The following is a 57671-nucleotide window of genomic DNA, read 5'->3' on the forward strand; positions in this document are numbered from 1 at the left end:
TGATTGCTGGTGACCGGACAACGTGGTTTGTTCACTGGAATCTGCTTATGATTGACCCCAACACGATAACGCTGAGCATCTGCATAGCTAAACAAGCGGGCTTGGAGCATACGATCTGGTGAGGCACTGATACCAGGTACTAGATTGTTCGGCGCAAATGCTGCTTGTTCTACGTCTAAGAAATAATTGTCCGAATTTCTATTGAGTTCGAACTCGCCGACTTCAATCAGTGGATAGTCACCTTTTGGCCAGACTTTGCTCAAATCAAATGGATGGTACGGCACGGTATCGGCTTCTTCTTCTGGCATGATTTGTACGTACATTTTCCATTTCGGGAAATCGCCATTCTCAATAGCTTCAAACAAGTCTTTTTGATGGCTTTCACGATCCATACCGACGAGCGCTTCGGCTTCGGCATCGGTTAGGTTTTTGATACCCTGTTGGGTAACGAAGTGGAATTTGACCCAAAAACGCTCATTGTCGCGATTGATAAAGCTATAGGTATGCGAGCCAAAGCCATGCATGTGTCTATACGATGCTGGCAGACCGCGATCGCTCATGGTAATGGTAACCTGGTGTAGCGATTCTGGCAATAACGTCCAAAAATCCCAGTTGTTGGTCGCTGAACGCATATTGGTACGTGGATCACGCTTAACCGCTTTGTTCAAATCTGGAAACTTACGTGGATCACGGACAAAGAATACTGGCGTGTTGTTACCGACCAAATCCCAAATACCTTCATCGGTATAAAACTTCAAAGCAAAACCACGAATATCACGCTCAGCGTCAGCCGCGCCGCGCTCGCCTGCGACTGTACTAAAACGCGCAAACATCTCGGTCTGCTTGCCCACTTCGCTAAAAATATCAGCGCGAGTATATTTGGTGATATCGTTGGTTACGGTAAATGTACCAAACGCGCCAGAACCCTTAGCATGCATACGACGCTCTGGAATAACTTCACGGTTTAAATCGCCCAGCTTTTCATTCAACCATAAATCTTCTGCCAAAAGCGGCCCGCGTTTGCCAGCGGTTTTACTGTTTTCGTTATCAACAACAGGGGCACCATTGCTCATCGTCAGTGGGGTGGTATCGTAAGGGCATTTCTTATCGCTCATCATCATATTCCTTTTGAGATAAATTGAGTGTGGCGTTTATTATTAAAACTTATCATAGCAACCATGAGCTACTTTGATATCTTGTTGGCTTCCATTACAACCGATTTTTAATTATTTGTATAATAGATTAATTACATAATTTTCATTTATGTTATATAACATAGACTGATTTCTAGCTGTTTAATAAAAGCTGCTTCACAATGTTAGATGTTACTAAAAACTAGGATGCTATTAAAAGCTACAATGGCTCACTTAAGTGCAGCCAGCCAAAGATATCAGGTTAAAATTAGCGCGGCATCGGACGAATGGTCAAGATTTGCTCGCTACGACCAAATGGACCATGTATATCATGCAGTACCGCACTCGTCAGCCCTATGCCATCAGTGCCGTATTGCTGCATGGCTTCGATGCCAAGCCATTTACCTGTTGGGATACGATGCATATGGATTTGCAAATCCGTATTGGGAAACATCCACTCTAACTGCGACAACCCAAGACCGAGGCGTGGCACCACGCCATTGGCGGTATCAACCATGCCTAGTAGATGCACCAAATCATCAGTAGGCAAGCCCTCTACCATCTCGACATCGTTGGTGATCCATACCATGCCACGACCAGGACGACGGTCTGGATCAGCCACTAAGCGCACGCTTTCGATAAAACCGCCCGGCCAGCCTTTCATATCATCCCAAACCGGCAATTCCTCAGGTTGATACCGAGCCTTTTGATCTTCAAGTCCTGCAATCTCACTGGTATCTTGGGTCATAAGACGCCATGCACGCGCAATAATCGCATCCCGGCCACGACTGCTCATGACCGCTTCAATCAACTCAATGGTCTTACCCGGACGGATACAACGGGTGGTAATCGTAAAGTCATCAAGTGGAATCAAGCCTAAAATGTCTAGGCTAATACGGGCAATACGGGTGTTGGCTTGCGGTGCATAGCCTTGGAGCTCCGCTGTCAGCAATCCTGTCGCTGGTGCCATATGCTGCTCATGCTCATTCCAAGCGCCTTGTGCATGCTTGGTTGGCTGATAATGAGCAACGCTGACGCCGCCTTCTTGCTGTTCGCGTTTGATAAAATGATAATAAGCTGACATGAACATCCTTAACCTTTAATCCAATCTTTTTTGTTGACTCAGTACTTTTAATCGCAGTCAGAAGTCAATGTTGTTATAAATATAGTTAAACTTAGCTTACCTGTATAACTAACTTATTTGGTAAGCTCTTGTTTTCTCATCGTTAGCAGTGTGCGACTTTTGGCCATTACGAATAGGAAGAAAGCCATAATGGCAATAAGCGCACCATATAGCAGGCTGTAATCTCTCATAAACTGCGCGATATTCATAAAAAGCACCAATATCAACATGACAATGGTAAACATATTGATTTTCAATTGCTTATTAATCTCATCAAGCGACGCCTCTGCCAAGACAAACTTCTGCTTTTTCATGTTATTTACCTACTTGCGTGACCGGAATACGTAAGGCTTTCGGTAAACTAAAAGTGACATTTTCCTCGATACCTGACAGCTCACTCGGTAAATCACCGCCCCAATCTTGCAGCTGCTGTAATACTTCTTGAATCAATACCTCAGGCGCTGACGCCCCAGCGGTCACACCGACGCTTTGTATACCATCAAACCAACGTCTATCCATCTCGGTGGCGTTATCAATCAGATAAGCACGGCAATCCATACGCTCGGCCAATTCACGCAAACGGTTAGAGTTTGACGAGTTTGGCGAACCAACTACTAAGACCACCTCACAGCGACCGGCTAAATCTTTGACCGCATCTTGGCGGTTTTGGGTGGCATAGCAGATATCGTCTTTACGCGGGCCTTGGATACTCGGGAATTTTTCGCGCAATGCATCGATAACGCGCGCGGTGTCATCCATCGACAAGGTTGTTTGGGTAACAAAAGCTAAGTGCTCAGCATTTTGGACACTCAAAGCTTCGACATCGGTTTCATTTTCGACTAAATGAATCTCACCGCCGTGGCGACGATTAAAGCGCCCCATGGTGCCTTCTACTTCAGGATGTCCTGCATGACCGATCAATACCGCATCCATACCGTCTTGAGCAAATTTTGCCACTTCGATATGTACTTTGGTAACGAGCGGACAAGTCGCATCAAATACCGTTAAGTCACGGCGCTGTGCTTCATCTTCCACCGCTTTTGAGACGCCATGAGCTGAGAAAATAACGATTGAACCATCGGGTACTTCATGCAGCTCTTCAACAAACACCGCACCGCGATTGGCCAAATCAGACACCACAAATTTATTATGGACGACTTCATGACGCACATAAATGGGTGGCTCAAAACGTGTCAATGCTTCGTTCACTATCGCAATCGCGCGATCTACACCAGCACAAAATCCACGTGGATTGGCAAGATAAATTTGCATAAGAAGGCCTATCATTAGATAATTTATAGTTAAAGCTAAATATCAAACAGCTTCACATTAAAAACGGGGATAAAATCAATGCTCTACTTTAGCATAATTTGCTTTTATTGCCTTTGAAAATAGCCATGTTTTAAATTAACAACACATTGGCTAAAGCGCCTTTTCATTTAAAAATCACTTCAGAACAACTGCTAAGTAATGAAAAGCTGGCGCTAAATAAAATAAAAGCCCTAAAAGCAGTTTATAATAAGGCATCGATTACCATTCAATATAAGTTTCTAGCGCCATACCTGATGGCGTTTTTTATTTTTACCAGTTTTTAGCCATTTACTAAGACAGTTTTGGGTCTTTTAGCAGTACAGATTTTTACTAGCCTAGATTTTGCTAAGACATGCTTTATTAGAGCTGACTTTATTAAGAAACAATCCATTAGGAAATACTGTATGACAGGTTCATTATTTATTATTACCGCCGCTTCGGGTACAGGCAAGACTTCACTGGTAAAGCAGTTATTGGCCACCACCAATGATTTGACTGTCAGCGTGTCGCACACCACGCGCGCCCCGCGTCCCGGTGAGATTGATGGTCATCATTATCATTTTACCGATGTTGATAAATTCGTCACCGCCATCGGTGAGGGCAAGTTTTTAGAACATGCCGAAGTGTTTGGCAATTATTATGGTACTTCAGAGCAAAGCGTGCGGGCGCAGTTAGAAGCTGGCGTTGATGTTATCCTAGAGATTGATTGGCAAGGGGCGCTACAAGTGAAAAAAATCTTCACTGACGCGACGATGATTTTCATTTTGCCGCCAAGTATTGCTACCTTACGTCAACGTCTATCGACGCGCGCGCAAGATACGCTAGAAGTGATAGAGCAGCGTTTAGCAGGCGCAGTCACTGAGATGGCACAATACGTACATTTTGATTTTGTGATTATTAATGATAATTTCGAAGTTGCACTAACTGAGCTCAAAGCCGTTATCGTCGCTGATAGACAGACGCTTAAACGCCAACAGCAGCGTTACCATCGCACCATTACCAACTTACTGAGTACTAAAGTAGAAGAGTAGCCAAAAGAAAAGGGAAAGGGAAAGGGAAAGGGGAATGCTAAAGTCGCATTATTCGTTATTCGTCCTCTTATCTGGGCATTGCACGCGGCGGCGTAGATATAAGTAGCAGCCGATATAAAAAGCAACCACGCGCTTAAACAAAAAATGCTATAATGCCTAGCTATCCCCCTTTTGTATTTTTGATATTATTTTTATTGAGTGGCGGACAAGCTCCGTGACTAATAAAAACAACCGAGGTAGCTATTTATGGCACGAGTGACGATTGAAGATTGTTTGGATAATGTTGATAATCGCTTTGAGCTGGTATTGGTCGCAAGCAAGCGCGCCCGTCAGTTGGCCAAAGGTATTGCTGAACCGTTGGTTGACGTTGATAACGACAAGCCTACTGTATTGGCCTTGCGTGAAATTGCTGCGGGAAAAATCACCCGTGACATTTTAAATCAGCCAGATCATAACTTTGCTACAAGCTCATTAGATTTAGCATTATCAGGCGATCATAGCTTCTAATAAGGCTTTATTAGCCAGCTTTCAAAACATGGCTTTTAGTAGTTGTTTTGTACGACCACTTTATTAAGTGATGACATTCCTGATTGATAAGAACCACAGCATAGGCTGTGGTTTTTTGGTTGTAAGACTATCGATAACGTTACTTATAGTGCTAAGTTATTGTAGTCAATTCAAAACGAAATAGTACTCTGCTGGGATAAATTTCCCTCGCTTGCTGTGCGCTTTGCACTCCAGAGGCTTCGAAAAATTTATCCCAGCAGTATGTTGTTATTTTTCAAATTAAATCGACTATATATTAAACAGTTAGCAATTTTAACCACCGTTTATAGCGAAAATCCTACCATTGAGTGGGAATTTCTTAATTTTTGCATAGCCTACTCGCTTAGCAGTTGACATTGAATGCGATTTACGATTAATTAGAGGGTGGTCTGCCCCTTTTTTAGCTCTGCGTCTTTAAGCTTTGATGTCTTTAAGCTTTGATAGCGTAGGTCAGCATTCATTCAGTCACCATTTACCCAAACAGTCGAGAACCAAGAAACCGTCTTGAACTGACAAATAGGTATTGGAAAATAGGATCGCCGCTTTATGAGTCAAACCTTACCCAAACTCAGTCATCCTTTAGTTGATGACGCTCAATATAATCTGCTGCGCTCAGTAGGTTATCTCACTGCGGCTGAACGTAGTGATATTATTGATGCCTGTGAGTTCGGTGATATTGCGCATATCAAAGACAAGCGTAAATCAGGGGAGCCTTATATCACCCATCCGATTGCCGTTGCCGAAATATTGGCAGGCTTTCGCTTGGATCGCGATACGATTATTGCAGCCATCCTCCATGACACGGTCGAAGATACCGAGATCAGTGCTGAGCAGATTCAGCAGCGTTATGGCAAAATAGTGGCAAGACTGGTCGACGGTGTGACCAAATTAAAATCATCGACCCATAATAAACAAGAAAATAAAGCGGCAACCTTTCATAAAATTCTAACTGCCACCCTTGCCGATCCACGGGTATTGATTATCAAACTGGCTGACCGCCTACATAATATGTCGACGCTGGATGCGGTACGCCCAGAAAAACAGCGCACCACTGCGCAAGAAACCCTAGATTTTTATGTGCCCTTTGCACGCTTAATGGGTCTCAATGACATTGCCGATTATATCGAAGTGCTTTGCTATCGTAACCTTGACTCCGATATGTATAACAAGCTGTCTGATAAGCTGCTACAACATGGACTTGGGCGTAATTTTCAAAGAGAGGCCATTCATCGCTATTTAAGTATTGTTCTAAACAATCTTGGTCTGAATGGCATGGTTAAAGTCTTAGACAATCGCGTCGTTATCTTTCGCCAATTTTTCCGTAATCGCGGTGAAATCAATGCGCTGTTGCGCCATTATGCGTTTGAGATTGTCCTTGATAATATCGAAGCCTGCGACAAATTGGCTTATTATCTGATTAAAAAATATCAGATTGATGACAGCCATATCGCTGACAATATTCGCCGCCCGCTACCGGGTGGTAATCAGTCGCTGACCCTTATCTATGAGCGCGACAATGATTTTGTCAAAGTGACGATTTTAACCAAGCAAATGCAGAACGCGGCAAGGCTTGGCGTTATTGGCGCAGAACACGCCTCCGATGTCAGTCAATCGGTCATTCAAGCCTCATTACGCAATATGAAAGACTTGGTCGACGATGAAGACAGCTTGGATGAGGACAGCCCTGACTTTTCAGCGGCGGTCTCCACCATTAATGAGCTGATGGATTATCTGCACTCGAGTAAAATCATCTGCTACAGTCCGCAGGGGCGCGCTTATGAGCTACCGCAGGGTGCAACGGCGTTAGACTTTGCTTATGCCGTTGGACCTATGGTCGGTAATGTTGCCGTCGGTGCCAATGTCGATAACAAACATGCAAAACTTGGCACGGTACTTAAAAACGGTCAGTTGGTCGAGATTGAAGTAAACAGTCACTCTGAGCCAAAAGCGGAATGGCTTGGCTTTGTGGTCACCAATAAAGCCCGGGTAGAGATTTTGCGCTGGTTTAAAGACTTATCTCCTGCAGACAAGCAGCATCACGGTATGCAAGCTTTAGACCGCGCCTTAAAAACGTATCAGAAAAGCCTCGATGATTTAAGCGAAAGTGACTGGAAAAACCTCACCGAATGGCGCGGTTTGACAGAGAAAGATGCGCTATTTGAGCAAATAAGCTCGGGTACGTTACTGCCCCAACTGGTGGTCACCCGTTTGTTTAGCGATGAGGTCAGTGATATTCAATCGCAAGAACATATTGATGATATGACCCAGCCGCAGCAGCTGATTGTCAATGCCTCAGGCGTCGAGCTTGATTTTGCCAATTGCTGTCACCCGATTTATGGCGACCCTATCGTTGGCCATTTATCGCGTCATGGTTTGGTTGTCCATCGACATAAATGCTTTTCATTGGACGATATCCGTAAAGACAATCCTTATCAAGTTATTCAGTTGCGCTGGCGTAATGATAAAGCAATTAAGCAAAGCGACTCAGACGAACACGGTAGCAAAATCCGTTTCCCCGCTTACCTTAAGCTCTCAATCGCTCTCAGTGATGAGCAAATCAGTGAAGTGATTTATCATCTGCGCCAGTTAAATATCGGGGTCGAAAAGGTCGACGTGCGTAGCAGCGATACCATTATTCATATCGTGGTACGTAGTCGCAATCATTTAGCGCAAGGTATTCGCGAATTACGCTCATTACTTGGCTTCCCTAATATTATCCGGCTCTACCAATTATAAAATCAGCTAAAATAAATGTTAAAATCCATACCTTTTACCTATGCCTTTTAAGCGTTAGGCATTAACCTTTATATTTAATTTTAAGCGTTTAACGCAGCCTGACATTTTTGGCTCACTTTTCAACCAAATAAACATCAAAAAATATCATAAGGATATAATATGACTCGTCAAACCATTCAAACCGATAAAGCACCTGCAGCCGTTGGCACTTACTCACAAGCGGTAAAAGTTGGTAATACTGTTTATATTTCAGGTCAGCTAGGTTTTGACCCTATCACCATGGAACTAAAAGAAGGGTTCGATGCACAAGCGAAGCAAGTATTTGAAAACATCAAAGCCATTTGTGAAGCTGCTGGTGGCAGCTTAAATGACGTGGTCAAATTCAATGTCTCTTTAACCGACTTAAATGACTTTGCGGCGTTAAACGAAGTGTTCGTTGCGAATTTAAGCGAGCCATACCCTGCCCGCGCAGCCGTACAAGTCGCAGCCCTACCTAAAGGCGGCGTGGTTGAAATTGAATCTATTATGTATATTGAATAAGACGGTTATTGAGCTTTATTAAGCTCTACGGCTTTATGTTCAATGATAATAAGCTTAGCATCGTGCTAAGCTTATTGGTCTTTATCTATTTATCTCTTAACCTTTCTTCCTAATCCCTATTCACCTGATAAGACTGCGAAGCCCTTTTATGTTGCTACAAGTTGCGCTACCCGTGCCCCTTTATCGGGTGTTTGACTACAGCTTGCCAACAGATAGCAGCGCGTTGCCGCATAGCACTTCAGCTCATATACCGCCTATTGGTAGCCGTGTCGAAGTATCCTTTGGTCGTCAAACCTTAATCGGTATCGTTATTGCTCATATTGCTGCAGCGGATAGCGACGTACCCCTCAATAAGCTCAAACCCATTAATAAATGCTTAGATGCTGAGCCAATTTTAGATACCAGTATGCTAAAGCTGGCGCATTGGCTGGCGCGTTATTATCACTATCCGCTTGGTGATGTCTTGGCGGTGATGTTGCCAACCCTCGTGCGGCAAGGTAAGCCGCTAGACTTGCTGATTACCCATTGGCGCATTTTGCCGCATGTAAGCGACGACGATTTTCGCGCCAATGCAAAAAAGCAAAAGCAACAGTTTGAGATGCTTAAATTACACGGTGAGCACGGCGCTAGCGAGGATATTCTGCTCTTAGAAGGGATGCAGCGCAGTTTCTTAAAAGCGCTAGAAGAAAAAGGCCTTATCGAGCGCTATATTCAGAATAAACAAGCACCTGCTCCTGTTAAATTAGCAACCATGCCGCTTGACCTTAATGAAGAGCAACAGCTTGCCGTTACTGCGATTATTGCTGCTCATGAAGATAAGCAATATACGGGGTTTTTATTAAATGGTATTACCGGTAGTGGCAAGACCGAAGTCTACTTGCAGGCGATGCAAGCAGTCTTAGAAGCCGGCAAGCAAGTTTTGATTTTGGTGCCAGAGATTGGACTCACGCCGCAGACGCGCGCGCGTTTTGCCAGTCGCTTTGCCGCTCATATTGTCTTACTGCATTCGGGTATGAACAATACCCATCGCCTGCAAGGCTGGCAAGATTGCCGTACCGGTCATGCGCAAATTATCATTGGAACGCGCTCAGCGGTGCTCTATCCCTTTGCAGATCTGGGCTTAATTGTCGTTGATGAAGCGCATGATGGCTCTTATAAGCAGCAAGATACGCTGCGCTATCATGCCGCCGACGTCGCGCTTTATCGCGGACTACAAGCCAATATCCCCGTCGTCCTTGGTACGGCGACGCCGTCTCTTGAGCATCTAAAACTGGTCGATGATGGCAAGCTGGTAGAGTGTCAATTGCAAACTCGCCCTGGTAATGCCAAGCTTGCAAGCATGCAGCTGATTGATGCGCGCCTGCAAAGTACGCATCAACAAACGACGGACGAAGGCGCTCGCTATGATACTGGTCTGACCGATGCGCTGATTGGCGCAATACGGCAAACGCTAGAGGTTGGCGATCAAGTTTTAATATTTCTAAATCGTCGCGGCTATGCGCCAGTTTTGCTATGCGAAGCTTGCGGTTGGCAAGCAGATTGTCCACGCTGTGATGCGCATTTAACTGTCCATTATAATAGCCAATCGCCATCTAATTCCTATTCAAGCAGCTCATATTTAAAATGCCACCACTGCGATTGGCAAGCCTATATTCCAACGGTTTGCCCTGATTGTGGCAGTCAAAATTTGGATGCCAAAGGAATGGGCACTACAAGGCTCAGCGAAAACTTGCATGCGATTTTTGCCAATCCGCAAACCAGTAAAGAGCTGTACCCCATTATCCAAATCGATCGCGATACCACCAGACGTAAAGACAGCTGGGAAAATATCTATCAGCGTATCAATGAAGGCAAGCCTGCCATCTTAGTCGGTACGCAAATGGTCGCCAAAGGTCATCATTTTCCTAACGTTACGTTGGTCTGCTTGCCCAATGCTGATCGTGGCTTTTTATCCGCCGATTTTCGCTCGCCGGAACATACTGCACAACTGATGGTTCAGGTCGCAGGGCGTGCCGGTCGCGGTGATAAATCGGGGCGCGTATTGATTCAAACGCTGCAACCCGATAATGAGCTGTTATTAAAATTGGTAAAAGATGGTTATTTATCATTCGCACGTGAGCTACTGCAAGAACGTAAAATGATGGGCTTGCCGCCGCATAGCCACGCTGCCCTAATACGCTGTGAAGGCAAAACCCTTACCGCCACGACGCAAGCGCTTAAAGATGCGATTGCTATTTTGCCAAATGGGCATAATCTTGCTGTCCTCGGTCCTATCGATGCGCCAATGAGTAAAAAGAACAGTCGCTACCACGTGCAGTTACTACTATTAGGCAAAGACAGACAGCAATTACATCGGGTATTACATCACTGGTGGCAGCCTGTACTTACCTTGCCAAGCGCCAAATATCTGAAGCTGACCTTGGATATTGACCCTGTTGGCTGGTAATATCCAATTTCTTAGCGTGGTTCTTTAACTAGAATTATCACGCTATATTCAGTACTAAATAAAATGGATACGTTATCTGACAACGTGAAACTGGTACAAATTTTTCTAGCTTGCTGTGCTTACGCCGACAGAGGCTGCAAAAAATTCATTCCAGTTTCACTGTATCTTCTTTATATGGAGCTGACTATATAGCTTGCAGTCACTAACCAACGCTTTTCAAAATAGGCAATTCATCGTTTACCGCCTAGATACAGCAAGCATTTATTAAATGTGCTAAATTCTTTATATCTGTCTGGTTTGAGCACAGCAAGCCCAGCTTTATAAGCAATCAAAGCTTTATAAGCAATAAAATTTTACCTTCTATCATCCTGAGTGTTGTTATGAATCAAAATCACCCAAAATCTGAAAAAAATGACCATTCTCATGAGAATGCTGCGGCTGATAACCATAAGCACGGCCAAAAGGATGCAGAAGGTCATTATACTAAAGACAGTTATACTGACGATAATCAAGACAATCACGACCACGATGAACACCTAGAACAGACGGTTGCACCACGCGATACCAAAGGCTATCAGCGTACCTTGCTATTTAGTTTTATCATTATTACTGCCTATATGTTTGTCGAAGCCATCGGCGGCTGGCTCACTGGTAGTTTGGCGCTGCTGTCTGATGCTGGTCATATGCTCAGTGACGCGGTGGCCCTTGGCGCGACATTGATGGCATTTAAAATTGGTGAAAAAGCAGCCACCCATCAAAAGACCTTTGGTTATAAACGCTTTGAGATTTTAGTGGCAACGGTCAATGGTGCGACGTTGGTTATTATTGCGATCATGATTTTTTATGAGGCGATTAAACGCTTTAATTCGCCGCCTGAGATTGCGACCCAAGGCATGCTTATCGTTGCTACCATTGGTATGTTGGTCAACATTTTGGTCGCTTGGCTGATGCACCGTGGCAGTCGGGGCACAGATGCGCATGGTCACAGTCATGTAGGCAGTAACGAGGACAGTCAAGGAAAAAATGCGGGTAAAGCACCGGTCAATCTGAATATGCAAAGTGCTTATTTGCATGTGTTAAGTGACTTAATGGGTTCGGTTGCCGCTATTGTTGCCGCGCTTTTGATGATGAGCTTTGGCTGGATTTGGGCGGATGCGGCGGCCTCGGTGATTGTCGCCATATTGATTTTGTTTAGTGGTTACCGCGTCGTCCGTGATTCGGTCCATATCCTGATGGAAGGTACGCCAGAAGGTATATCGCTAGTTGAGGTCGAAGACAAATTACTTGCCCACCCGCAAGTACGACAAGTCCATGACCTGCATGTTTGGAGTATCACCAGCGGTCTCAACGCCCTATCGTGTCACGTGGTCGTCGATGGCGAAATGAGTATTTATGAGTCCAGTATCCTGATTACCAGTTTAGAGCAAAGCCTCCTTGAGCTTGATATTCACCATGCGACCATTCAGGTTGAAAGCTTAGCGCATCCGCAAACCAAGACGCATAGCGATGCTTTAGTTTGCGATATCTCACAGCAGGCGACTGATACCAATAATCATATTGGTCACAACCATTAAGCATAAGACATTAAATATTAAATCATATAATTATTAATTAAGACGTCGCCTATCTGGTTGTTAGTTATGAGCGACGTTTTAATTGATATTTTTTTATAAAGTGCTGGCAATAACGCAGCATCAGCCAAATTATCCACAGCGCTGTTATTAGCCAAATACTTAGCCCCAACCCTAACAATATCATGCGAATCCAAAAATCTAGCGCACCGTTCATGAGGTGGGGCAGATAAGCCGGTCCCATATTGGATGCCATTATTAACCAAAACCCAAATAGCAGCGCCAGTCCTGCACCGATAATCCTTAAAATTATTTTACCAAAGGTTATTAACAAGCCACGCCAGTTATCATATATGGACGAAAGAGGTGAATGATGATTCATAAAAAAGCGCCTAAAAAGTGGCTTAAAAAAGATAAATAAAAGACCTTTATTGCAAATCAGCTTATATCACGCAGATTTTTATCATTGTAAGAGCATGTTAAAAATAATGGAAAATTTGGCCGCGCCGCCATATTTTTCATATAAATTCTGTATACTTAAGGCTTAAAACCCTTATTCATAACCAATTGATGACCTTTTGCCATGTCGAGACGCTCAGCTCCTTTCGTTGCTCCTATCTACATTGATGACCCTATCTCAAGCGAGGGTAAAAAGCATGCCAAAGCATTGCTATCAACGCTGCAAGAAGATATTGCCAGCTTTCGAGATGAGCAGTTTCCGCCTGACATTTTGCGTCAAATTCGTGATATGCCGATTTATGAAGGCAATTTAGCCGAAGTCCAAGCCTATCAGCAGCGTTGGCATAATCTGCTTGAGCGTGCGATGGCGTTTTATCCGGCGGCCAACCTACCGCCTGATTATCTGCCGCTACCAGCCAGCCTTGAGATACCGCAATTTATCTATCACGTGCAAAGACTACATCTGACCAAGACCCGTGCCAAAGAATCCAAAAGCTTTGGGTCGGTCGGTGCGCTTACTGATAAATGTGGCAATTACAGCGCTGATGAAATTGCGCGTATGAGCGCCGTATTTGATAATGATAATGAGGCGCGTTTGGTGGCGCATCGTGAATTTATCGATTTGCGCGCGTATGTATTTTGCCGTGATAACAAAGGCGAGATGCTAGAGCCTGAGCGCGTACGCTTTTATCGCACTGGGCTTATCGTTCATGCCCTACCCGATTTTAAAATTGTCGACAGTCGGCAGACACCGCGTAAGCGCCGTAACGATGCTTATAGTAATCCGCTGGCAGATAATGGCGTATGGAAGATTTATCGTAAGAAATAAACAATGTTTAAAATTTTTGATTATTGATTTACCCTGTTGTACTGCTTATTTTATCGTTACTGCTAAGGATTCCAGATGCTCGCTGCCGCCGCCGGCTCACCAAATTTAATGTTACAAGCTACTATTTTCTTGGGAGCAGCCCTGCTCTTTGTACCCCTTGGTAAACGTTTTGGCATCGCGACGGTTCTAGGTTATCTCATCACAGGATTGATATTAGGCCCCAGTGGTTTAGATGTTGCAGGCGATGCGGAAAGCTTATTACACTTTTCTGAGTTTGGCGTGGTCATGCTGCTGTTTATCATCGGCCTTGAGCTGCAGCCTTCACGATTATGGGCGCTACGGCGTTCGATTTTTGTCCTTGGTGGCTTACAAGTCGGTTTGACTGGCACGCTATTAATGTGGCTGTTACATCAGTTTTTTGCCTTGCCGCTTGATACCGCTTTTATTGTCGGATTTGGTCTCGCCCTATCATCGACCGCCTTTGTCCTACAAATCCTGACAGAAAAACAGCAACTTTCAAGTACCCATGGCCGTGAAGCCTTTACCATTTTATTATTCCAAGATATTGCCGTTATCCCTTTATTAGCCGTTATTCCATTTTTGTCAGGGGTACGCGAACAAAGCTACGATTTGATTTATTTTGGTAAAGTTTTTGCCGTCTTTGCCGGACTTATCTTTGCCAGCCGTTATATCATTCGACCTTTCTTTAAATTTGTGGCGTCTAGTGGCGCATCAGAACTCTTAACCGCGGTCGCCTTATTTATCGTCATGGGCGTGTCTATTTTGATGGGGCAAATCGGTCTATCGATGGCATTGGGCGCTTTTTTAACCGGCGTATTATTAGCAGATTCTGAATATCGTCATGAGTTAGAAGCCAGTATCGAGCCTTTTAAAGGGCTGCTGCTAGGGCTGTTTTTTATGTCGGTCGGTATGCTAACCGATGTCAAACTCATCTTAGCAAAGCCTGTCTTTATCATCGGCTGTGCCATGGCATTGATGGTGATTAAATTCGGTGTTATTACTGCCATTGCCAAAATATCGGGCAATCGCTGGCCGACCAGCATCCGATTGGGCGTGACCCTTGCTCAAGGTGGTGAATTTGCCTTTGTCTTATTTAGTGTCGCAACGGCGCAAAATGTGTTGCGTCCTGAGCTTGCCAATACTTTAAATCTTATCGTCACCATTTCTATGGCGCTGACGCCACTGGCGTTTTTACTCTTAGAAAAAATCGGTGAGCCAATATTTGCTAAAAGTAAACCAAGCCGCGAGTACGATGCCATTCCTGATCATGAGCATCAGGTGATTATTGCTGGTTTTGGGCGCGTTGGTCAGATTATTGGTCGTGTGCTGCGTATGCATAATATCGAATTTACCGCCATTGAACGCTCGGCAAATCGCGTCGATTTCGTGCGTAAGTTTGGTAACCAAGTCTATTATGGCGATCCAAAAAACCCCGAGATACTACGTGCTGCCGGCATTAAAAAAGCGCGCGTCTTTATTCTTGCCATCGATGATTTAGAGCGTTCTATCACTACCGCCCAATATTTGCGTAAAAACTATCCTGATATGATTGTCTTAGCACGCGCCCGTGACCGCCAGCACTATTATCGCCTGCGTGAAGTCGGTGTGCGTCATATTTGGCGGGAGACCTATTTATCGTCTTTAGATATGTCGCGTGAATCATTACAGCTGCTCGGTATCTCACCAGAAAAGGCGCGCGAAACCGTACAAACCTTCCGTGATTATGATGATGATTTGATTGAACGTCAGCAAGCAATTTATGGCGATGAAGCCAGCTTAATTGAATCGGCACAGTCGGCGATGGCCGAGCTTGAAAGTCTATTTGATGAGGATATCGATAAAGCCCGTAAAATGGATTTGACCGATTTTTATGACGCCCTAAAGAGCCAAGCGATACCAGTCGATGAGAAAGACGATCTGGCCACTGACTCTAAACCCTAAGTGTCAAAAATCTTAAGTGTCAAAAATCTTTAATTCTCATTACAACCTTTAGGCGCTTGCCTTTTATTGAGTGAGGTCATACAGTTCCAATTATCGCTATCGGGCACATGATAAAAGACCAGCGTTTGATTATTTAGGTAGCGAATCGGAAACTTAACGTTCTGGATGGTAGCTATGACCGCGCAATCCGTTGCTGGCACGCCAGCAGCTTTGCTGTCGATAGCGATATATACCTGCTCTGTACCCATGTCTAAAGGAAGATTGCTAGGACACTGCCCTGTTTGCCGATACGTCAGCGCCACACGATTTTGTGCTGTTTTAGCGGTATCGTAAGCATCAAACAATACTTCGTTTTCTTTGGGCTTGGCAACAATGGGTAAAAACTGCACCTTTATTACCATTAAAGCAAAGGCAAAAAACCCAAAGCCCAAGCCCAAGCCAAATAAGCTGACCCCACCTTCTTTTTGCAAGTGCGCTTTTTGCGCCGCCTCATCACGTGGATAATCATTGATAGCATCAGCAATCTCGCGCCTTGCCATACGGTAATAATAAGCGTCCGTCCAGCGTGCAACCATAACCGACCAAAACAGCCATATCAGCGCCGCAATAGCGATACGTATGGCCATCTGATAAGCATCGGCAATATAAGGCATCGCGACAAATTCAAACGCCACCAATACCAGTGCCACATTAAGCTGAATAAACGACCAACCGGCAACGCTATAAACAATCGCATCCATATAACGCTTACGATACAGCAGCCAAGGAAAAGTGACAAAAAACGCCGCCCAATGCCATTTCGGCGACAGATATCCTTGCTTATCAAATTCCTCAAAGCGCTTAAGATAATATGACTGGCTACGCTGACTGATAAACCATTTATCCAGCTGCTGACGCTTTTCAGGCGTTAGCTGTTCTTGATAAAACGGTGGCGGCGAATCCGTCTCGATAAATAACATGGCAGTCTGCTCTATAAATTCTCAAAAATAGGGTATCAAGGATTGTTATATGATAACGCCAAAAGCCAGTGATAGAAAACCCATATATATGCAATCTGTATCGAGAAAATCCGTCTATGGCCTTGTATAATTTAGAGAAACTGTAGTGACACATAGAATATATGGCAAACTTACTAAAATTGGATTGTCCGTTCACAGTGGTCACGATTTCACTTATAATGAAGCAACTTTACCCACCTAATTAAGCCTTGTTAATCCTATGAGTCAACATCCTGATATCAATGACAACATCAATGGTGCTAATACTACTGATGAGCAAAACCCTAATAGCACTAACCCTATGAACCCTGAAGCTCAGGCTGCCACCGATACTGCCATTAGTATTGATGCCAATGCTAGCAGCCAGAATGAGCCTACAGAGGGTAAACATATTCGTATCGTTAATACCTTTATGAAACGCCGTACGCATATGAATAAAAATGCCGAGCTGGCACTGACTGCGCCAGAGTTTGCGCATTACTTAGTCAATAACAGTTTCGGTGATGGCAATCTTGATGGCATTAACGATTTACGAGTGCTATTTGCAGATAGCCCTAACGGCAGTGACGCGCCGCTTACGGTAGAGATTGGTTTTGGCTTGGGTGATTCATTTATCGAGATGGCCGCTGCTGAGCCGACGCGCAATTTCGTTGGTGTCGAAGTTCATGAGCCAGGTATCGGTAAATGCGCTTATATGGCAGGCACGCAAGGTTTAACCAACGTTAAAATCATTAACGGTGATGCTATTCAATTGCTGAAACAGCTACCAGAAAACCATATTGATCGTATCCAGCTCTACTTCCCTGACCCTTGGCAAAAAAAGCGCCATTATAAACGCCGCTTTGTGAGCCCTGAGCGCATGGCGATTGTCACGCGCAGCTTAAAGCAAGGCGGCTGGTTCCATACGGCGACTGACTGGGAGCATTATGCCTTTTGGATGGTTGAAGTGTTGGATGGTTTTGCAGGGCTGACCAATCAAGCAGGCGCAGGTAATTTCACCGACCGTCCTGACTTTCGTCCAATGACCAAGTTTGAGCGCCGCGGTTTAGAGCGCGGACATGGTGTTTGGGATTTAATCTATATTAAAGACTAATCTCGATGGCACTACCCTAGCGATATTGCCCTATAGCGGCTAAGATACTGATAAAGTACTTAGCCGCTTTTTTGTGGCTGAATATCTCTCCTGCCCTACTTTATCTGTTGATATATAAGGCTTCGCGCGTTGTGCGAGCTACTTTTAAACTGCTAGAGCCTCTAAGTGCTTGCTCTATATCCACTAGATACCCGCAAGCCATATGTGAAACATAGGCATTAGACAGTAATTTTATGACTAAATTTAAAGTTGCAAAAACGGAAATAGCCTATATTTGGCTTGCATGCAATATTTCATATCTGCGCAAACATTGATAGGATAAGGGTTTCGTGAGTTCTCCCCATAAGCTGTGGATAACCCTGTGTATAAGTCGCCACTTGACAAGTATTTCCCTAGGTAGCTTAAAGGGTTAGGTAAAATCGTTCATTTTTTGTACAATTTTAAAAACTTTTAAAATCAATTACTTATATGATATTTGAAAGCAAAGTAATATATTTTTAATATTTTTTAAATTAATTTAACCGTTATGGATGTTTCACAAGCGCTCAATAAAAATACCTTTTTTATTGTGGACAACTCATAAATCTATTGACAAATGACCCTGTCATCAAGTTCAAAACTGAAAGTTAAAACAAGCCTGTTTTAGGAATATTTTAATAGAACATCATACGACACTCACTGTCGTTTAACCTCTCAGCACCCTCAATATTGGCCTTGGATTTTGTTATAATTGCCTTATCTAATCAACAGTGATATAAAACAGGGTGGCTTAAAAATTACGTGAAAAGCACGTGCTAAATAAGCTTACTGACATTATTACGCTTATTTACTAGCAAAAATTATGAACTTTTTTTTGCTTTTCTCATTATTGAATTTTACTGTATAGTAGGGTGATATATTCGATATCACCGTCTGAAACCTAATATTTCCAGCCACTTCAACTTTGCTTGAAAACCTCCCTTACTGACGACTGAGCCTGTAAGCTATTCCATTGAGCAAGTGGTTGGTGACGAGTAGTTCTAAATAATCAAAATACTCATTATTTACACTTATTATTAATAACAAGGAGTCCTATATGGACGAAAATAAAGCCAAAGCCCTCAAAGCAGCCCTTGGTCAAATCGAAAAGCAGTTTGGTAAAAACACCATCATGCATTTAGGTGATGATTCTGCCATTCTTGATGTGGATGTGGTATCAACAGGCTCGTTGGGGCTGGATATTGCGCTTGGTATTGGCGGCCTACCAAAAGGTCGTATCGTTGAGATTTACGGCCCAGAAAGCTCGGGTAAAACAACCATGACGCTGCAAGCAATTGCAGAATGCCAAAAGCAAGGCGGTGTCTGCGCCTTTATCGATGCTGAGCATGCACTAGATCCAGTTTATGCGCGCAAGCTTGGCGTGAACACTGATGACCTACTGCTTTCTCAGCCTGACAATGGTGAGCAAGCGCTTGAAATCACCGACATGCTAGTGCGTTCTGGGGCGGTTGATATGATTGTCATTGACTCGGTCGCTGCGTTGACGCCGCGTGCGGAGATTGAAGGCGAGATGGGCGATTCACACATGGGTCTGCAAGCACGTCTAATGAGCCAAGCACTACGTAAAATCACTGGTAATGCCAAACGCTCAAATTGTATGGTGGTGTTTATTAACCAAATCCGTATGAAAATTGGTGTGATGTTTGGTAGCCCTGAGACCACGACTGGTGGTAATGCGCTTAAGTTCTACGCCTCGGTACGTATGGATATCCGCCGTATCGGTGCGGTTAAAAACGGTGATGAAATCATCGGTAACCAAACCCGTGTTAAAGTCATCAAAAATAAAATGGCACCGCCTTTCCGCCAAGCAGAATTTGAGATTACTTATGGTGAAGGTACTAACCATTTAGCCGAAGTGATTGACTTGGGTGTTGAGATTGGCGCAGTTGGCAAAGCTGGCTCTTGGTATAGCTATGGCGATGAAAAAATCGGTCAAGGTAAAGCCAATTCTGTGTTGTTCTTAAAAGAAAATCCCGCGATTGCACAAGAAATCGAAGCCAAAATTCGTGATGAAAAGCTTGGGACAAAAAAACAAGCTAAAGCCACAGATACTGACGAAGCCAATGAAGAACTGGCTTCTGAACCTGTACAATAGCGGCTTCATTATTCACCGTTATCAATGATCATGACTTGTTATGAAAACTAAATTGTTATGAAAATTAAAACCTTAGCTGAAATACTTGCTGAATCGGACGCCGATTCAGCGAGTAGTCCTACTATCAAAGCAAAAAAAACTGTCAAATCTTCTGAATCTGTCAAGCATTCTCAGCACTCCTATCAAGACAAGCCAAAAAAAACGGCTAAGACGCGCAAGCACTCAACCTACTCTCGTGAAGATTATTCGTTATCTGACGACTCTGGCCTCGAGGTAGAATCAGCTGACGCTCACTTTTCTACTAGCAAAAACCCTACTAGATCCAAGAAACGTAAAAAGCGTTTTCACCCAGCGGCTAACTTTAGCCCTGAGCCTAGTGATGTGCCTGCTTATCAGCCACCCGAAGCGCAAAGTATCAAAGAGATGCTGGCTGAGGTTAAGAGTAACGTTCATGATACTGGTATAAATAGTGATGAGCATCAAAAAGAGTTTGCTGAAAGCCATCAAGCAGACCTCGATAACCTACCCTCTGCGCTTAAAGCGTATTTACGCACCCCTGAACAACGTCAAGCGGATATTGATGCCATTAAAGCCGAAAGCCGCTTACGTTGGTTGGCGTTTTATTATTTATCGCGCCGAGAATACGGCAAGGCTGAGCTCAAGCAAAAACTGCTTGATAAAGAGCAAGACCCAGACAAAATCGATGCCCTGCTCGATGAGTTTGAAGAAAAAGGCTATCAAAGTGATTATCGTACTACCCTGATGCTTATTCGGGAAAATATCCGCAAAGGGCGCGGACGCGGGCGTATTAAGCAGGAGTTTTATCGTAAAAAAATTGCCATGCCCGGTAATATCGACGAGCTTATCGATATGGCGAATGCCGAATCGGAAGAATTTAGCGAGTTTATAGACGACAGCGCCGATAATTTAGTTGAAGGCATTGACTGGCTAAAACTGGCAGTCAGCGCACGTACCAAAAAATACGGCGATGACATACCCATTGAACAAAAAGACAAAGCCCGTCAGCTACGGTTTTTACAATATCGCGGCTTTAATACCGATATCTGCTTTGAGGCGCTCAACTATACCTTGGAGACATTAGATGAGCGTTTTTAGCTCGTTTAAGCGCACATTATTAACCTTTAACCTTTAATAATAACCAAGCAGCTTCCACCAAATCAAACCAGCGCCGATCCATACGACCAGATTTACCACACTCATAATGGCGCCAATACTCCACCATTCTCCTAATGTCACATAGCCTGAGTTAAAAATAACGGGCGCAGTACCGGTTGCATAATGGGTAAGCGTCATCATGATATTACCGGCGGCTGCTAAAATGAGTGCATATAGCATCGGCGGTGCGCCTAAGCTTAACCCGACAGCATAAAAAGCGGCAAACAGCGCGGTAATATGCGCGGTGGTACTAGCAAAGAAATAGTGAATATAGAGATAGACCAAAGTCAAAATAACCACAGCGCCGACCCAACCGACTCCTATCATGCCAATCATTGATTCGATATTATCAGAGAACCAGCTGATAAGGCCGAGTTTGTTAAGGTATGATGCCATCATGATCAGAGCACCAAACCAGATAATCGTATCCCATGCCGATTTTTCTTTCAGTACATCATCCCAAGTTAAGACGCCCGTCAATATCAAGGTCGTCAAACCAATAAACGCGGTGGTGGTGGCGTCAACGCTTAATTGTTCACCAAAAATTAGCGCTGGGATATTCGCCCACAATATCAACATCAGCGCAAAGACGCCCAGCATGATTTTTTCTTGCAAGCTTACCTGACCCATCTCGGTCAGATTGTCTTTGGCAAATTTCTTCGCATCAGGCGTTACTTTGACATCGGGCGGATAAATCAGATAAATCACCAGTGGCATTAATAATAAACATAGCATCCCTGGTATAAACATCGCCACCGCCCACGTCGTCCATGACAGCTGAATCTCACTACCCGTTGCCTTATTGACCAAATCTACCACCAATGGATTTGGCGCAGTGGCGGTAATAAACATACCAGACGTAATCGGATTTGCATGGTAATTGACCATCGCTAAGTAGCGGCCAATTTTATTTTGGGTGCCCTCTTCTGGCGTAGAATGAAAGCTTTGCGCAATGGATCTCATAATTGGGTGAATAATACCGCCGCCTCGAGCGGTATTAGATGGCGTGATAGGCGCTATCATCAGCTCTGCGGCAGTTAAAGAATACGCAACCCCGATCGTCTTTTTGCCAAAAATAGAAATAAAATAATACGCGATACGCCGACCTAAACCCGTTTTTATCAAGCCACGCGATATCATCACGGCAATACCAATCAGCCAAATCAGAGGACTTGAGTAGCTTGATAAAGCATCAGCGATGGCTTCTTTTGGACTCTCATTGGTCACCCCAGTAAGCGCCACCAAGGTAACGGCAATAATGGCAATCGCGCCGATGGGTAACACCTTACCAATGATGGCGACAATAGTAGCAATAAATAAAGCCAGCATATGCCACGCTTCGGGTGTGACTCCATTTGGTACCGGAATAACAAACCAAATGATTAAACCAACTACAATGGCAATCGCTGCTTGGATAGGTTTAAATGGCATGAGAAATATATCCTTATCAATGCTTATAAAATCACACAGTCATGTCATATGAGATGCTATCGCAATAGTAACTGCGATAGGAAAAATACATGGGTCATATGAACATCTTATAAGATTTATATCAGCATTTTTCTATTGTTGACCATTTTTAACATATTTATTTAGCATACAGCATAAATATACAGAGATAAGTTATTAATCACAGCGTTAAATCGTTGGTCATAAAAAAGGAGCACTTTATTAAAAGCGCTCCTTTTTTATGATATTTTGGCTAAATTTGACGTTTAATCATATTGAATTTCAAAGTGCTCAATTATTTTAACGTCCCTAAGCGGCTCGATAATTGATTCATAATTTGATCAATCTCTTCGTTGGCTTCAGGTTCATTATCCAAATTGCCATTGGGCGTTAATTGATTCATCACTTCAGGCAACAGCTCAGCGAGACCTTGACGTACTTCCATCTCATTTGCGCCAGTATGCGCGGCTACCTGCTGGATTTCGCTTTCATCAAATAAACGGGTAATTTCATTAGGGTCCAGATTATCATTGGCTTCTTGATTACTCATCCAAGAACGCGCTTGATTGTCATACCCCATACCAGTGATTTTTGATAAAGCGCCACTTAAACCACCATTACGTTTGATCCAGCTGAGCACCATAGGCATAAGCGCAGCAATCAGCATGCCTTTACCGCCAAAGCCACTTCTAGAGGTTCGACCGCCAGTCGCCTGACCACCCAATACGCTACCTAAAATATCGCCAAGTCCGCCAGCACCTGAGCTCATACCACCGCGTTGGTTGGCGCCTGTGAGCCCACCAATGATATCGTCTAGACCAAAGCCATTATCAGCGCGGCGTTCATACTGCTGCGGATTGTAGCCACTTGGCTGATTACCACCGCCCAATACGCCGCCCAAAATATCCCCTAATCCGCCGGTACGGCGTGGATTGATACGTTGATTGACCGGATTGCGCTGGGCGTCTTCTGGATCCATGGCACTGCGGGCAACTTGGCTCACTAAATTCCCTAATAAACTCATAATCGCTTCCTTTTTATTATAAAACATTCATTATCAAAAGCTTTGCATTCAGTTAACTCATGCAAATAGCCATTTACCAGAAATATGGCAAGTGGTTATAAACAGGTCGGTTTAAACAAACACTTAAATAAGTTAGCTATTGACGCTTAATTGCAATATAGCAAATCTCTTTCGCTATCTAGATAGGCGTTTTGTTATGAGATGTAGTAGATCGTTAGCGATTAAAAAGAGAGATAGATAAAAGGAATGCCAGTCATATGCATAAGACTGGCTTTATTTAGGCAGTTTAATGAGAAATGGTATTTGCCAAAATCGTTAATTCGCGCCAGTGTTCTGCGCTGACTTGATCGCGAAATACCGTTACTGATAAATGACGCTGATAAGGTTCTATGACAATAAAGCTTAAGCATATAACCCATGGATAGCTACTGACCGCAGTAAGCTCTGCCTGCCATAGGGCATCACCGCGACTGCTACGCATGAGTAGTTGCCAATGCTGATAAACGCTTTTATTCAATGGCGGCTGGCTTAGATGCATTAATATCGGGCGCGATAACGCTAAGTAGCTGACGACGGCGGCGCTAACCACAAATATCAGTACATATTGCCACAACGCCATGGACGCAAGTCCTGTCAATATCACCATCACACTTGCTAAGAGCATATAAAATAACAGGCGCAAACAGCTTGCAGGCTGAATAGGTGCATCGATACGTAGCGAAGTTGGCGATATCATAATTGAATACCCAAGCAGGCTTAAAATAAATATTAAATAATTACGTCAAGTCTTTACTATGGCGCCATGTTTTGATTTTATTGACCAAATCCCATATGGCTTCATTTTCTGGACGGCTTTGATTGGTAAAATAATCCAATAAATCAGGGTCTTCATGGGTCAGCATTTCTGCAAAAGTTGCCTGTTCGCTGGGATCAGCGGTTAAATACAACTCTTTAATATAAGGGTCGATATAAAAGTCTAATTCTTTTAATCCGCGGCGGGCTTGATAAATAATGCGGCGTTGCTCGAGGGTGGGTTCTGGTTGATTGTTTGGCTCTGGTTGATTGCTAGTCGTCATAAAAGTGTTCCCGTAGGTTTAAATGGTATTTAACTGAATAGACATTTAGATAAATAATAAGGTTAATAAATAATAGGATTAAGCTGTATTTATAAAGATACCGTTTATAAAAAGGTAGTAGCCTATTAGCCTTGATGATAACTTGATAATTGCTGCCATAATGCCACGGCTTGCTGCATCATAGCGACATTGTGGGTACGGATAATACTAGCGCCCTGCTGCAGCGCAAAGAGTCCAGCCGCCGTTCCTACCGCATCACGCTCTAGCGCTTGGGTAGTAGCAACGGCTTCGACTCCACTTTTAGTCAGTACTTCTGCTAAAAAGCGCTTTCGTGAAATACCAAACATCATTGGTAACTCAAGCGTTTGCAGGCTATCAAGCTGACTTAATAGGGCGCGATGATGCTCATAGTCTTTTGCAAAGCCAAAACCTGGATCGATAATGATTTTCTCACGCTTAACGCCGACATTCGTTACCTCATCAATACGCGCTGCTAGCTCGGCACTGACGTCTTTAATCACATCATCATACTGGGCAAGGTTATTCATCGTCGTCGGCTCACCGCGCATATGCATCAGCATGACAGGAATATCCAGCTTGGCTGCCATTGCCGCCGCACCATCACGCTTAAGCGCTCGTACATCATTCCAAATATCTGCGCCGGCATCAAAAGCTGCCTGCATAACCGCCGGGTTACTGGTATCAATAGAGAGCCAAATATCTTTACCTATGCTTCCTAGCTGCTGACGAATCGCTTTGACCACTGGAACAACGCGCTGTATCTCATCGCTAGTCGCTACAGCTTGCGCATTTGGACGGGTAGATTCACCGCCAATATCGATAATGCTTGCACCCGCGGCAATCATCTCTTTAGCATGGGCAAGGGCGCTATCGATGGCATTAAACTGTCCACCGTCAGAAAAAGAATCTGGGGTGACATTTAAAATACCCATGATATGCGGCTGCGATAAATCTAATACTTTATCGCGACTTATCACCGTATAATTAGATAAAGGTTGGAATAATGACATAAGGTATCCATTATAAATTCAGTTCGTAAAATCGCTTTAGCTGTCGTGATAATTTACCAAGCTATAATGCCTATGATAGCAGCAAATCTGATGCTGTCCTAAAGCCTTGATACAATTGTAGCAACAAAAAAGCCCTTTATTAAAAAGGGCTTTTTCTATCAAAAATAGATGCAATCTTAAAAAACTAGATTAATAAACCAGAAACTACATCGCTGGTAATGGCGGCGGTGTTGAAGTCGTAGTTTTAACATCGTTTTTTGATAAGTTTACTTCATTATGCTGATAGACTCTTGGCGGACGAGGTTCTTCGCCAGCTAGAATATCCTGCAATTGATCGCGGTCAATGGTTTCCCATTTCATCAAAGCATCTACCATCGCATGAATTTTTTCTTGATTGCCTTCAATCAATTCGCGCGCGATGTCATACTGCTCTTCAAGCATACGGCGTACTTCTTCATCGACCTTTTGTTGCGTCGCTTCTGAAATCGTCCGGCCACCGCCACCGAAGTAACCTTGTGAGTTATCATCATCTTCATAGACCATGATACCTAGCGCATCTGACATACCGTATTTGGTAACCATCGCTCGTGCCATCTTGGTTGCACGTTCGAAGTCGTTTGAAGCACCCGTCGACATCTGATTGATAAACACTTCTTCTGCGATACGACCACCAAATAAAATCGCAATATCACTGAGCATTTTTGATTTATACATACTGGTTTGGTCGTGCTCAGGCAGCTGCCACGTAACGCCAAGGGCAAAACCACGCGGCATAATCGTTACTTTATGCACAGGGTCGGTACCCGGTAGCAACTCAGCAACTAAGGCATGACCCGCCTCATGATAAGCAGTCGCACGGCGCTCTTCTTCACGGATGACCATTGATTTACGCTCAGGACCCATATATAGCTTGTCTTTTGCATCTTCAAAGTCATTCATATCGACGCTGCGCTTGTTACGACGCGCGGCAAATAAGGCCGCTTCGTTCACAAGGTTGGCTAACTGCGCACCACTAAATCCAGGAGTACCACGCGCCAATGCATGCGCATCGACACCGATGGTATTTGGCAATTTACGTAAATGCACTTTCAGGATTTGTTCGCGACCTTTGATATCTGGCAGACCTACTTGCACCTGACGGTCAAAACGACCCGGACGCAATAATGCTTTATCTAGTACGTCTGCACGGTTGGTCGCCGCAATGACGATAACGCCTTCATTGCCTTCAAAACCATCCATCTCAACCAATAATTGGTTCAATGTCTGCTCGCGCTCATCGTTACCGCCGCCCATACCTGAGCCACGATGACGACCGACCGCATCAATCTCATCAATAAAGATGATACAAGGCGCACTTTTCTTCGCTTGTTCGAACATATCACGCACACGCGATGCACCAACACCGACGAACATCTCAACAAAGTCAGAACCTGAAATTGAGAAGAACGGTACTTTGGCTTCACCAGCGATGGCTCGTGCTAGTAGCGTCTTACCCGTACCCGGAGGACCTACCATCAAGATACCGCGTGGAATTGTCGCACCCAATTTGGTGAATTTATCAGGGTCACGCAGAAACTCAACGACTTCAACGACTTCTTCTTTGGCTTCTTCACAGCCAGCAACGTCATCAAAGTTAACCTTGATTTGGTCTTCGGTCAGCATTTTGGCTTTTGATTTACCAAAGCTCATCGGACCACCGCCTTTACCGCCAGCGCCGCCCTGCATATTACGCATAAAGAATAGGAACAGACCAATAATTAATAAAATTGGGAAACTGGCTATCAATAGTTGCATCAAGACACTTTGACGTTTAGGCGCGGTACCTTGCACCTCAACTTGGTTTTCACGCAATAGCGGCATTAGCTGTTCATCAGCCACGGCTGGTCGAATGGTCTCAAATGATGAGCCATTTTTCTTTTCGCCGGTGATTTGCTCGCCATCGATTTCAACACTGGCTACTTGGTTTTCTGACACAGCGGTCACAAACTCAGAGTAGTTAAGGCTATCCGGCTCAGAAGATTGATCAAAGCCGCTAAACACCAGCACTAAAACGCCGATTACCACCAGCCACAATAAGGTATTTTTTACCATGTCGCTCACTAGTTATTCCCATCCCTTACTTATTGGTGTGTTTGTTAAACACGTGACGTCTATATGCAAACGTATGCCTCATTATTCAATACCCATTTGTAAATTATCGTTCAAGCTTGGATTTAAGTAACTTAAAACCCCAAACAAAATAAATAGACAAACGGACATAAATAACTGAGCCAATAAAGCGCTTACTATTAAACGACTTTGCTTAAAACAACTCTGTTTAAAACACAGCCTTAATATATAGGTATATATTTAAAACGATATAGATTCAAAACAAAGTTAATATACCATGATATGTGGTGCTAACCTGAATAATTCAAGCAGCATTCCTATTTATTCAGTTAACGATTGTAGCGGTTTTATGTTAATCAGCAATACTCTTGATGATGAAATCCCATCATCTGGGAAATTTGCGCAACTGATTGACCTTAAAACCATTTTATAGAAAGGTTTGCATACCTGTTACTTGATGGCAATCCAAAACATCTCTTTTGAGCGTGGTCGTGAAGCACCCGGTTTGATACTACGAATTTTACTAAAATCCGCCTGCATCTGCTTGCGTAATTCCTGTGTACCCTCGCCTTGAAACACTTTCATAATAAGCGCGCCACCTTCTGGTAAGGTTGCGAGGGCGAAATCGACTGCCAGCTCACATAAATACATCATGCGCGGCTGGTCGATGGCGCTATTGCCAGCGGTATTGGGTGCCATATCGGACAACACCACATCAACCTGTTTATCGCCCACTTCTGCCATGATACGGTCAAACACCTCTGCCTCGCGAAAGTCGCCCTGAATAAAGGTAACATCAGGCAAGGTATCCATGGGCAAAATATCAGAGGCAATTAAGACGCCTTTTTCACCGACCAACTTGCCAGCGACTTGCGACCAACTACCCGGTGCACTGCCTAAGTCGACGACGGTCATGCCTTTTTTGATCAGATTGGTCTTCTCATTAATCTCAAGCAACTTATACGCAGCACGGGCACGGTAGCCATCTATTTGGGCTTTTTTCACATAAGGATCGTCAATGTGCTCCTGCATCCAAGCACTGCTGCTTTTTGACAACTTTTTATTTTCAATACGCGTGACCAAAATGACTGCTCCTATTACTTTGCAAAACACGGCTAGCGGCTTATAACGTGGTTATCTATGGCGATTCAATATCTGTCTATTGATAAAACAATTATCTATAACATGGCTATTGCTAGGCGCTTAAGTTACCTAGCTAAATTAGCTATTGAACCTCTTATGCACCTTGTAACCTTTTACGGTTAAATTCTCTTGGTGAAAACACTGCTTTATAAGACCGTAGCGTTTATAATGTACTCATACTTTCAGTTTAACATTTTCATCACGTAAAATCGTGCAAAATCCTGCTGATCTCATGCAAGATGACCCCAGATTATCTATAATGGTCATTATCTGCTCTTAATAGCACCATCTTTTATTTTTACCAACATCTAGGAATTATATGCAACTCGATAACGCTACCATCAAACGCCTAAAAGGCATTGGTCATGACCTAAAACCTATCGTTATGATTGGCAACAAAGGTATTACCCCAAGCATCACTGAAGAGATTGATCGCGCTTTAACGGATCATGAACTTATCAAAGTAAAACTGCCAGCTGGCACCAAAGAAGAACGCGATGTCATCGGCGCTCAGCTTGCAGCGGCAGCTAATGCCTCTTTGGTTCATTCAATTGGTCGTATGGCGCTGTTATTACGTAAAAACCCACATGCCAATCCTAAGCTATCAAACCTTGCTCGTCACGCGCAGTAAGTTGTTATTTTCAGCTTAGTTTATGTTCTATCCTATCTAATAAAAGCCGCGCAGCATTTTGCTCGCGGCTTTTATGCTATTTATAAGCTATTTCCTGTTTTCTATTTATAGTCAGTCCTACATAAAATCAGTACAAGTATGATAACGCGCTACTGGTATTCATTTTTCTTGCTTGCTGTGCCTACGCAGACAGAGGCTGCACAAAATTAATACCAGTAGCTCTGTGTTCATTTTATAGCGAACCGCCTATAAGATATCTTTAATACTATTAAACTGCGGATATTATTAACTTATGAGCCAAACTTTTCATCTATGCCTCGCAACCGACACCCTCGCCGCTGATGCCCAGACTCTTGGCGTGACGATAGAAGACTTACAAAGCATTCAGGTAGAAGTCATCGTAACCTTAGCTCAAACAAATCAGATAGCCCAAACCGCACAGATAACCCGAAGCACTCAGCAGTCAGAGTGGTATTTACAGCTTGATTATCGAATAACGCTGCCACTTAAATCGTTAGCGGCGCAATTAGACTGGCCAACATGGCAACCGACGCAGGTAGGATTTGCAGATTATTTATGGGAGCAAACTTGCCTTGAGTGCTTTTTAGCAGGTGGCTTAATAACAGACAGGTTAATAAATAATAGCGTTTCGATAAATGATGTTAATGAGATTGGTATTGATGGAGCGGATGCTAATAAAACTAGCGCTTATATTGAAGTTAATGCCAGCCCTGACGGTCGTTATGCGCTTTACGAGTTTACAAGCTATCGTAATCCTGCGACACTGCCGCCAACGCCGCTTTTACAACCTGATGGGCAAACACGGGCGTTTATTAACTGGACAGCCAATCATTGCCCTCTGAGTAATAGCGCTGGGAGTAATGACACTGCGAATAATGGCATTGCGAATAATGGTACTGCCAACGCAGAGAAAAACTCCTTATCAGCGCAAATCGAACCTGCTATCGATTCATTAACACCTAATACCAGCACAGCTAACTCTTATCTTTATCAACGCAGCTTTGCTGTGCCCTTAAGCCAACTATCCAACGAAAAGGCTTTTATCGACGATACTGCCATTGAATACATTCATCCCTGTGTAATTTTAAGCTTTGCTACGACGTTTGGTACAAGGTTTGGTACAACGGCGTTATATTTTGCGCCCACACACGCCTCCCCGCCCGATTTTCACAATCTGCAATATTGGTCAATATTTGATAAGCAGGCAGCACTGGCTAGATAGCTGCTTAAATTAAGCACCTTCTCCAACTACATAGCTTCTTTAATCAAATAACCTCTTTATGCCAAGCAAAAAAAACCAGTAATGTCATAAAGAGCATTACTGGGTTCGGAGAAAACTTTTGAATTACGTTACATCTAGCTGCTGCTTATTTGTCAGCCATTGCAAGGTAGATACCGCGATCTGATGCGTCATCGACGTATTTTGAATCGCGCCATGTCGTGTAGTTATGATGACCGCTGTATGGGCTAATGCTGTTTTGACGGAAGTCAGAAACCCAATCATTACCATCAAATATTTGAATATGACCATGTGGGCGTCTTGAGGTGCGATCATAGACCACGACGTCGCCTACTTGTGGCTGCGTATTGTTACTGATTTTGGTAAAGCCTGCTTGGGCCAATGTGCCACGAGAGGCATACTGATACGCTGAAGGGTTAGGCGTAAATTCATAACCCGCTGATTGTAGGGCTTTACGCACATAACGAGCACAGTAACCACTACTGCTAGATAGCGCCACACGTGAAGCATTGGCGGCGGCAATCGCAGGTGCAGAATAACGATCTGGCACTGAGCTTGCTTGCTGCTGACGCTGCTCATAAGACAAGCGGCTGGTTAGCGAGGCAAGCTGATATTCTTTTTGCTTAGCATGGGCACTAAGATTGTCAATTGCTTGACTGATTTCATCATTGCTTGAGACATAAGCACCACTTTTAGTGCTATAGATATTGCGACTTGAACCGTAGTTCGCAGAAGTAGAGATATTGGTGATGGTATGACTCAAGGTATTATTTGGTTGAAAGGTTGTTTCGACAGCACCACTCGTCTGTGCTATACCCATTCCCAATACTGACAAAATTAATAAAGCTTGTTTCATAAATTTACTACCTATTGTGAATACAGGATTGCTCGTCATCCGTGACAAAGCATGAATTAATTTAGGGAAGATGACCATGAAATAAACATGATAAAATCCTTAGTACAAAAGCTCGCTGTTTATGATGAATATCGATTTTGTCACCTATTAGATGAGTGTTCACGATGTCAAAAAAACAACCTAACCGACTTGCTAAACTTATCGATCATCAAGCCTTTGCTGGTAGTGCGCTACCTCAAACATTGGCTGATAATATGCGTTTATATCTGCAAGCTACGACCGAAGTAAAAGAGCTTTTGGTAGATTGTCTACCTGAGGAAATCCTCGATAACTGCTGGGTCGTGGGCTTAACCTCTGAGCAACTTATACTCAGTGTGGGTTCGATGACTGCCGCCAATCATATTCGCTATTTACAGAGCGCTTATTTGCAGGTGTTAACAGAGCAGTCAATTACATTTAAACAACTCAAGCAAATCCGCGTCGTAGTAGCCAAAAACTCTACTCATAACGATTATCCTAAATCATCACAAGCCTTGTCGGCACCCTTATCAAAGCCTCGTAAAGCCCATGAAAATCAGGCTCTTAGCCAAAACACAAAGCGGACTATATCACAGGCTGCAGAGCATGTCACCACTGATGAAAATCTCAAAAAGGCACTTTTGCGCCTGATTAATCCGTAAAAATCCCCGCTTTACTTTGTAAACTTATGTAAATTAAACCCGTAATTGACGCTGATAAAGCTGCGTTTTTGTAATTCCGTCAACAAAAAAAATCATCTGTCAGTGCCATTCACAATGTGAACCTCACTGACAGATGATTTTATTATTTCTCACATCTTTTATTTTACCTACTCTGAAGCAGGTTATTGGTAAAATGAGAAAGAAAATATCTATTTAAACGAATATTATTTAGCGCTACTTATAACCATCTTATGTAATATTGCGTAAATGTTTCGATACTTCGTGTATATTCCTGTATTCATCCTTCAACTGTTAAACCATTTAATGGTAAATATTCGATAGGACAGGTTACATTGTCATCAAAAGTTACAATTTCAAAGTTATCAGGATCTGATAATATCTCACGTACCAACATATTATTTAGTGCATGGCCAGACTTATACGCATTAAAACGACCTAAAATCGGATAACCAATCAGATATAAATCGCCTAGCGCATCTAAAATTTTATGACGTACAAATTCATCATTAAAGCGTAAGCCTTCTTCGTTAAGGATACTGGCATCATCAATGACAATGGCATTGTCCATACTGCCGCCTAATGCCAAGTTATTCTGACGCAAGGTTTCGATATCACGTAAGAAACCAAAAGTACGCGCTGAGCTCAACTGCTCAATGAAGTTTTGCGTTGAAAACTGCAATTGTGCATGCTGAAAATCTTTATCAATGGCCGGATGATCAAAATCAATCTCAAAATTGAGCTCAAAGCCTTCATAAGGACGTAACTCTGCCCATTTATCGTCAACTTTAACGCGTACTGGGCGCACAATCTTAATAAAGCGCTTTGCCGCCTCTTGTTCACAAAATCCTGCTTGTAGCAGCAGTCCCACAAATGGGGCAGCACTACCATCCATAATCGGTATCTCTGACGCCGACACGCGGATTAACAGGTTGTCAACGCCAAGTCCTGCGACCGCACTGAGCAAATGCTCAACGGTGCCCACACGGGTGCCACCAAATACGAGATTCGATGACATCATGGTATCTTGTACCAAAAAGGCACTGGCAGGAATAGGATTGCTACCGACAATATCAGAACGTTCAAATACGATGCCGGTATTGATCGGCTGTGGATGAAACTCTAAGTCAACAGGTTGACCACTATGAAGACCAGTACCTGTAACGGCTATCGCTGTTTTTATGGTTCGTTGGTTCATGGCTGTCTTCTCACATATTTTGTTACAATTGACATAGTGTAGCATTACCCGACCCTATTTCGCTAGCTCTAAAAAGCGTTAATTTGCTTATGTCTTTGATTGATAACACTTATCGTCATTAATTTAACGATGACTTTTAGCAGACAATAAACTGTCAATCAGCGATAAATAACGGTTTATAGCTATTTATAAGCAGCAATTGGATAGAGCGTCATTTTATTTATAAAGGTTGTATAAATAGCTCATCTATAAATAAACAAAGCTTAAAAACAGACAGGCACAAAAAAGCCAGTATCGAAATACTGGCTTCTTTTATTCATACTATCTACAACAAGCATTCATTTTAATGACTACTTATTCTAAGCACTATTTGTTCTGTTGGCGCTTAAGATAATCTTGAATACTGTTGGTTTTAGTTTTAGGCTGCTCTTGAGTCACATTTGCGCGTATCGGGCTTTCTTGATACTGAGCTTGCGACTGTTTTTGACTGTTGAGCGCGCTGGTATGCAAGTTTGGATCAACAGGCTGGGTGCTGTTTACCGATGGCACAGGCTGCTCTACCACTTCAGGCTCTTGACCAGCATTTTCATCTAAAGTCAGACCGGTTGCGATGACTGTTACATGTAAATCATCACCCATTTTTTCATCAATCACTGAACCATAGAAAATATGCGCATCATCTATATCAGTAATTTCTTCAACGATGACACTGATTTTGCTCATCTCATCCAATGATAAAGATTCAGAAGAGATAACGTTAACAAGCAAGCCTTTGGCATTCTCTAAACGCAAATCATCAAGCAATGGCGATCTGATGGCTTTCTCGGTCGCTTGACGCGCACGATCATCGCCGCTGGCGCGACCGATACCCATCATCGCATGACCTTTAGCTGTCATCGCGGTGCGGATATCGTTAAAGTCAATATTAATCATACCTTCGCTGGCGATGGTTTCTGCAATACCCTGTACCGCATGCAAGAGGACGTCATCGGCTTTTTTGAAGGCATCTTGCATAGAGATGTTGCCATAGACACTCATAAGTTTGTCGTTTGGAATGGTAATGATAGAGTCAACGAAATTGGTCAACTGCTCGATACCAGCCTTAGCAGCCTTGATACGTTTGCCACCTTCAAACTTAAATGGTGTGGTCACAACTGCGACCGTCAACACTTCCATCTCTTTAGCAATACGCGCAACCACTGGAGCGGCGCCCGTACCTGTACCACCACCCATACCCGCGGTAATAAAGACCATGTCTGAGTGTTCAAGTAAAGCACGGATGGCTTCTTCTTCGCTTTCTGCGGCTTCACGGCCCACTTCTGGGTTTGCCCCTGCGCCAAGACCACGGTTGGTCTTAGCGCCAAGCTGCAATTTATGCGGCGCTGTCAGACGATCGAGCGCTTGTTTATCCGTATTGGCACAGACAAACGTTACACCTCTAATCCCTTGTTGTACCATATGCTCAACCGCATTACCGCCGCCGCCGCCCACACCGAATACAGTGAAGCTTGCCTGGCCGTTGTTTTGAAGCTGATTATCATCTGGCATGGTGTATTTTGACATAAAAAGGTTTCTCCAGTTGCAGATAGCGTGATGGTCGATACGTGGTAACACACTCATATGGCGCGCTATCGACTTACTATATATAAATGTATTTAAATAAAACAGGGCAAAGGCTTAAATAGTTGTGCTTAGCCAATATATGCCATTATTGTACAGGGTGTTGCTTTAAATATGCTTACCTATAATACTGCGGCAGGCTCTTAACTGCTTCATCTGAGTAAGTTTACAGTAGATTATAATATCTTTTTGAGTACACTGGCAAAACGTTGCCCTGCACTTTGAAAAACACCCGTGACACGATTCTTTTGAATCGCTTCCGGCTCACTTTTTTCACTACGGCGAAACTGCTCGCTTTGACTATATAGTAATGTACCAAACGCGGTTTGATAAGCGCGATCATTGACCTGCATATTCAGCTGCTTAAACGATTCATCATTATCAAAATGATTATAAGCACTAATAGCAGGATGGGTATTGGTCAATACCACCGGCATTTTCAGCAGCTTTTTGGCAAAAGGTATCATGCCTTTAATAGCGCTGCCACCGCCTGTGAGTACAATGCCTTTATCAATATAGCCTAGCAAATCCGCATCATGTAATTGGCGAACCACTTCAGTAAAAATCTGCACATATCGCGCTTCAATAATACGCGCTAAATTATACGTACCAATATTAATTTCATCGCCCGACCCTTGCGGCTTAAAGAGAAAGAATGAGCTAGGATCAACGCTATTGATATCAACGGTACCATACGTTTTTTTAAGCCTTTCCGCCTCTATCATCGAGATACCAACATCGGCTGAAATATCCATCGTTACTTCATGGCTGCCGGTAGCGATACAGTGGGTGAAAATCAGCTTATTCTCTTTATAGACGCAAATACTGGTGGTACTCGCACCGATATCGACCAAGCAAACCCCTTGCTGACGCTCATCACTCATCAAACTGTATTCGGCACTGGTAACCGCATCAAAAACGATATGGTCAATACCGACGTCACAGCTTTGTAATAATTTTTGGATATTCTGACGGCTAGACACTGGCATCATCATCATGTGATACATCACAGTGATATTATGCGCGACCATATCAATAGCATCATCAACCATAAACTCTTGGTTGTCGATATAGATACCTTGCTGGCAGCAATGCATCAAATAATAATCAGGCGACAAGTCTTGCGATTTGGCATTTGACAGCGCTTGCACCATATCTTTGGCACGGACGACTTCGTCTTCGACTCTGACATCGCCTGCACTATTCTTACTTAATAGCTCAGGCGTCGCCATGGTCAACCAGACACTATGTACACGGCAATTGGCGGTATCTTCTGCTTCTTGAATGGCTTGTTTGATAGCGCCCTGCAAACGTTCACGATGCTTTATCTGACCTTGATAAAAGTCACTATTCTTAACTTGCCCCACACCCATAATACGAATGTCTTTTGCAGAGACAACACTGCCAATGACGACATATACTGCCGTGGCACTTAGATGGACAACAACCAGATTTTCAGTATTTTTCATGGTACCAGACAAATTATCGCTAAACAGGAGACCAGATGACGTCTCCATTAAATCATTAAAAAGCGCTAGCAGCACGCGGTGATATTGTATGTTAACTCTTTATATTAAGAAAGCAGACAAATATAAGGTTTTGACTGCTTTGTTAATATTTTATTCATTTACGGTGGTGTTTCAGTAGTTTTTGGCGGCGCCAGATTCCATGCGATAGTAAATCCATTTTTGTAACGAAGATCGACTGACTGTATTTCATCGCGGCGATTGCTTAACTGATTGCCGAGCAGCTGACTTAAATTCAACAGTTTTTGCGCGGTATTTTCATTATCAACGATGACACGTTGACCATTATCAAAGCGAATCAGCCACGTCATTCTTGGTGACAAAATGATATCTTCAACTTGCATACCAAGCGGCGCATACCAATCATTGACTTGCTGCATTTGTTGCATAATAACGGGCGCTTGCGCCATATCACCTTGCAACGTCGCAAAACGCTCTTGCGTTAAATCTCGACTGTCAGCAGGAACAAAAACCGCCCCTTTTGCATCAACCAAACGCTCAGTACCGAAATTTGCCACCGGCTGTTTTGGTAAGGCTTTAACGACTATACCACGCTGCCAATCACGGCTCACACTCACTTGGTCAACCCAAGCCAAACTGGTGGTAATATCTCGTAGCGCTTGCAAGTCCGAGGTGAAAAAACTGCTCACACTCTGTTGGCTCATGACATGCTGTAACGCTTGATATTGCGCAAATGTCAAATCTCGATTATCGACATGAATAGCAGCAGGCGGTGCGTCGCGTAATGCCTTACCACCCATGATTAATATCAGCACAAGCAAGCCCAACACCAGTACCGTAAAGAAATATCTGACCGAAGTCGGTACTTGAAAACTAGATGTCGGGCGACGGGTCTTATCACTCATCAAGTCAGCGACATCATTGACAGTTTGAGTCATAATAAACTTCGTCCCTATTTTTGCTTAAAGCTATTTGCATAACGCCAATAGTGCTTCTATTAAAAGTAAATCTGCTAAACATTCGCAGGAATCTATAAAACTAACATATTATCAATTTATTTGTCTAAAACGGTTTATAACGTGCGCTTATTGTCATTAAAACGTAACATTTTTCTCATTTAATGAATGACTTAAGAGATAGCGGCGCAAATAACCATAAATATCACGAATATAGACCAATATTTACAATATTAACGTATTTTACGTTTAAACAATAGCCTAACCCCTACTACTAACAACGAATTTACACAAGTTTACATGAAGCTGTGCTATAGCAGCTCTAGCGATACATTTGACGATATTTAAACAGGCTAATTACCATCATTAAGTAGTTTGTAAAGCTGGTTGTAGCCGAGACATAATTGGCAGCTTTATGCTAAATATTTGCATACCTATATATAAGACGTCCAATCAGTTATTTAATAGCCAATTGAACGTTTATTAAGCAAACCTCTTCTATTTATCAGTCGTGCATTTATCAGTCGTACAGCTATTAGCGGCAAAATCGTTAATCGATACTTATACGGTTTGCGCCAAAATATGCCAACACAAGCTCTCAAAATCCATGCCGCGAGCTTTGGCCGCCATTGGCACCAAACTATGACTGGTCATGCCCGGTACGGTATTAATCTCAAGCAGCCAAAAGTTGCCCGCTTCGTCTTGCATCGCATCGATACGTCCCCAACCTTTCGCATCAACCGCACGGAATGCCGCTAAGCTCAAATCTTGCAAATGCTTTTCATCCGCAGCGCTTAGACCGCAGGGAATGTAGTAGCTGGTATCGTTACGATTGTATTTGGCTTCAAAATCATAGAAGTTGGTAATATCGGCAGGCTCAAGGCGAATAACCGGATAGGCCTCATCATCGATAATAACAATGGTAAATTCGCGACCGGTAATCCAACGCTCAGCCATCACTGCATCACCGCACTGTACGGCGGTTGCATACGCAGCAGGAAGCTCATCAAGATTATTAACCTTGGTCATACCAATGCTTGAGCCTTCATGGACTGGCTTGATAATCAGCGGCAGTCCTAGCATATTAACCACTTGCTGCCAGTCGGTATCAGCAGTTAGCAATGAAAACGGTGCGGTCGATAAACCACAACCTTGCCACAGCTGCTTGGTACGTACTTTGTCCATACCCAGTGCTGATGCCAAAATACCAGAACCGGTCTGCGGAATATTAAACCATTGCAGCACGCCTTGTAGCAGACCGTCTTCGCCGCCGCGACCATGCAAAACGTTAAACACGCGGTCATATTGACGAAGCTCAGTAATATCTTGGTGTTTAGGGTCAAAATGCGTGGCATCAACGCCTTGGTTTTGCAGCGCTTGTAAAACGGCCGCGCCACTATCTAAAGAGACACTGCGCTCATTGCTACTGCCGCCATATACCACAGCCACTTTCCCAAATTCACTCGCATCTTTTACTTTACTAGGAGCGACATTTAATGAAGTGTTTTGGCTTGATTGGTTATTTTCCACACCGTTACTCTCAGCTTTTGCAGCAGCTGCTAGGGCTGCCTCTGGATTGGTAATAGCGGTGTTCGCCCCAACATTGATATTAGTATCGATATTTTTATTATCGCTACTTTTATCCATGTTGTTTTCATTTTCTTGGTTATTGTTTTCTTGGTTATGAGTAGTCATGAGTCTCGTTCCTAAAATTCGTTTGCGGCTTATTTGATATATAAATTATTGGCGGCCAATTCGATCGCTATTTGTCCAACATTACCTGCACCTTGGGTAATCAACATGTCATGCGCTTGAAGCAAACGCTGCATGACTGGTGCCAAATTATCCTTATCGATAATCGTCGGTTCAACGGCACCGCGCAAACGGATACTACGTGCCAAGGCTTTGGTATCGGCACCAGCAATCGGGCTTTCACCAGCAGGATAAACGTCCAATAACAATAACTCATCGACGCTCGAAAGCACTTCGACAAAATCATCAAAACAATCACGGGTGCGGCTATAACGATGTGGCTGGAACATCATCACTAAACGGCGCTCAGGGAAGCTTTGACGGGCCGCTTTAATGGTCGCGTCGACTTCTCTTGGGTGATGACCATAATCGTCAATAAGCAATACATTGCCATCATCGATATCTACGGAGGCATGCTGCTCAAAGCGGCGACCAACGCCTTCGAATTTCTGCAGGGCGCGCTTAATCGCTTCGTCATCTACGCCTTCGTCGGTTGCCATGGTAATAGCAGCCAGCGCATTATAAACATTGTGTACACCCGGGATATTCAAGGTTAGACGCAATGGCTCATGGTCGCGGCGCAAGACGGTAAAGTGGGTTTTTGTGCCTTCGCTGACTAAGTCAACGGCTTGTACATCGTTAAAGGGTTCAAGACCAAAGGTTAATACTGGACGACCAATATCATCAATCATGGAGTACAATTCAGGGTCGTCACCGCAGACCACCGCCAAGCCATAAAACGGCATATTTTGTAAAAACTGGATATAAGCGGCTTTTAAGTTGTCAAAACTATTGCCATAGGTTTCCATATGGTCTTGATCGATATTGGTAACAATCGCCGCCATCGGATGTAAAGATAAGAATGACGCATCAGATTCATCGGCTTCGGCAACCAAATAACGGCTGCTACCGAGCGCGGCATTTTTACCTGAAGCATTGAGTTTACCGCCAATCACATAGGTGGGATCAAGCTGCCCTTCTGCCATCATGGTTGTCAGCAAACTGGTGGTGGTGGTTTTACCATGTGCGCCAGCAACGGCGATACCATGGCGATAGCGCATCAATTCGCCGAGCATATCAGCACGGCGTACTACTGGCAGACGCGCTTCAAGCGCCGCTTTGACTTCAGGATTACTACGGTCGATAGCAGACGATACGACGATAACATCGGCATTGGCGATGTTTTTGGAATCATGACCAATCGCAATAGTAATACCAATCTGCTCTAAGCGCTTAGTCACCAAGCTCTCAGCGATATCAGAACCACTGACTTCATAGCCTTGATTGTTCATAACCTCAGCGATACCGCACATCCCCGAGCCACCAATACCGACAAAATGCAAATGCTGAATACGGCGCATTTCTGGTATTTCAATCAAACGCTTAGTTAAGGCTTTAGCAGAGGTTGGCATAGGGTTTTCTCTTTATTGTAGACAAACAAATTTGGTTAATAATAAGTAATAAAAATAATAGGTAATAAAATAATGATCAAGACAATCAGCTTTTATAAGGCCTGCCAGATAATATCGGCTACCTGTTGACAGGCATGGCGGTTGGCAAGCGCATGACCTTTTTCTGCCATCTCTAAACAAGCACGCCTATCTAGCATCGCAAGCTCACTACTCAAGCTTTTGGGCGTCAGCTCACTTTGTGGCAGCAAAATCCCCGCTTTGTGTGAGGTCAAGGTGCGCGCATTTGCCGTCTGATGGTCATCAACCGCGCTTGGTAGCGGCACAAATATCGCCGCTATACCGACGTTTTGAATTTCAGTTACCGTCAAAGCACCCGCCCGACAAACCACAATATCCGCCCAATTATACGCGGCTGCCATATCATCAATAAATGGCTGTACCGTAAACTGATGGGCGCTTAACGCTTCACTGTCGTACGCCGCTTGCGTGGCGGCCTCATTATTGCGTCCACATTGATGACGCACCTCAAACGGACGGTCAATCAACGCCAGTGCTTTTGGCAGCGTCTCATTTAACACTTGCGCACCGAGCGAACCACCAACCACCAATAATTTAAGCGGCGAGCTGTCATTGACATCGTAACGAATACTGGGTTCGGCAACACCGCTAATAGCATTGCGCACGGGATTACCCACCGTTTCAATCTTGCTATCATGCTGGCTATTGGCAAAGGTATTTTCAAACGCTTGCAATACCTTGGTTGCCATCTTGGCCAAATAACGATTGCTCATGCCTGCAATCGCATTTTGTTCATGGATAATAAGCGGCGTCTTAGTCAAACGCGCCGCAATACCGCCGGGCGCAGTGACATAACCGCCAAAACCAACGACCACATCGATTTGATTGCCACGAATGACCTTAATCGCCGCCATCGTCGCTGACAATAACGTCACGGGTAGCTTAAGCAAGCGCCCCAATCCTTTGCCGCGCAATCCTTGCATATCAATCGCATGAAAAGGATAGCCAGTGGGTGCAACCAAGCCATTTTCCATGCCATTTGGCGTACCGAGCCAGTGAATAACAGCACCGCGCTTGGTCAATTCTTCGCTAACCGCAAGTGCTGGAAATACATGCCCGCCTGTACCAGCAGCCATCATTAATATATGCGGTGTTTTCATGAACGCCTGCCTATCTTTTCTTTATTTATATGAAAGACTTATTATCTTTTGACTGTATTATCTATCGAACCAAAATGAGCCTATAAAAGCCCGCATAGTATAGTGTAAATCGTTGTCTGATAGACAGCACTTTATGCAGCGCAAATAATAAAAATCCAAGCCATGAGTAATCGCGGCTTGGCTTTTATAAATACGCTTAAAAAATCATAAAAACAGCGCTTTTAATGACGTTTTATCGCTGTTTAAAGGCGCTATTAAGCAATACGGTTTATCAATATATCTTAGCACACCGTTTTTTAAGTATTGTGCACATAGCTTAGTAATAAATTACTGTATCCTTACCGCTTTGCATACATTGTTTTATTTAAGAGATATTATTTAAACATCGTATTTAGACGTCATTATTTAAATGGCGTTATTTAAATGGCAGCACTTAAACTGCCAACTTCTTCTCAATAGCGATAATAAAGTCAGTCGCAATATCGGTTCCACATTGATCATCAATCTCACGTACACAGGTTGGACTGGTGACATTAATCTCAGTGATACGGCCACCGATTAAGTCTAAACCGACGAACATCAGACCTTTTTCTTTGACAATCGGTGCGACGACTTGGGCCACTTGGCGTTCGATATCGGTGAGCGGCATCGCAACACCGCTACCACCTGCCGCAAGATTACCGCGCGTCTCGCCTTTCACCGGAATACGCGCCAAGCTATAATCGACCACTTCGCCATCGACGATTAACACACGCTTATCGCCCTGTTTAATCTCTGGCAAATAACGCTGCGCCATAATCGGTAGCGTCTCAAGCTCGGTTAAAATCTCAAGCGTCACGCCGATATTTGGACTGTCAGCGGTCAAACGGAAAATACCCGTACCGCCCATACCATCTAATGGCTTGACGATAACGTCTTGCTGCTCAGTAATAAACTTGCGAATATGCGCCTGTTTACTGGTCACAATCGTCGGGCTCATATAATCGCTAAACCAAGTAGCAAACAGCTTTTCATTACAATCACGTATCGCTTGTGGGTCGTTGACCACCAGCACGCCTGCGGCTTTAGCATGGTCAAGCATGTAAGTGGCATAAATAAAACGCATATCAAACGGCGGATCTTTACGCATCAAAATCACATCATAATCACTGACCGGCGCTGTCGCTTTATCCCCCAAGGTATAAAAATCATTCGGGTCACGCTTGACTGTCACCGGCTGGGTATCAACCATCAATTGCCCACGATCCAACCATAAATCATGAATCTGACAGTAACCAAGGCTGTGCCCACGGTCTTGCGCCGACCACATCATCGCAAGGCTGGTATCTTTTTTATAATTGACCTGCTCGATTGGGTCCATGATGACGAGTATGTTTAATGATTTCTTCTGTTTTTCTTGGCTCATGATAAGGCTCACTTACGTTATAGTATTAATCATTTAAAATAGTATTAATCGTTCGAACAGACATCAATAACATGACTAAAATTTCACCCAATATGGCTGAAACATAGCAATAACTGCGGTAAATTATACGCCGTACTGGGCGCGGTAATGCTGCATTTTTGCAAGTTGAGTCGCATCTTTATTTGGGCTACTCTCTGCTAGATAACTGATTAAATCATCGATATCAACCAAGGCGCGCACTGGTACTTCTAAGGTTGCAGCCAACTCTTGAATGGCAGAGCGCTCCGCCAAACCCTTTTCTTTACGGTCGAGGGCGACGATAATACCGGCAACGCTTGCGCCCGCTTGTTCTAAAATCTCAACCACTTCACGCATCGCCGTGCCAGCGGTAATGACATCATCAAGCACCCAAACCGCCTTGCCTTTGACATCAGCACCGACTAAATTACCACCTTCGCCGTGGGTTTTGGCTTCTTTACGGTTATAGCCCCATTTAGCATTGATACCATGATGCAGCCATAACGCTTGCGCTGTTGCCGCCACAAATGGGATACCTTTATAAGCAGCACCAAAAATAACCAGCTCTTGCTCATTTGTACCATTATCACTAGCTGCCATTTGCTCAGCAATTTGTTCTGCCACTTTTTCAGCTAGGGCATCGGCATAACCACGCGCTAATAACGATAACATCTCACCCGACGCCAGCAAACCTGCGTTAAAAAAGTATGGACTAATACGTCCAGACTTTAAGACAAACTCGCCAAATTTTAAGACCTGATTGTCTAAAGCTAATTGGATAAATTGATGCGATGAAAATGAAACGTCTTTAGCATGTTGGTTATGAGGCGTTGCGGCATTAAGCATAGGGTATTCCTATCGGCAAAAAGAAAATGAAAAGTTAGATAATGAAAAGTTGTGAGGCGCATTATAGTCGTCGTGGTTTAACTTGACCAACCATTGACATCATAATCTTGCATATTTGCGTAACGCGTCAATAACCCACAACGTGATGAGATATTAAAGTAGCACTGACCATCGCTACTGACTTGTATATCCCAGCCCAAATGATAGGCGGCAACGATAATATGCCCCGTAAATAAGCGCACTTGGCGATAGGCATGGCGCTGTGCTGGCTCAAAAATAATCTGACTGAGCAAGTAGCTGCGCAGATGCTGACAAATTTGCGCCGCGCTGTAGCTATGATTGATGGTTTTGCGCGTACTGCATTGCTTTAAAGCATGGACGGCGACGCTACAGGCCATAAGATCAGTCGCCAAACTGCCCTCGCCGCTGTCAAATTGTTGTGGCTGCAATATTACTTGCCAGTCATCAGCATAAACACTATTGAGTAGCTCATCAGGATTATAACGTTTGGTCAACGCACGCAGAGATTCTGATGCTAAAGCTTTCTTAACATGATTATTATCAGTAGTCTGGTTATTAGCCTGCCCGCTATCAGTATTAATATTGTCTTCATTTATAATATCAGCAGCTAAAAACCCATAACGCGTCAGTTTTGGGTACGTTTGCAGCGCGCGCTGGATATCTGCCATATCGAGCAAAGTCATGTCAGTTAATGAAGCTAATAACGGCTGCTCGCTATGATTGTGATAAAAACTCTCGGGCAGCTCAACCAGTTTTGCGGCACTGAGCAGTGATAAATGCTCAGCAAAGGCTTCTGAAGCCACTAGCGCCCATTTCGATAAGCTGTCTCTATTGGGCTGATAAAAACGCGTAGAGCTGCCATATAAGCGGCGCAGCTGACTATTTAAACGCCGTGCCGGCTCTGGAATATCAGTCAATGGCCGAGCAGGGTCCAATGGCAAACGCTTTGGGTCAAAATTAGGATGTACAATCGCTGGCTGCTGACTATTTGCTAACCCAGCGGACTGCTCAGCATGACCTTCTGCAAGCTGATCCTCTGCTGCTATAAAGCTAGCATTGGATAAACGGTCATCAGAAGTAGAATGCTGGGTCATGAATTTTCCCTAAGCTTGCAAATTTAAAAGATATAAAAATAAAAGATGTAAAAATAAAAGCAATCAAACGGTCATTTTGCTCTTGATGTTATTGGCGTTGCTCTTCTTGATTATGTTGATGTTGCTCTTGATATTGCAAAATATCTCGGTAGCCTACTTGCCAATCAGGGTAATTCAACCAAGCTAACGGAATATTACTATGTAAGCGTTTTCCCGTTACCGCCGTTTTACTATCATCAATAGCAGGCGGCACTTCATCTATTTGCTCACTTAACCAAGTGCCGAGCTCAAAAGTGGTGACTGGCGCATAATCAGTAGCAATATAAAGTGGTTTTGGCATACTTATAGTCATGACATTTGCGATAATGGTGACCAAATCGCGATCCATAATGCGATTGCTCCAGTGCGCTGCTGCCACTGGCTCTTTTTGTGGCTCGCGGGCTTTACGCAGACGCATGAGGCGCTTACGTCCGTAAATACCGCTTGGGCGAATGATAATAGCCTTAGCACCAAAACCTTTTTGCAATGCTTGTTCCGCTTGCAATATCACTTGCGAGGCTTCACGCTCTGGCGTCACAGGCGTGGTATCTTCATCAATCCATGCGCCATTATCTTGCCCATAAACACCCGTTGATGAGATAAAAATAATGCGCGCAAGATTGGGTAGTTTATCCGCTAATGTTGCCAAATGCTGGCTGATTGCTAAATAACTATCATGATAACCGCTGGTCGAATACTCATCAGGAGTAACAATAATTGCCAGCGCCGTAAAGTCTTGCAGCTGCTCAGCGCTTAAAGTTAACGCATCGGCTTGCAAAAACTTAGCTTTAGGATGTAGGTCATAATGATGACGCTCACGACGTGCCAGCCCCGTGACGTTGAGACCGTCTTGAGCGAGCTTATTGGTGACGGGTAAACCGATATCACCTTGACCAATAATCAGTAAATTTTGCGTACTCATCATATACCCTTTATTTAAAAACTACTTTTAATGACTATTTATTCTAATAACTGCCTAAAAGAACTTTTAATTATAAAAGGGCTTTTCATAAAAGATGCTAAAAATAGCGTCTATACGACAGCTGTATGTCTTCCTTGGCATCGATACGATCTTGCCATTCGTAGTTGGCATTGATACGTAACGCTTGTTTTTTATCGATATCATATTGTAGCCCTAATGTCGATATCGGCTGCCAGTAATGACCACGGGCATTAGACTCGTCGCTGCTGCCATGATACCAATATGGCAGTTGTAATTCAGCCTGCGCACGTAACTGATTGTTAATCTGATAACGGCAACCGGCATTGACGCCTGCGCCGACACGATAGCCTTTATTGATACCGCGTCCTGCTTGCGCCGTACCTGCCAAAAGCGTATAGCATAGCTGTGGCGGCATCTCGCCTGTGCCCGCGCTAGGTGTGCCAAACGCCCACGACCAACCGGTCTCATAGCCCAAACTACCAACTAGATGATCGCTGCCCTCTTGCTGCGAGCCGTCATTTACACGTGTCGCTTCAATACTGGCGCCCCAAGTTTTTCCTTTTTTGGCAGAATTAACCGGATTAAACGAGCGCCCTCGCACCAAAGTCACATTTTGCAAGACCACACTACTTGGCTGATTCGCTTTGTCATTATCGGTGTCATATAGACGTAAGGTTGCCGCCGCGCCTTCTAAATCAAAGAACTGCGGAAATCCTGAAGGACGATCGAGGGTATCGTGATAACCTGCCCGTAGACCTAAATCGATATAGTTATTATCACCGCGCTGCCCTAGCCCGATAAACCTAAGTTGCAACGGATGCCTGTCTATCGGATTGTTATCCGCTACTGCAATACGCCGTGGCAATAGCGTTTTTCCGTCGGCGGCTATGCTTGAGGTTGGATTCAACTGGGCAGACTTAATCTCATTTAACGTCTGCTTGGCGCTATTATGATAGCCCAATTGCTCACGCTGCTCTTTAACCTTATTTAACTGTGCTTGGCGTAAGGTGCTATCAGCAGGCGTATAGTTGGTGCTGGCAAGTAAGCCTTCGCTATTGAGTAATTGCACGACATCCGAAGGAATCACGGCATAAGGCAAGCGACTTAATAAATGCTGCTGCGGGCGTACCACGTCAATTAAGCGTAAAATCTCAGACGCACAGTTATCGGTGGTGAAGTAATACGGCAACTTCAAATCTTTGGTTTCCCAAACATGTAGCATAATCTGCTGCACTTCTGCTGGGGTCAAAGCCAATTGATAGGTCCACGCATCACGCTCATCTTCTTGCAGATACTTCGCCAGCTTCTCTGGATAAGGGTCAATTTCAATTAGATTGTCATAACCGCCGCTCATCGATTTGATGGCATATACCAAAAAACTATCGGTTGCATCGCCGCCTACCGTATAATTTAGCGCAACTGCATGATGAATTTGGCTTGGATCGGCCACGCTGGCTTTAGAATCAATACGTAATAACGTATGAGCAAAGGCTGAAATAGGATTGTCTAAGTACTCTTGCGCAAACATAATAGACAGCTGCTCAGGTGCCAGCTTTTGCATCCAGTCATTCAGCTCCGGACAGTCAACTTGTAAACCGCTCTTGTCGATATTGAGTGTATCGGTCAGCCATTGTACGCGCGCTGGGAAACGGCATAGTACTGAGTTTTGTCCCGAGTTTTTAGTCGCACGATTGGATGCACTATTACTAGCAGTGCTGTTATCTGGAGTCGTAGCCATTTCGTCAGCAAGGGCAACCAGCAAGGCATCAAGCTCGGCCGCTGAATCATGCTGTCCATTTTTACTTAAGAAAAATGCTGCATCATCAACGATACTGCTGTCTTTTTTCTTGCCGATTAAATTCTTTTGATCATCAAAGAAATATAATAAGCGTCGCCATGTTATATGTTGGGCAAGGTTTTTTGTTTTTGCTTGCGCACGCCATGATGCTAATAGCTGCTGAGCGTTCGTCTCATTATCACTATTATTAGCATTTTGATGGTTAGATGTCCGAGAAGTGACTGCGGTATTTGAGACACTATCTGGCTTGATGGTATTATTTGGCTCAGTATAAGCCATCAATGTTGGCTCGGCGTTTCGTGATTTAGCAGTCAATGTATTTATTGGCTTAGCACCAGTAGTTTCATTGGCATCCAGCGCCAACTCCCCTGTTGTCACAAGCGATGCTGGCGTTGGCAAAAACGCCTGTGCTTGCGCGGTCAGCAGCAGTCCAGCTATGGTGAGCGGCAAACGTGCTCGCCTGCCAATGCTTGTTGGCGTACAATCTATCGCCAAAAGGTTTGAATATATAGACATAAGTAATATCTCGCACTGTAGGAGTCATACGCTTATCGCGTTATTAGGTCTATCGAATCATCAGAGTTATATTATAAATTACTGTTTTGAACGACTATTTTTTTAGTTAAATGCGCCGCTTATTCATAAAAAACTTATAATCATCAGCATTTACCGCGCACTTATTATCACATTATAAAAGAGAGTATTATGTCCACAGCATCGTCAATGACTATTCATACCGGTCGATTATCAGCGGCGACTTGGCTTGCGTCACCCAATTATAATAAACGACCGGAAAATATCGCGATTGATGCCATTGTTATTCACAATATTAGCTTGCCGCCCAATGAGTTTGGAGCTTGCGATACTGACGGCTTACATTACGTCAAGGCCTTATTTACCAATCAATTAGACTGGGAGGCGCATCCTTATTTTCAAAGCATTAAAGGTGCAGAAGTTTCAGCGCATTTATTTATAGAGCGTAATGGCGCGATTACCCAGTTTGTCAATTTTAACGAACGCGCGTGGCATGCCGGACGCTCTAGCTACTTGGGTCGCCCTGAATGTAATGATTATAGCATTGGCATTGAGCTTGAAGGTTCAGATTTTGTGTCATTCAGCGATGCCCAATATGAAGCGCTTGCCAAAGTTATCGTCGCTATCTATGACGCTTATCCAAAAACTCGCAGGCATCTCACCGGTCATAGTGATATCGCGCCCGGTCGCAAAACCGACCCCGGTGATTATTTTGAATGGAAAAAGTTGCGTGAGATGGTTGCAGCTCTATTAAAATAAAAAGCTTACTCAACTTTAATAATAATTAATCATCGATTGGAAACATTATGATTTGGATTGAAGTGGTCGATTCAGCAGTGAAGATAGGTTTGGGTGCATTGATAGCAGGCGTTATTACGTTTCTATTATCTTCAACACAACATCGTAACGAGCTTAAAAAAGCTAAAGTAGAACGCGAGTTTGAGATGTTAAAGGAAGTCGCAGAAAAAGTTGAAATCTTTAATAGTATTACTTTGAATTACTGGGCATTCGCCACCGACTGGCGGCGCAGGTTAATTTCAGACTCTTCACTTCCTAAATCTAATGGATTCTTGGATGCTCAAAATAAATTATTCGACAGCTTTAGTGAGCTAACGAAAGCGGAATCTTTATTACTGCTATTTGGCTATAGCAGCGCTCAAATTAAGCTTAGAGATTATGGCGAAACAGTTATCTCTTTTAAAAAAAGAATAGACTCCATAGATATACCTTTTGATCCAAGTGATACAACCAACTATAGAAAGTCTATGATTGATAAACGCTCCGAGCTATTTAGTCTCTTGAATGAAATCTATAAAACTATTTAATTTTTAATTTATTTGTCGCAATTAAAAAAATTATCGCCACTTATCAACGATTTTTTATCATTCTATATTCCCCATTCAATCCATTTATCAGGACAATGAAAGTGCTATAATCCGTCAGTTTTTTGACAACACTACATCAGCAAACAACCATCACTACACAACCTTCATTAAACAAATTAGCAGAATAGGTTCTCATGGCAAAAAGTCGGTTATTTCGTTCAACCATGGTGGTCAGTAGTATGACCATGCTGTCGCGTATTTTAGGTTTGGTACGCGATATTGTGTTATTAGGCGTGTTTGGCGCAGGTGGTCTGATGGACGCCTTTTTGGTCGCCTTTAAGATACCCAACTTTTTGCGCCGTCTATTTGCAGAAGGGGCTTTTAGCCAAGCGTTTGTCCCTGTGCTGTCAGAATATAAAGAAAAATACAGTCTACAGCAGGTTCAGATTTTAGTCAGTCGCACTTCAGGAGCGCTGCTGCTGGTGTTATCGATGCTGACGGTCGTGGTGATTTTAATCGCCCCTTGGGTGGTGACGCTATTTGCCCCAGGCTTTGCTAATCAGCCAGATAAATTTGCCATCACCGCTGAGCTATTACGCCTGACCTTTCCTTATTTATTATTTATTTCTATGACCGCTTTTGCCAGCGGTATTTTACAAAGCTACGGCCGTTTTGCCGCGCCAGCCTTTGCGCCAGTGCTACTCAACCTATCTATGATTGGCGGTGCGCTAGTATTTGCGCCTATGTTTGATGTCCCTATTATGGCGCTTGGTTATTCTGTCGCTATCGCAGGTTTGCTCCAGCTATTGATACAACTGCCACAACTCTCGCAGCAAAAACTGCTGGTCGCACCAAAAATAGACTTTCAACACGAAGGCGTTCGCCGTATTTTAAAGCTGATGCTGCCGGCTATTTTTGGCGTCTCTGTCACGCAGATTAATCTACTGCTTAATACTATTTTTGCATCATTAATGATTGGCGGTTCGGTTTCTTGGCTTTATGCTGCTGAGCGTATGAGCGAGTTACCACTAGGCTTAATTGGCGTGGCTATCGGTACAGTTATTTTGCCAAGTCTATCGAAAAGTGAAGCGCGAAAAGATGACGTTAGCTTTAAAAAGACCATCGATTGGGCAGCGCGCTTAATTATTTTGGTCGGTGTTCCAGCATCGGCAGCACTATTTATACTCTCTGACGTACTTATGCAGGCGCTATTTTTACGTGGCGAATTTACCTTACGCGATGCACAAATGAGCTCCTTGGCGTTAAAAAGCATGGCGGGCGGCATATTAGGTTTTATGTTAATTAAAATCTTTGCGCCCGCCTTTTTCGCCCGTCAAGACACTAGAACGCCGGTCAGAATTGGTATTGTTTCTGTTTTTGCCAATATGGTATTTAGTGTCATTTTTATCGGTATATTTTACTTCTTCGATATGCCGTTGCATGGTGGCTTGGCATTGGCAACCACGGGCGCGGCATTTGTGAACGCGGGCTTGTTATATTACTTCTTGCATAAGCGTGATATTTTCCGCTTTGGTAGCCATTGGAAAAAATTGTTTGGCCAGTTTGGGATTTCTACCGCCTCTATGATTGCTGTGCTTTATGTCATGCTGCCCTATTTCCCAACCAATGATTTTCAATGGAAACGTATTGTCGCGCTACTGATTATGTGCGTCGTCGGTGCGGTGGTTTATGGCGTTGTGCTATTGGCAACAGGCTTCCGTCCGCGCCAGCTAAAACATGGTTAAGGATTAATTATTAAGCACTAGGCAAGGCTTTAACTTACCAAACCAAAACAAGCTTAGTATGAGAATTGACAGTGAACGCTGCTGATAGTTGCCATAATTACTGTTTAATGAATAAATGAATATTGGGGACTAATATGACGACTAAATCATCAGCTTCACAAACAGCGTTATCAGCAACCTTGTTACGCTTACCAAGTATACTGACTGTTGGCATTTTGAGTACCGGACTGCTTTTAAGTGGTTGTAGCAATAATGATAAGGGTGAAACTGAGACTGCTGCCAGTAATAATGAAGATGCTACAGCGGTCGCGCAAACATCTGAGAACGACGCGAGCCAAGTAGAAGTAACAGGCACTACTACTGATAGTAAACAGGCAGCAGATAGCACAAAAGATGAAACCACGATTGCTAGTAATAATCTCAATCCAGTTACCGCTGCCGCTAAGCAAAAAAGCTTGGTAACCAATCCGACCCAAGACGGTACGCCGGAAGATACCGTTAAACAAGCTCTAGACAGCTTGTATTATGGCGATGCGAAAAAATCCGCCTCTTATTATGAAGTAGATATGGCGAACTTCGAGGAAGAGCTAGCCAAGACCCAATCGGCTTTTCAGCAAACGGTTGATGGCGTTACTTTCACTGATACTACATACAACGATGATAAAACCCGTGCCACCATCACTGGCGAGTTGATGCTAAGGGGACAAAGCGAGCCTGCACCCTTGACTTATGAGCTACAAAAGATTGGTGGAAAATGGAAGATTTTAGGATAGAACACCTATCTGCTATTCTCTAAATTTTCTTCATTTGGCATTATTATCTGTATTATCTGTATTATTTGTCATTATTAGCTGTCATCACCGCTTTACCAAGCATCACCACATCGGCGATAAACCCCTGCATATCGCAAACCTTTGGCATATAGCCCCATTGCTCGAAGCCAAGCTTACGGAACAATCCTAAGCTTGGTTGATTATGTGCAAAGATAAGCGCCACCACGTTATGAATACCTAATCTCGGCGCTTGCGTCAGCATCCAACGTGTCAATAAGCTACCCAAGCCTTGACCATGATAATCCTGATGCAAGTAAATACTAATCTCAGTGCTGATATGATAAGCCGGCCGTGCATACAAATCACTAAAGCTACCCCAAGCGACGATTGGCGATACTGTTTGCCCTTTACCTCCACCGCCTACAATTTCTGCTTCTTCAACAGCGCGAACAATATAAATAGGTCGCGTGGCACTATTTACATGCTCCTCAAACCAATCCCGACGCTCTTCACAACTGACGGGCGTAAGATTGGCAGTTGCTTGCTTACCGGCGATACTTTGGTTATAAATGGCTAAAATTGCGGGTAAATCTTCTTTTTTGGCACGCTGTACCGTAAAGCCCTCATTGAGCTTATTAATTGCCAAGACAGGTGCCATCGAATGAGAGGCATCATGACAAGCAGCGACAGAGGTAGCATCAGGCATAGCGTTTCCATGATTATTAATAGTAAAAATAAATGATAAATAACGGCTAATTAGTCATTAATGTCTAATACTTAAGGCTTAACACTTAATTGTTGCATCTCTCATCTAATCTAGCTGTACGTAGCGGAAGTCAGATAAAAATGCTACCTTTTCAGCTGTTAGCGTGGTTGTTTGATTATCAGCAGACTATAGGATGTTAGTATGGCTATTTTACTTTATAATGACTGATTTTAGACACATCAATCTTTGGTAGAGGTGTGTTTTTTCTTTTTTATCCGGTCTTATCTATCATAGCTGAAAATTTATGAACACCTATTTTCTTGAGCAACTGATGGCATCGCCAAGCGCTTTGTCTGCCAATACTAGCCCAGTAGATTTGGCGCCCTGCGTGCTGACTATCGGTAATTTTGATGGCGTGCATTTGGGTCATCAAGCGATGCTTGCGCACGTGCGTGATATTGCCAAGGCGCAAAATATTGGCGCGGCAGTCATGATATTTGAACCGCAGCCGCGTGAGTTTTTTGCGCCAGCTACCGCGCCTGCCCGCCTCACCAATCTTGCCGAAAAGCAGGCTTTGCTGGCAGAGTATGGCATTGAGACTTTAATTGTCGCAAGCTTTGATGCGGAATTTCGCTCGCTATCAGCAAATGCATTTGCCGATATCTTAGCCCAGCGTTTGAATGTACAAGCATTGGTATTGGGTGATGATTTTAAATTTGGTCATGATCGTACCGGTGACAGTCAGTTTTTGCGTAATTACGGCTTAGATGTGACCAATCTGCATACCGTGATCGACGATAAAGGCAAAGGCGCGCGCATTAGCTCTACGCGTATACGTAACCTATTATTGGCCGGTGACATTGATGCGGCTAATGCCTTATTGGGTCGCGATTATGCGATGACAGGTGTCGTCGTTGGTGGTGATAAAATCGGTCGTACCATGGACTTTCCCACTGCCAATGTCGACTTAAAACGCATAAAACCTGCTCTACATGGCATCTTTGCTGTCGATGTCGTCAGCCTTGATGATAATGGTAATGTCATAGCAAACGGCTTAACCGCACTGACAGATAGCGAAAACCCAGGGGTTGCAGGTTTACGCCCGCATAGTTTATTTGGTACTGCCAATATTGGTATTAGGCCGTCAGTAGATAAAGAGCATGATTGGCGCTTAGAGGTACATTTCCCTAGGCTACAAGCAGATTTATACGGTTTAACCTTACAAGTACGCTTCTTGCACTATTTACATGGCGAGCGCCATTACGAGAGTTTAGAAGCCTTAAAAGCAGGTATTCATAATGATGTTATCGATTTACTCGAATGGCGCGCTAAGCAGTCGAATTAAAATGGTAGTTATAAGCCTATAAAAGACTAATGTATAAAAAAAACCCACAGCGTGAATAACGTTTGTGGGTTTTTATCTAGTCTAATATTCTATTATCTTTTAAGCATCAGGATGCATACGCACGTTTAAATCATCGATAACTTCTACCCATGCGGCATCTTTATTCCACTCTTCTTGCAAAAAGGCACGCTGATTGTCATTCCATACCGCCGCTTCGATTAACTTCTCTTCTTTTGCCAGTTTATTATTTTCGACAAAACTGTCAATCGCTTCATCCGAGCTATCAAGCCCTAACTGCGCAAATAATTCATTCATATTGTATTCAGGTTCACCCAACATAGTCTTTTCCTTAATGACAAAAATTTAATAATGATTTGATTGTACTTATTATTTAAATTAACCACTTTATTGTAGCAAGCTTGCTGCTAATAGCTGTTAATCAACGTTTAGCTAACGTTAGCAATTGTATTGATGGTTACGCAAGGCACAAAAAAGCCCTCTATCGTAGAGGGCTTTTCAGATTAAATTCTATATAACAGCTTGAGTAGATTGCCTACTTATGGAAGCAAGTGTGCTACTGCATCACGCTCTTCGCTAAGCTCTTGCTCAGTTGCGGCCATTTTCTCTTTTGAGAAATCTGATGACACATCAACGCCTTCTACGATAGACCAGTCGCCGTTAGCGCAGGTTACTGGGAATGAGTAGATTAAGCCTTCAGCAATACCGTATTCGCCGTTTGAGTAAACGCCCATAGATACCCAATCATTCTCATCAGTACCTAGTGCCCATGTACGTACGTGTGCAATGGCAGCGTTGGCAGCAGAAGCGGCAGATGATGCACCGCGAGCTTTAATAATCGCTGCGCCGCGTTGTTGTACTTCTGGGATATAAGTAGCTTCGTACCATTCGCGATCGACTAAATCTAGTGCTGGCTTACCGTTTACAGTTGCAGACGTTAGATCTGGATACTGAGTAGATGAGTGGTTGCCCCAGATAGTCATGTTTTTGATGTCGTTAACAGTGCTGTCTGTTTTCTCAGCCAACTGTGCCATGGCACGGTTATGATCTAGGCGAGTCATAGCAGTAAAGTTACGTGGATCTAAATCTGGTGCATTACGCTGAGCGATAAGTGCGTTAGTGTTGGCAGGGTTACCGACGACCAATACTTTTACATCACGGCTTGCAACGTCGTTCAATGCTTTACCTTGGGCTGAGAAAATCGCAGCGTTGGCTTCTAGCAAATCTTTACGTTCCATACCTGGGCCACGAGGACGTGAACCGACTAGCAAAGCATAGTCTACATCTTTGAATGCAACGGTCGCATCATCAGTTTGAACGATACCGGCCAATAATGGGAATGCACAGTCTTCTAACTCCATGACCACACCCTTTAGGGCGTCAAGTGCTGGGGCGATTTCAAGCAATTGCAGAATAACTGGCTGATCTTTACCTAGCATCTCACCAGATGCAATACGAAATAACATAGCATAGCTGATATTACCAGCGGCACCAGTGACGGCAACACGTAAAGGCTGTTTCATTGACATTGAATACTCCCTAATTATAGATTAGATAATTCATGATTCTGATTGATGGTTCTGATTGAGGATGATCGTTTTAGATAGCGATTTACTCGCTGAATATAGCATTCATAAACCGAGAGCTAGTGTAGCACCTCAGCCTATTAACCGTCTAGAGAAAGCGCGAACGTGATGGATAACTATGCTGGTTATATTGTTACATTTTATACGAACAGATGTTTTATCTTGCGATAAAAAGCTATAAAAATAAAGTCTTAGAGAGATATAGGAGCTGAAAAAAGAAAAGAATTAATAGGAACTTTGGCAGCGTTATTTAAGAGAATTTAATACGATTACATAAGTTGTATTACCGTTAAATACATAACACTGCCGTTTTTGCTTATGGTCATTTTTGCTTATGGATAATCGCGCCCTAATTAATAGTCACGCACTGAAAAGCTAAAAGGATATACTTTGTGGTTCATTACTGATTATGACTAATGCCTACTTGCTGCTTACTTGCCGCCTGAGATAATAAATTTACTGCCACAGTTATCGACGACATTGCTACAAGTGCCAAAGGCACTGCCTTCATAACAAACATGGACGTCAGTCAATACCATTTGACGACGCGCACCTGCCTGACAAATCAAATCAACGCTATCCGCTGACATACCACTATTTAAGCGGGTCATTTGTCCCACAAAACGCGATTTTAATACCGTATAACTGTTGCCCGTATTCAATTCACTCGGCAGTTTTAAGTCGCCGGCATAGTTAGTGATTTGACGAAAATAATTACTGGCACTAAGCGGACTACAGACGCCATAGCGCTGCCATGCTTGGGTACGCACCGTGGTATCAGGCATGATACGATTGACGACTTTTAATTGTAGTGGCGTCAAACGTGGCTCACTACCACGCCCGCAGCGCTCGCCATAGCCCATATCTAAACCCGAAACGGTTAGCGAATAGCCTTCTAAACACTGGCGCATACGCGCGCGCGTCGGTTGTAAGCTGCACAGCGCTGGCGTCATCTCAATCATCAGCACACGCTGTCCCGTTTTGGCAGCACTTGCCGCTTGCGCTGGCAATACCATAACACCCTGCAACAAAAGTAAAGCCGTAATAGCTATCGTAGCATTAGCAGCATTGCCTTTACTTTCATAATTTTTGCTGATCAAGCATTGATTAAAATGCTCCGATAGCCTTGTCTTTGACATCGAGCCCACCTTTGTCTGAACACATAACTGACGCCTAGCTTGCGACAATATAGGCAGATTGAAATATTTTTTAATCATAAGAGGTTAAAGCATTTAGCAATGAAGAAGATAGCTTCTAGAATTGGTTATATTCGGCATTAAGCCAGTTTGCTTTTGAAATATCAGCAGCCTAAGAATCAACCAACGAAAAACGCAGACGGTAATTAGAGTCATGGTAGCAAATTGCCTTTTTTAATCTATAGCAAAAACGTAAACAGTGCCTAGAAAGCGAATAACTGACTTTAAAAGGGCGATTTAAAACCGTCATATATCAGCGCTATAAAAGCATTTTATATGAAAGCAATGTATATAAGAAAAGTGCATATAA

At 43.6% G+C, this 57671-nt stretch carries 49 protein-coding genes (1 of these 49 running past the window's edge); 19 read left to right on the forward strand and 30 right to left on the reverse strand.

All coding sequences use genetic code 11. From position 1 onward, the window contains the following. The 4 genes from JMX50_RS01845 to ispH all read right to left on the reverse strand — a co-directional run. Nucleotides 1-1115 carry the 5' portion of a catalase gene (locus tag JMX50_RS01845; RefSeq protein ID WP_201619139.1) on the reverse strand. Its footprint begins 406 nt before the window's first position, so only the first 1115 of its 1521 coding nucleotides appear in the window; its start codon is at nucleotides 1113-1115; its stop codon lies off the left edge, out of view. A gap of 286 nt (nucleotides 1116-1401) precedes the next feature. Then, on the reverse strand, nucleotides 1402-2217 hold the full coding sequence (locus tag JMX50_RS01850; protein WP_201628213.1) for a thioesterase family protein: 816 nt from the start codon (nucleotides 2215-2217) through the stop codon (nucleotides 1402-1404). Between the two features lie 113 nt (nucleotides 2218-2330). After that, entirely contained in the window at nucleotides 2331-2570 is a 240-nt protein-coding gene (locus JMX50_RS01855) for a hypothetical protein (protein WP_201619141.1), read from the reverse strand. Between the two features lies 1 nt (nucleotide 2571). After that, nucleotides 2572-3528 (reverse strand): 4-hydroxy-3-methylbut-2-enyl diphosphate reductase, encoded by a 957-nt coding sequence (gene ispH / locus JMX50_RS01860; protein WP_201628214.1) that lies wholly within the window; start codon nucleotides 3526-3528, stop codon nucleotides 2572-2574. Between the two features lie 443 nt (nucleotides 3529-3971). On the opposite strand from ispH, the gene gmk reads away from it, so the two are divergent. The 6 genes from gmk (at nucleotide 3972) to JMX50_RS01890 (ending at nucleotide 12440) form a co-directional block, all read left to right on the forward strand. After that, nucleotides 3972-4598, forward strand: coding sequence for a guanylate kinase (gmk, locus tag JMX50_RS01865; protein ID WP_201628215.1), 627 nt, complete (start codon nucleotides 3972-3974; stop codon nucleotides 4596-4598). Nucleotides 4599-4844: 246 nt separating this feature from the next. After that, nucleotides 4845-5105 (forward strand): DNA-directed RNA polymerase subunit omega, encoded by a 261-nt coding sequence (gene rpoZ / locus JMX50_RS01870; RefSeq protein ID WP_201563299.1) that lies wholly within the window; start codon nucleotides 4845-4847, stop codon nucleotides 5103-5105. Nucleotides 5106-5690: 585 nt separating this feature from the next. Continuing rightward, a complete protein-coding gene (locus JMX50_RS01875) occupies nucleotides 5691-7880 on the forward strand; it encodes a RelA/SpoT family protein (RefSeq protein WP_201563301.1) in 2190 nt (729 codons plus the stop codon). 159 nt (nucleotides 7881-8039) lie between these two features. After that, on the forward strand, nucleotides 8040-8420 hold the full coding sequence (locus JMX50_RS01880; RefSeq protein ID WP_201628216.1) for a RidA family protein: 381 nt from the start codon (nucleotides 8040-8042) through the stop codon (nucleotides 8418-8420). Nucleotides 8421-8568: 148 nt separating this feature from the next. Then, nucleotides 8569-10866 (forward strand): primosomal protein N', encoded by a 2298-nt coding sequence (locus JMX50_RS01885; protein ID WP_201628217.1) that lies wholly within the window; start codon nucleotides 8569-8571, stop codon nucleotides 10864-10866. Between the two features lie 380 nt (nucleotides 10867-11246). Next, nucleotides 11247-12440 carry a cation diffusion facilitator family transporter gene (locus JMX50_RS01890; protein WP_201628218.1) on the forward strand — a complete coding sequence of 398 codons (1194 nt, stop codon included), beginning with the start codon at nucleotides 11247-11249 and terminating at the stop codon, nucleotides 12438-12440. Nucleotides 12441-12504: 64 nt separating this feature from the next. Here JMX50_RS01890 and JMX50_RS01895 read toward each other — a convergent pair whose 3' ends face one another. Further along, a complete protein-coding gene (locus JMX50_RS01895; RefSeq protein ID WP_201628219.1) occupies nucleotides 12505-12819 on the reverse strand; it encodes a hypothetical protein in 315 nt (104 codons plus the stop codon). A 201-nt stretch (nucleotides 12820-13020) separates the two neighbouring features. Between JMX50_RS01895 and JMX50_RS01900 the strand changes: the two genes are divergently transcribed. Together JMX50_RS01900 and JMX50_RS01905 are read left to right on the forward strand one after the other, a co-directional pair. After that, entirely contained in the window at nucleotides 13021-13725 is a 705-nt protein-coding gene (locus JMX50_RS01900) for a hypothetical protein (protein ID WP_201628220.1), read from the forward strand. Between the two features lie 75 nt (nucleotides 13726-13800). Beyond that, nucleotides 13801-15687, forward strand: coding sequence for a monovalent cation:proton antiporter-2 (CPA2) family protein (locus JMX50_RS01905; RefSeq protein WP_201563311.1), 1887 nt, complete (start codon nucleotides 13801-13803; stop codon nucleotides 15685-15687). A 29-nt stretch (nucleotides 15688-15716) separates the two neighbouring features. Here the strand turns inward: JMX50_RS01905 and JMX50_RS01910 are convergent, their stop codons facing one another. Then, complete coding sequence (locus tag JMX50_RS01910; RefSeq protein ID WP_201628221.1) at nucleotides 15717-16646, reverse strand: DUF2628 domain-containing protein; 930 nt, start codon at nucleotides 16644-16646, stop codon at nucleotides 15717-15719. A gap of 259 nt (nucleotides 16647-16905) precedes the next feature. Between JMX50_RS01910 and trmB the strand changes: the two genes are divergently transcribed. From trmB to JMX50_RS01925, 3 genes are all read left to right on the forward strand, one after another. Continuing rightward, nucleotides 16906-17778 (forward strand): tRNA (guanosine(46)-N7)-methyltransferase TrmB, encoded by an 873-nt coding sequence (gene trmB, locus JMX50_RS01915; RefSeq protein WP_201628222.1) that lies wholly within the window; start codon nucleotides 16906-16908, stop codon nucleotides 17776-17778. A gap of 1075 nt (nucleotides 17779-18853) precedes the next feature. Continuing rightward, nucleotides 18854-19912 (forward strand): recombinase RecA, encoded by a 1059-nt coding sequence (gene recA / locus JMX50_RS01920; protein WP_201628223.1) that lies wholly within the window; start codon nucleotides 18854-18856, stop codon nucleotides 19910-19912. A gap of 57 nt (nucleotides 19913-19969) precedes the next feature. After that, nucleotides 19970-21028 (forward strand): regulatory protein RecX, encoded by a 1059-nt coding sequence (locus JMX50_RS01925; protein ID WP_201628224.1) that lies wholly within the window; start codon nucleotides 19970-19972, stop codon nucleotides 21026-21028. 33 nt (nucleotides 21029-21061) lie between these two features. Here the strand turns inward: JMX50_RS01925 and JMX50_RS01930 are convergent, their stop codons facing one another. The 7 genes from JMX50_RS01930 to JMX50_RS01960 all read right to left on the reverse strand — a co-directional run bounded on the left by JMX50_RS01930 (nucleotide 21062) and on the right by JMX50_RS01960 (nucleotide 28860). After that, nucleotides 21062-22519 (reverse strand): anion permease, encoded by a 1458-nt coding sequence (locus tag JMX50_RS01930; protein ID WP_201563321.1) that lies wholly within the window; start codon nucleotides 22517-22519, stop codon nucleotides 21062-21064. A 313-nt stretch (nucleotides 22520-22832) separates the two neighbouring features. Then, nucleotides 22833-23561 (reverse strand): YidB family protein, encoded by a 729-nt coding sequence (locus JMX50_RS01935; protein WP_201628225.1) that lies wholly within the window; start codon nucleotides 23559-23561, stop codon nucleotides 22833-22835. A 286-nt stretch (nucleotides 23562-23847) separates the two neighbouring features. Continuing rightward, a complete protein-coding gene (locus tag JMX50_RS01940) occupies nucleotides 23848-24297 on the reverse strand; it encodes a hypothetical protein (RefSeq protein WP_201628226.1) in 450 nt (149 codons plus the stop codon). Between the two features lie 40 nt (nucleotides 24298-24337). After that, nucleotides 24338-24637, reverse strand: coding sequence for a succinate dehydrogenase assembly factor 2 (locus JMX50_RS01945; RefSeq protein WP_201563327.1), 300 nt, complete (start codon nucleotides 24635-24637; stop codon nucleotides 24338-24340). Nucleotides 24638-24762: 125 nt separating this feature from the next. Next, nucleotides 24763-25668: a dihydropteroate synthase gene (folP, locus tag JMX50_RS01950; RefSeq protein WP_201628227.1), complete on the reverse strand. Its 906-nt coding sequence runs from the start codon at nucleotides 25666-25668 to the stop codon at nucleotides 24763-24765. Nucleotides 25669-25872: 204 nt separating this feature from the next. Then, nucleotides 25873-27768 carry an ATP-dependent zinc metalloprotease FtsH gene (gene ftsH / locus JMX50_RS01955; RefSeq protein WP_271133550.1) on the reverse strand — a complete coding sequence of 632 codons (1896 nt, stop codon included), beginning with the start codon at nucleotides 27766-27768 and terminating at the stop codon, nucleotides 25873-25875. 459 nt (nucleotides 27769-28227) lie between these two features. Continuing rightward, entirely contained in the window at nucleotides 28228-28860 is a 633-nt protein-coding gene (locus JMX50_RS01960; protein ID WP_201628228.1) for an RlmE family RNA methyltransferase, read from the reverse strand. Nucleotides 28861-29239: 379 nt separating this feature from the next. Between JMX50_RS01960 and JMX50_RS01965 the strand changes: the two genes are divergently transcribed. Next, complete coding sequence (locus tag JMX50_RS01965; protein WP_183620392.1) at nucleotides 29240-29551, forward strand: YhbY family RNA-binding protein; 312 nt, start codon at nucleotides 29240-29242, stop codon at nucleotides 29549-29551. Between the two features lie 292 nt (nucleotides 29552-29843). Then, nucleotides 29844-30794 (forward strand): hypothetical protein, encoded by a 951-nt coding sequence (locus JMX50_RS01970; RefSeq protein WP_201628229.1) that lies wholly within the window; start codon nucleotides 29844-29846, stop codon nucleotides 30792-30794. Nucleotides 30795-30939: 145 nt separating this feature from the next. Here JMX50_RS01970 and JMX50_RS01975 read toward each other — a convergent pair whose 3' ends face one another. Then, on the reverse strand, nucleotides 30940-31668 hold the full coding sequence (locus tag JMX50_RS01975; protein ID WP_191691009.1) for a CHAP domain-containing protein: 729 nt from the start codon (nucleotides 31666-31668) through the stop codon (nucleotides 30940-30942). 164 nt (nucleotides 31669-31832) lie between these two features. Here JMX50_RS01975 and JMX50_RS01980 point away from each other — a divergent pair, with 164 nt between their 5' ends. Next, nucleotides 31833-32348: a hypothetical protein gene (locus tag JMX50_RS01980; RefSeq protein WP_201628230.1), complete on the forward strand. Its 516-nt coding sequence runs from the start codon at nucleotides 31833-31835 to the stop codon at nucleotides 32346-32348. Nucleotides 32349-32646: 298 nt separating this feature from the next. Here the strand turns inward: JMX50_RS01980 and lpxC are convergent, their stop codons facing one another. The 12 genes from lpxC to JMX50_RS02040 form a co-directional block, all read right to left on the reverse strand. Further along, the gene (gene lpxC, locus JMX50_RS01985; RefSeq protein ID WP_201564816.1) at nucleotides 32647-33564 is read right to left on the reverse strand and encodes a UDP-3-O-acyl-N-acetylglucosamine deacetylase; all 918 of its coding nucleotides are present in this window, start codon (nucleotides 33562-33564) and stop codon (nucleotides 32647-32649) included. 366 nt (nucleotides 33565-33930) lie between these two features. Beyond that, the gene (gene ftsZ, locus JMX50_RS01990; RefSeq protein WP_183620383.1) at nucleotides 33931-35127 is read right to left on the reverse strand and encodes a cell division protein FtsZ; all 1197 of its coding nucleotides are present in this window, start codon (nucleotides 35125-35127) and stop codon (nucleotides 33931-33933) included. Between the two features lie 233 nt (nucleotides 35128-35360). Beyond that, a complete protein-coding gene (gene ftsA / locus JMX50_RS01995; RefSeq protein WP_183620381.1) occupies nucleotides 35361-36701 on the reverse strand; it encodes a cell division protein FtsA in 1341 nt (446 codons plus the stop codon). A gap of 110 nt (nucleotides 36702-36811) precedes the next feature. Then, a complete protein-coding gene (locus JMX50_RS02000) occupies nucleotides 36812-37609 on the reverse strand; it encodes a cell division protein FtsQ/DivIB (protein WP_201564817.1) in 798 nt (265 codons plus the stop codon). A 579-nt stretch (nucleotides 37610-38188) separates the two neighbouring features. Further along, nucleotides 38189-39322 (reverse strand): D-alanine--D-alanine ligase, encoded by a 1134-nt coding sequence (locus tag JMX50_RS02005; RefSeq protein WP_227670860.1) that lies wholly within the window; start codon nucleotides 39320-39322, stop codon nucleotides 38189-38191. Nucleotides 39323-39351: 29 nt separating this feature from the next. Beyond that, a complete protein-coding gene (murC, locus tag JMX50_RS02010; protein ID WP_201564818.1) occupies nucleotides 39352-40791 on the reverse strand; it encodes a UDP-N-acetylmuramate--L-alanine ligase in 1440 nt (479 codons plus the stop codon). 92 nt (nucleotides 40792-40883) lie between these two features. Beyond that, nucleotides 40884-41969 (reverse strand): undecaprenyldiphospho-muramoylpentapeptide beta-N-acetylglucosaminyltransferase, encoded by a 1086-nt coding sequence (murG, locus tag JMX50_RS02015; protein WP_201564819.1) that lies wholly within the window; start codon nucleotides 41967-41969, stop codon nucleotides 40884-40886. A gap of 433 nt (nucleotides 41970-42402) precedes the next feature. Beyond that, nucleotides 42403-43374 (reverse strand): glutathione synthase, encoded by a 972-nt coding sequence (gene gshB / locus JMX50_RS02020; protein WP_201628231.1) that lies wholly within the window; start codon nucleotides 43372-43374, stop codon nucleotides 42403-42405. A 123-nt stretch (nucleotides 43375-43497) separates the two neighbouring features. Then, entirely contained in the window at nucleotides 43498-44238 is a 741-nt protein-coding gene (gene pyrE / locus JMX50_RS02025) for an orotate phosphoribosyltransferase (RefSeq protein WP_201628232.1), read from the reverse strand. A 77-nt stretch (nucleotides 44239-44315) separates the two neighbouring features. Continuing rightward, on the reverse strand, nucleotides 44316-45353 hold the full coding sequence (locus tag JMX50_RS02030; RefSeq protein ID WP_201628233.1) for a hypothetical protein: 1038 nt from the start codon (nucleotides 45351-45353) through the stop codon (nucleotides 44316-44318). An 88-nt stretch (nucleotides 45354-45441) separates the two neighbouring features. Next, on the reverse strand, nucleotides 45442-46314 hold the full coding sequence (locus tag JMX50_RS02035; RefSeq protein WP_201628234.1) for an SDR family oxidoreductase: 873 nt from the start codon (nucleotides 46312-46314) through the stop codon (nucleotides 45442-45444). A gap of 97 nt (nucleotides 46315-46411) precedes the next feature. Continuing rightward, nucleotides 46412-48649 carry a DUF4105 domain-containing protein gene (locus tag JMX50_RS02040; RefSeq protein ID WP_227670861.1) on the reverse strand — a complete coding sequence of 746 codons (2238 nt, stop codon included), beginning with the start codon at nucleotides 48647-48649 and terminating at the stop codon, nucleotides 46412-46414. A 189-nt stretch (nucleotides 48650-48838) separates the two neighbouring features. Between JMX50_RS02040 and ampD the strand changes: the two genes are divergently transcribed. The 4 genes from ampD (at nucleotide 48839) to JMX50_RS02060 (ending at nucleotide 52510) form a co-directional block, all read left to right on the forward strand. After that, nucleotides 48839-49426, forward strand: coding sequence for a 1,6-anhydro-N-acetylmuramyl-L-alanine amidase AmpD (gene ampD / locus JMX50_RS02045; protein WP_201628235.1), 588 nt, complete (start codon nucleotides 48839-48841; stop codon nucleotides 49424-49426). 47 nt (nucleotides 49427-49473) lie between these two features. Continuing rightward, complete coding sequence (locus JMX50_RS02050) at nucleotides 49474-49992, forward strand: hypothetical protein (RefSeq protein WP_201628236.1); 519 nt, start codon at nucleotides 49474-49476, stop codon at nucleotides 49990-49992. A gap of 194 nt (nucleotides 49993-50186) precedes the next feature. After that, nucleotides 50187-51737, forward strand: coding sequence for a murein biosynthesis integral membrane protein MurJ (murJ, locus tag JMX50_RS02055; RefSeq protein WP_183620362.1), 1551 nt, complete (start codon nucleotides 50187-50189; stop codon nucleotides 51735-51737). A 134-nt stretch (nucleotides 51738-51871) separates the two neighbouring features. Continuing rightward, entirely contained in the window at nucleotides 51872-52510 is a 639-nt protein-coding gene (locus JMX50_RS02060; RefSeq protein ID WP_201628237.1) for a hypothetical protein, read from the forward strand. A 61-nt stretch (nucleotides 52511-52571) separates the two neighbouring features. Here JMX50_RS02060 and JMX50_RS02065 read toward each other — a convergent pair whose 3' ends face one another. Next, nucleotides 52572-53216: a GNAT family N-acetyltransferase gene (locus JMX50_RS02065; RefSeq protein WP_201628238.1), complete on the reverse strand. Its 645-nt coding sequence runs from the start codon at nucleotides 53214-53216 to the stop codon at nucleotides 52572-52574. 304 nt (nucleotides 53217-53520) lie between these two features. Here JMX50_RS02065 and ribF point away from each other — a divergent pair, with 304 nt between their 5' ends. Further along, complete coding sequence (ribF, locus tag JMX50_RS02070; RefSeq protein ID WP_201628239.1) at nucleotides 53521-54561, forward strand: riboflavin biosynthesis protein RibF; 1041 nt, start codon at nucleotides 53521-53523, stop codon at nucleotides 54559-54561. A 99-nt stretch (nucleotides 54562-54660) separates the two neighbouring features. On the opposite strand, the gene JMX50_RS02075 is transcribed toward ribF, so the two are convergent. The 3 genes from JMX50_RS02075 to JMX50_RS02085 form a co-directional block, all read right to left on the reverse strand. Further along, nucleotides 54661-54900, reverse strand: coding sequence for a DUF2789 family protein (locus JMX50_RS02075; RefSeq protein WP_183620354.1), 240 nt, complete (start codon nucleotides 54898-54900; stop codon nucleotides 54661-54663). Between the two features lie 218 nt (nucleotides 54901-55118). Beyond that, complete coding sequence (locus JMX50_RS02080) at nucleotides 55119-56108, reverse strand: malate dehydrogenase (protein ID WP_183620353.1); 990 nt, start codon at nucleotides 56106-56108, stop codon at nucleotides 55119-55121. A gap of 488 nt (nucleotides 56109-56596) precedes the next feature. Beyond that, a complete protein-coding gene (locus JMX50_RS02085) occupies nucleotides 56597-57304 on the reverse strand; it encodes a hypothetical protein (protein WP_227670862.1) in 708 nt (235 codons plus the stop codon). Nucleotides 57305-57671 lie beyond the last annotated feature (367 nt).

Source organism: Psychrobacter maritimus (assembly GCF_904846345.1).
In the GTDB taxonomy this organism is placed as follows: Bacteria; Pseudomonadota; Gammaproteobacteria; order Pseudomonadales; family Moraxellaceae; genus Psychrobacter; species Psychrobacter maritimus.

Excerpts from the sequence above, each read along its gene's own strand:
- ampD (WP_201628235.1), top strand. The coding sequence starts at position 48,839 with ATGTCCACAGCATCGTCAATGACTATTCATACCGGTCGATTATCAGCG.
- JMX50_RS02060 (WP_201628237.1), top strand. The coding sequence starts at position 51,872 with ATGACGACTAAATCATCAGCTTCACAAACAGCGTTATCAGCAACCTTG.
- folP (WP_201628227.1), bottom strand. The coding sequence starts at position 25,668 with ATGTCATTATTCCAACCTTTATCTAATTATACGGTGATAAGTCGCGAT.
- JMX50_RS01885 (WP_201628217.1), top strand. The coding sequence starts at position 8,569 with ATGTTGCTACAAGTTGCGCTACCCGTGCCCCTTTATCGGGTGTTTGAC.
- gmk (WP_201628215.1), top strand. The coding sequence starts at position 3,972 with ATGACAGGTTCATTATTTATTATTACCGCCGCTTCGGGTACAGGCAAG.
- JMX50_RS01975 (WP_191691009.1), bottom strand. The coding sequence starts at position 31,668 with ATGAAACAAGCTTTATTAATTTTGTCAGTATTGGGAATGGGTATAGCA.
- gshB (WP_201628231.1), bottom strand. The coding sequence starts at position 43,374 with ATGAGCCAAGAAAAACAGAAGAAATCATTAAACATACTCGTCATCATG.
- JMX50_RS01935 (WP_201628225.1), bottom strand. The coding sequence starts at position 23,561 with ATGAGTTTATTAGGGAATTTAGTGAGCCAAGTTGCCCGCAGTGCCATG.
- JMX50_RS02005 (WP_227670860.1), bottom strand. The coding sequence starts at position 39,322 with ATGACTACTCATAACCAAGAAAACAATAACCAAGAAAATGAAAACAAC.
- murC (WP_201564818.1), bottom strand. The coding sequence starts at position 40,791 with ATGCCAACCTCTGCTAAAGCCTTAACTAAGCGTTTGATTGAAATACCA.
- JMX50_RS01945 (WP_201563327.1), bottom strand. The coding sequence starts at position 24,637 with ATGACGACTAGCAATCAACCAGAGCCAAACAATCAACCAGAACCCACC.
- ribF (WP_201628239.1), top strand. The coding sequence starts at position 53,521 with ATGAACACCTATTTTCTTGAGCAACTGATGGCATCGCCAAGCGCTTTG.
- JMX50_RS02065 (WP_201628238.1), bottom strand. The coding sequence starts at position 53,216 with ATGCCTGATGCTACCTCTGTCGCTGCTTGTCATGATGCCTCTCATTCG.
- lpxC (WP_201564816.1), bottom strand. The coding sequence starts at position 33,564 with ATGAACCAACGAACCATAAAAACAGCGATAGCCGTTACAGGTACTGGT.
- trmB (WP_201628222.1), top strand. The coding sequence starts at position 16,906 with ATGAGTCAACATCCTGATATCAATGACAACATCAATGGTGCTAATACT.
- JMX50_RS01900 (WP_201628220.1), top strand. The coding sequence starts at position 13,021 with ATGTCGAGACGCTCAGCTCCTTTCGTTGCTCCTATCTACATTGATGAC.
- JMX50_RS01980 (WP_201628230.1), top strand. The coding sequence starts at position 31,833 with ATGTCAAAAAAACAACCTAACCGACTTGCTAAACTTATCGATCATCAA.
- JMX50_RS01895 (WP_201628219.1), bottom strand. The coding sequence starts at position 12,819 with ATGAATCATCATTCACCTCTTTCGTCCATATATGATAACTGGCGTGGC.
- JMX50_RS01930 (WP_201563321.1), bottom strand. The coding sequence starts at position 22,519 with ATGCCATTTAAACCTATCCAAGCAGCGATTGCCATTGTAGTTGGTTTA.
- JMX50_RS01965 (WP_183620392.1), top strand. The coding sequence starts at position 29,240 with ATGCAACTCGATAACGCTACCATCAAACGCCTAAAAGGCATTGGTCAT.
- rpoZ (WP_201563299.1), top strand. The coding sequence starts at position 4,845 with ATGGCACGAGTGACGATTGAAGATTGTTTGGATAATGTTGATAATCGC.
- JMX50_RS02000 (WP_201564817.1), bottom strand. The coding sequence starts at position 37,609 with ATGACTCAAACTGTCAATGATGTCGCTGACTTGATGAGTGATAAGACC.
- JMX50_RS02075 (WP_183620354.1), bottom strand. The coding sequence starts at position 54,900 with ATGTTGGGTGAACCTGAATACAATATGAATGAATTATTTGCGCAGTTA.
- JMX50_RS02080 (WP_183620353.1), bottom strand. The coding sequence starts at position 56,108 with ATGTCAATGAAACAGCCTTTACGTGTTGCCGTCACTGGTGCCGCTGGT.
- JMX50_RS02085 (WP_227670862.1), bottom strand. The coding sequence starts at position 57,304 with ATGTCAAAGACAAGGCTATCGGAGCATTTTAATCAATGCTTGATCAGC.
- JMX50_RS02040 (WP_227670861.1), bottom strand. The coding sequence starts at position 48,649 with ATGTCTATATATTCAAACCTTTTGGCGATAGATTGTACGCCAACAAGC.
- JMX50_RS01855 (WP_201619141.1), bottom strand. The coding sequence starts at position 2,570 with ATGAAAAAGCAGAAGTTTGTCTTGGCAGAGGCGTCGCTTGATGAGATT.
- JMX50_RS02050 (WP_201628236.1), top strand. The coding sequence starts at position 49,474 with ATGATTTGGATTGAAGTGGTCGATTCAGCAGTGAAGATAGGTTTGGGT.
- JMX50_RS01880 (WP_201628216.1), top strand. The coding sequence starts at position 8,040 with ATGACTCGTCAAACCATTCAAACCGATAAAGCACCTGCAGCCGTTGGC.
- JMX50_RS02030 (WP_201628233.1), bottom strand. The coding sequence starts at position 45,353 with ATGACCCAGCATTCTACTTCTGATGACCGTTTATCCAATGCTAGCTTT.
- JMX50_RS01910 (WP_201628221.1), bottom strand. The coding sequence starts at position 16,646 with ATGTTATTTATCGAGACGGATTCGCCGCCACCGTTTTATCAAGAACAG.
- recA (WP_201628223.1), top strand. The coding sequence starts at position 18,854 with ATGGACGAAAATAAAGCCAAAGCCCTCAAAGCAGCCCTTGGTCAAATC.
- JMX50_RS01890 (WP_201628218.1), top strand. The coding sequence starts at position 11,247 with ATGAATCAAAATCACCCAAAATCTGAAAAAAATGACCATTCTCATGAG.
- ftsA (WP_183620381.1), bottom strand. The coding sequence starts at position 36,701 with ATGGAGACGTCATCTGGTCTCCTGTTTAGCGATAATTTGTCTGGTACC.
- JMX50_RS01875 (WP_201563301.1), top strand. The coding sequence starts at position 5,691 with ATGAGTCAAACCTTACCCAAACTCAGTCATCCTTTAGTTGATGACGCT.
- JMX50_RS01970 (WP_201628229.1), top strand. The coding sequence starts at position 29,844 with ATGAGCCAAACTTTTCATCTATGCCTCGCAACCGACACCCTCGCCGCT.
- ispH (WP_201628214.1), bottom strand. The coding sequence starts at position 3,528 with ATGCAAATTTATCTTGCCAATCCACGTGGATTTTGTGCTGGTGTAGAT.
- JMX50_RS01905 (WP_201563311.1), top strand. The coding sequence starts at position 13,801 with ATGCTCGCTGCCGCCGCCGGCTCACCAAATTTAATGTTACAAGCTACT.
- JMX50_RS02035 (WP_201628234.1), bottom strand. The coding sequence starts at position 46,314 with ATGAGTACGCAAAATTTACTGATTATTGGTCAAGGTGATATCGGTTTA.
- JMX50_RS01940 (WP_201628226.1), bottom strand. The coding sequence starts at position 24,297 with ATGATATCGCCAACTTCGCTACGTATCGATGCACCTATTCAGCCTGCA.
- murJ (WP_183620362.1), top strand. The coding sequence starts at position 50,187 with ATGGCAAAAAGTCGGTTATTTCGTTCAACCATGGTGGTCAGTAGTATG.
- murG (WP_201564819.1), bottom strand. The coding sequence starts at position 41,969 with ATGAAAACACCGCATATATTAATGATGGCTGCTGGTACAGGCGGGCAT.
- ftsZ (WP_183620383.1), bottom strand. The coding sequence starts at position 35,127 with ATGTCAAAATACACCATGCCAGATGATAATCAGCTTCAAAACAACGGC.
- JMX50_RS01850 (WP_201628213.1), bottom strand. The coding sequence starts at position 2,217 with ATGTCAGCTTATTATCATTTTATCAAACGCGAACAGCAAGAAGGCGGC.
- pyrE (WP_201628232.1), bottom strand. The coding sequence starts at position 44,238 with ATGCTTAATGCCGCAACGCCTCATAACCAACATGCTAAAGACGTTTCA.
- JMX50_RS01925 (WP_201628224.1), top strand. The coding sequence starts at position 19,970 with ATGAAAATTAAAACCTTAGCTGAAATACTTGCTGAATCGGACGCCGAT.